Consider the following 40,712-nt stretch of genomic DNA (forward strand, 5'->3'; position numbering starts at 1 on the left):
GGAGAACCGATAACGGATAACCGTTTTCTTATTCAACTTGCATCTTGGCACTTGCAATTTGTCAATTTCGGAGGACGGAGGATCGTTGACGGCCAACGTGGTTTTCATCAGCGACCAAGGTCTCTTTGCTTTTGATAGTACGGAGGTCCTTCCCCTACTTTGAAAGGAAAGAAAAAAGGGCCTCTGCTGAGACCCGAAGTCATCTTTCTTTCCGTGGGGGAAAAGGGGGGTTGCTTGTATGTCGCGATTCTACTGGTAAATTCTTCAGAACGCCAGGAAATTACCGTGTATTGCAGAAGCCGATCTTGCCTTGTCGATTTCTTTCTGAATGTCTTTTCGTATTCTCTTTGGTTCTCTCTTCATATCGACTCCTCCTTTTCGTTGCGTTCGATTCATCTCTTACATTTTGATCTTAGCATTGGGTTTGATAATTGTCAAACCATAAATGTTAACGAACAATGAATTTCTAACTATATGTCGTTTAAGGACCTTATATTCTCTGATCGTTGAATGGTAGGGATCATAAGCATGAATAGATTTGTGTTGGAGCAAGTTATGCAAAGCCTAAGAGCTATGTCTAGTCAGAACAGAGAGATCAGTTCTAAATTACTCTAACTGTATCTGTGCTATAATTCAAGACAAGTCGAACTTGAGAGGTGTATTCCTTGAAAATCATTCCGGGATACGTTGAACTTGTAGAGATTTTAATGGCATGTGGGTTTGCTGATAGAAAGAGTTACTTCGATGCGCTCTCGCAAGACCTGGGGTTTGATTTCGAACCTGGAAGAGAACTTGCCGAATTTCTTGATAGAGTTAGAAGTAATGATAACTGGTCGATAAGAGTGGCTGTTGAGGTCTTCTCCGAAATAAAGGACAGTGTCATATTCTTCTGTGATTTTCCAGAGGAGCCTGGAGGCGAGCTTCTTCTTGAAGAGGCCATAGAGAGCCTGGGAAAAAGTTTTGAAGAAAAGGCAAGGTGTGTGGTTGACAGCATCTTGTTGAACAATCTAAATCTCTCTCAAGAGGACGTGAAGAAGACGCTAGACGGTGACTTGAGCATCGTTTCGGAGGCCGTCGACAAGGCTGAAGACCTTTCTGAGAACACGACGTGGTTCATCACTCAACTGATCAAGTTTCCCAAACAGTCTAAGGAGATTCTCATCTTTGCTCTGAGAGAACTTAAGAAGCACTATGAAGAATCCGGGCTCAGAAAGAAGAATCGTGACAAGATCGCTGAAAGGCTAAGACTATTCAGAGCCGAAGAGTACGAGGAAGTTGCGGAGGATTTCTTGAAATTCTACGGTATAAGGCCTAGGGAAGATTTGCCTCTTCACCTTTTATTTCAGAACACTCTCAAGTATTCGGGCCTCAAGTTCGCCAGCGCCTGCGATATCCAACTTATAGTTTTCAGTGAGCACCTGAAACAGATCGAAGAGATCATGAATCCTGTGGTAACCGACAACACTCTCAGATTATTTCTTAGAAACCTTTCCGATCAGACAAAGATGCAGATTCTTAAGGCGATATCCGACGAGCCGAAATACGTAGATGAGCTTGCGAGAATTGTGGGTTTGTCGAAGGCGACCGTTTCCTACCACCTTTCTACATTGGGTGAGCTGGCTCTTGTCACGAGTCGTAAGGATCACAGAAGGGTGTACTTTTCACTTAATAAAGAGCGTCTCGAGAAAATACTTAAGAGATTGGAAACGCTGTACGAAGAGGGTGAAGAGTAATGGAATTGATTACAGGATACTTCGAGATATACGATCTGACGATGGCCATTCAATTCTCGCTCAACACTGGTCCGGTTGAGAAAGTGCTTAAGACACTCGGAGTTGATTATGAGCCATCAACGCAGCTGATGGAATTCAGAGGGGATTTGTTGAGAGACACAGAATGGTCAACAAGGATGTATATTACCTTCATGAATGAATTAGGTGTGATGGCTCCCATACTCTTTCCAATTAGGCAGAAGCTGCAGGACGGAATGTTCGTAACAATAGAGGAAAGCCTAAACATAGCTGAGGAAGGCGTAAAGCTGATAAGAGATCGATTCATTCGGGTCTTTGCCGACAGAAGATTGAAGATTTCACACGATGAACTTAATCGTATGATCCATGAGAACCCTCAGAAGGTCTCGCAGGCTATAGAGGCAATCGGCGGAATAAGTGCTGACACAGTATGGTTCATAAACCAGCTGCTTTTCTTCCCGAAGACCGCAATGGATTTCCTCTCTTCCAATACGCTGAAAATCCTGAATTACTATGAGCGCAGCGGATTGAGGGAGCTTAACATGAGGCTTGTAAAAGGGTACGTGGAGAACAGTTCTCCTCAGAGGATTAGAGATGCATTCTCGAACTATCTAGACTATTATGGCATAACGCTGGACGAGTCCAAACCCTTGTATATAACACTTCAGAACTCTGTGCCCCACACAAACTCCGGTGTAATGACCTATCCGACGTTCCACCTCCTTATAATGGGTCTTGAAGAAGTTACTGAAGATTTCTCGGGCAGAATACCTAAAGAGGTAAGGTTGAGGAGTCTTCTGAAAGTCTTGTCGGATGAAACCCGTTTCAAGATCTTGAAGAAGTTGAATAACGAGCCCGCCCTGCAGAGAGATTTAGTTGAGTTCACTGGACTTGCAAAGTCGACTATCTCCTATCACATTGGTCTTCTTTTCAAGTCATCGTTGATAGATGTGGACCCATTTAACAGCGTCATCTGCGTAAGAAAAGAGACCATAAATAGAGCAGCTGCAGATATTAGAAATCTGTTGAACATAAGGGAGAAAAGATGATTAGAGCGGTAGTATTCGATATGGACGGGGTCATTATCGATTCGGAAAAAGTCTATAGAAAGGCATGTACGGAACTGGTAACCGAGCTGGGCGGTAAGATAAGTGTTGAGTTGTTTGAAAAGCAGATGGGTCTGAAGATGACAGAGACCCAGAAGGTCGTTGTAGAAACGGCGGGACTAGATATGAAACCTGAGGACTTTGGCAGAAGATACATGGAAAGGTACATGAAGCTTGCAAGGGAGACTCTAGAACCAAATCCCGGGTTGATCGACCTTCTCGCTTACCTGTCGGAAAAGGTTAAGCTGGCCATAGCTTCATCTACAGAGAGGGCCGCCATTGAGGAACTTATGAGAAAGATTAATGTACTCGATTACTTCGAGGTAGTTGTGGGTGGTGATGAAGTTCATGAATCTAAACCCTCACCTATTATCTATCTCAGGGCTGCGGAGCTTCTTGGAGTCAAGCCTGAAGAGTGTGTTGTTGTTGAAGACTCGCCAAATGGAATAAGAAGTGGCGTTAGAGCCGGAATGGAAGTGCTGGGTGTTAGAAATGAAGAGAATGCCCATCTAGATTTGTCTTTCTCGAAAGATGTTTTCGAAGATCTTTACGGAGTAAAAGAGTATCTCGAAAAACTTCTTGAGAGTTAGTCGAAAAGCAAGTTTTCCAGGCGCTTGAGATTCCTTATCTCCACTGTGTTTCTATCAGGCATGGAAATGATCCCGTCTCTTTCAAGTTCCGAGAAGTTTCTGGACACCACCTCTCTCGTTGATCCTATTTGACTGGCCAGAGTCTTCTTTGTGCAGGGAAGCTTCAAAGTTTGGGAGTTTTTTTCAAGAGATAATTCAAGCAGATAACTGGCGATCTTTTTCTTCACAGTGGATAGTGAAAGAATCTCGATTATGCTTGACAGATTCAAGATCTTCTCGGAAATGCTTCTGAGATAAGTGAGAAGAAAGCGCTGATTCTTGAAAGCATACAGAAGCACTTTCTTGGGGATGTTGAGAATCTCCGAATCCTTCTCTGAAACCACATAAGAAGCATACCTTCTTCCTACAAAAACCAACGCCTCGCCGAACATCTGCCCCTTTTCCAGACGGTTCATAATCTGTTCCTGGCCTGAAGGCAAAAACTTTGATATTCGGAGTTTGCCTTCGAGAACAAGACTTAGCGAATCGCACCGATCATCGGGAGTGTACAAGACCTGGTTGCTTGAAGAGTGCATCCTTCGAGAGCCAACAAGCATTTCTTCTATCTCGCCGGAAGTCAAATCGCTGAAAAGGTCTATGCTATGCAGCATCTACTTATCAATCCTGTACCAGTACTCGTATTCCATCTTAAACCCGACTCTCGAATAGAGTCTTATCGCATTTATGTTAGGTTTGTCTACTTGAAGATAGGCGATTCTAGCGCCCCTTTTCTTTCCGAGTTCCAGCAGTTTTTCGGTTATCTGCATTCCATAACCCTTTCGCCTTTCAGTTTCGAGGACAGCTATTCCGAATAATCCTATATGGTCTCCTTCAATGACTGCCAAACCACAACCAACATCGTTTCCCTCCTTCTTGAGTAGCACGAAGAAGCTCTCGGATATTACCATCGAAAGAAGTTTCTTTGCCCAAGACTTATTACCCCGTGCTCTCTTGTTAAGTGAGAAAAAGATGTCGAGCCATCTTTCTTCCGGTGTTGGGAAGATATCGAGATCGGAGAGATCTAACCTTTTGCTGTCCAAGGTCTTAGTCATGACGAGAGCCCTGTCTATCTCTTGAAAGCCCATCTCTTCAAGGGTTTTGTCAAGGAAGACCGGCTTAGACTCCTGTGTCAATTTGAACATTGGAGGCAGATCCCTGGAATGGTAAAATGATCTGACCTCTTCGATCTTATGAGAAAGAGATTCGTGAGAATCATATAGTGGATATACTGAGTTTGACCTGTTTGTGTATCCGCCGGCGTATCTCATTATCCATCCATCCCTCAACCTGCTGTAGGCGGCGGGCCAGGAGTTCAACGTAATCTCTTCAAGCTTTCTGATCCTTGACATAGTACCTCCAATCTCACCAATTTCAGGTAAATCCTACGTCATAACTGACTAGCCATTTATTGTTGACATGAGTGCGGTAAATCACTGGTTTCTTGATGAGCTGCTGCCTCTGACATGATACGTTATGACCTATGCAGAAGGCAACTCCACTAAGGAAATTTCAGGCTGACTGATGGGATCGAAAGAAACTCGACACAAATACCCCTCCATTGTTGATTTCTGAAGCAAATCTAAGCCAATTCATTTACTGATTCATCCAACAGATTCACGGTGAGCTGATCTTATGCGACAAATCGCTTAGTCTCAAGTGCTTTCTGCCAGATATTCTCGAACACTCTCGACAATTGGTTCGATCGCCTTTCTTTTTGTGAAATCGACGACCGTTTCATACGCAGCAAGCATGCCTTTTTCATCGTCGGATAATTCTTGTCCGTGCCTCTTCTTCATCTTAAGCTTTAATCTCAAGAGAGACATGAGGATTTTGTCTTTGATATTCAGTTTATTGAAGTCAAAGCCCCCCTTAGGTGATGGAATTCTGCATGGCATATCATTTCAGGAGATAAGTTCTTGAGCTTAATCTCTTCTAATACTTCTGGTCTTGCCGGTGATGCTCCTACCGAGAAGAGAACTACCTTCTTATTTCTTAGAGTTTCGAAGTTCTCATTTATCACATTTATACCAATAAGCTCGCTGGCATATAGAGAGCCGCCGAAGACAACACATTCGTAACTATGAAACTTCTTGGCATCGAAACTATCTGCAGCGAACAGATCTGCCTCCAGTTCTTCTGCAATCCACGTCGCATACTTTTCCGAGCTACCATACCGGCTCTTGGATAAAACAACTACTCTTGGCACAAGATTTCCCTCCTGTTTTCCTTAACTCTCCTTCTCATTCTAACAGCAAAAGTAGCGATCTAGTCTTGCCAAGAGAGTTCAGAAGAACTATCTAAAAGGGCCATTCAAGTTCAACTATTCAGAAGATTCCTTTCAACCTTGTTATCTAGATCTTTCTAATGTAGAATTGAGACGCTTACCTTACTACATAGGAGGCCTACAATGATTCGAAAGTTCATAGCCTATTATCGGCCACATTTGAGGCTTTTCATACTTGACATGGCCTGTGCTTTTATGATCGCAGGAATAGATCTGGTGTTCCCTAGATTCACCACATTAGCGCTTGACAACTATATACCATCCGGGAATATGAGAGGTATAGTGATCATCTCAGTGATTATGGCGATGCTGTTCATATTGAGGGCCGTCTTCAACTACATTGTCAACTACTGGGGTCATGTTGTGGAGTAAGAATGGAATACAACATGAGAAAGGATATCTTCTCCCATCTCCAGACTCTTTCTTTTAGTTATTTTGACAAGGTAAGAACAGGAAAGATAATGTCGCGAATCGTCAATGACCTAAGAGAGATAACTGAACTCGCTCATCACGGGCCTGAAGATCTTTTCATTTCGGTCGTCACTCTGGTCGGAGCTTTCGTCATTCTCATGCAGAATGACTGGAGGCTCACTCTTGTGGTCTTTGCTTACATCCCTTTCATGATTTGGTACGGGATCAAGAAGAGGCAGAAGATGGCAAGGGCATTCAGACTCGTGAGGAAGAAGATTGCCAATGTGAATGCTCAACTGGAAAACAGTATTTCGGGAATAAGGGTTGCACAATCGTTCACCAACGAGGAATTCGAAAAGAACAAGTTCGATCTTGGGAATCAGGAGTTCAAAGAGTCGAGACAGTTTGCATTCAAATCAATGGCTGAGATGACAACCGGTATCGACCTGATGATGAACATGCTCAAGGTCACCGTGCTCGCTCTTGGAGGTTATTTGACTTACTCAGGCGAGATAACGATTGGCGCCTTTGTCGCCTATTTTCTATATGTAGATCTCTTCTTGCAGCCTATAAGAAGACTTATGCAGTTCGCTCAGCAATATGAAGACGGTATGTCTGGATTTGAAAGGTTTGTAGAGATAATGGAGACAAAATCCAGTATCACCGATTCTCCTGACGCTATTGAACTGACAGATGTCAGGGGAGATGTAAGAGTAGAGGGGGTATCTTTCGCATACGACGGCGGAGAAAACGTTCTGAAGGATATCAGCCTTCATATTCCAGCAGGAGAAATGGTGGCTCTTGTCGGCCCTTCTGGGGGAGGGAAGACAACGTTATGTCATCTGATACCGAGGTTCTATGATGTCAATAGCGGAAAGATCACTATAGACGGAATAGATATACGAAATGTGACTCTGCATTCCTTAAGAAGCCATATAGGGATAGTTCAGCAGGATGTTTTCCTTTTTGCAGGAAGCATTCGAGACAATATCGCGTATGGCAAGGGCGACGCTACAGACGAAGAGATAGTTGAAGCGGCTAAGAGAGCAAATATCCATGACTTCATTCTGAGCCTGGAAAATGGGTACGATTCGTATGTCGGCGAAAGAGGCGTAATGCTTTCAGGTGGTCAGAAACAGAGAATTTCAATTGCCAGGGTATTTCTCAAGAATCCTCCGCTTCTGATACTGGATGAGGCTACCTCCGCTCTTGACAATGAAACGGAACTCAAGATACAAGAGTCTCTGGAAGCCTTATCAAAAGGCCGTACCACACTGGTAATTGCTCACAGGCTTTCAACGATAAAGAATGCAGACGAGATAGTTGTCATAACAAGTGACGGAATAATTGAGAGAGGCTCTCATGACGAGCTTCTCGAGAAGGGTGGGCACTACGCGAGACTCTACAGGGCTCAATTCAAGGGTTACATCCCCGACATGTGATTGCTTCTTTCTATGTAAACGTATCTGTCAGGTAAGCTGAGGACAGTTGTGATGAACTCCTCGAGGATGCTCTTGGGAATACTCCTGAAAGAGTTTCCAAAGTAGGTTTCTTCAAGACGTTGCTCAACTTTCTGCCAGTAATCGGGATCTAAGGAGGCTGGCTCGGAATGCCTTGATGACGATGAGGGCTTGAATTTACCTTCAGAAAGCGATTCGTGCAGCTGGAGTTTTTCAATCGTCTCCCAGTTATCCGAGTATCCTGTTGGGAAGAGACAACTCCTTACTCTGTATCTCATACTTTCACCCCCTTGAAGATTATGACTCTCAATCTGGACATTAAGGTTTATTTGTTATACTTAAAGCTAGCCGGAGTTCTTTGGAGGGATGCTTATGGACATTGAGAGAGGTTTTCTTTTCAAATGGTATGAGCGTCAGTTACTTGTAGAAGGAGTGACTAAGCCTTCGCTTCTTCGACTTGCCGGGGAGACATTCGGCGGACTATCAAGTGAGATAGAAGAACGAATAGCTGAATTGTTGATAAGGAGCGGCCTATCCGGGATTACTGGAGACTTTCCCAGGCAGAAAATCCTTCCCTTCTACTCTCCGTTGATCTACAGGCAGAAAGCTACAATAGAATTCATTGACGGGGACGAGATAAGCATTGAAGAAGATGAAGGGAAGAAGATTGTTGCTTTTCCTCACACTCTACCGTTAATATACGCTCCGGTGATCGCCGCAAATGTATTCTTCCAGTTGATGAGTGACGCGTCGAGCGCAGCCCCCGTAAAAGAACTCCCAGTAAGTCTTGACAGGTTAATTAGAAAGGGCAGAGTGATGGTTATTGGAGCAGGTGGATTAGGGTGTCCCCTAATAAAGGCCTTGCTTGATAGCGGGGTTGATGATGTTTGCATTGTTGAGCCCGGTGAAGTGAAGCTTAACAATTTGCACCGACAAATTTTGTACGATTATGGAGATATAGGTCTTTCAAAAGCAAGTGTTATTGAGCGAAAGATTTTACAGTATTACAGTGGAGTAAGCGCAAAAGTTTATCGGAAGCAGTTTGATCCGGAGCTAATTAGATCTGAAAGACCGGATATCGTTGTCAGCTGTGTTGACAACTATGATGCCAGGTATCTGATAAACGACTCGTGCTATCGAAATGGAGTCCCTTTCGTCGATTCTGGAGTCGAAGGCTTCAGCGGCTATGCCATGTTTAGGGATAGAGAATCGCCATGCTACAGGTGTTTCATGGGCGACAATAGAAAGGATACCGCTGCTCCCAAAGGAATACTGCCGTTTGCCAGCTACTTCGGCGGATTGCTTGAAGCAGCAATCGTGATAAGCTACCTCAACAAAAGACCTTATGAAGGTGAAGTCTTCTCTTTCGATCTGAAGAGAAACCGATTCGAGGAAATATCAGTTGAGCGCAGGGAAGACTGCCCGATCTGTTCTAAAGCGAAGAGGTGACTCTCTTGGAAGTGGTATACGGAGACAGGAAGTGGGATTTCGACAGAGATTTGACATATGGAGAACTTTTAGAGGAGACTCGACTCGGGAGAGTCTCAGTTCTGGTTATGGTGAATGGCCGTCTGGTAAGGCAGGGAGAGTTGATTCCGGCCAAGTCAAGAGTTCTCATAATCAATGCTGCCAACGGCGGATAAACTGGCGCATACTTACGCATACTTGCGTATAAGATCAGTTGGAGCGATTTATTAAGCTCTATCGGTTTGTGGGAGAATTGAGTTTTTTTGTACATTGACTCTTTTGAATGTAGAATTTTGATGGATAGTTTAAATAAAAACGGAGGTGTAGAAATTGGAAAAGAAAAGGGTTTTGATTCTCGGCGCCGCAGGACGCGATTTTCACAACTTCAATACTTATTATCGGGACAATGACGAATTCGAAGTTGTAGCCTTCACGGCAACGCAGATTCCCGGTATCGATGGAAAGAAGTATCCTGCGGAACTCGCAGGCAGGCTCTATGCTAACGGCATCCCGATATTGCCAGAAGATGACTTTGGAAAGTTGATTGACGAGCACAAGATCGATCAGGTAGTGCTTGCATACAGCGACCTTCCGAATCAATATGTTATGGAGAGGGCGGCAATAGCCAATGCTCACGGAGCAGACTTTGTACTTCTTGGTCCGAGCAAGACGATGGTCAAATCCTCGAAACCGGTAATCTCTATCTGCGCAGTTAGAACAGGTTGTGGCAAGAGCCAGACAACGAGAAGGGTCCTAGACATTCTGAGGGCAAAGGGAAAGAAAGTTGTATCGATAAGACATCCCATGCCATATGGAGACCTTGTGAAGCAGAAGGTTCAAAGATTCGCCGATTATTCGGATCTCGACAAACACGAATGCACGATAGAAGAAAGAGAAGAATATGAGCCTCACATAGACCGTAAAGCAGTTATCTACGCAGGCGTTGACTACGAGGCGATCCTCAGAGAAGCAGAAAAAGAAGATGTAGACGTAATTATCTGGGATGGCGGAAACAACGACTTTTCCTTCTACAAGACAGATCTATTCATCACTGTAGTCGACCCTCACAGAGCCGGTCACGAGACTACATATTACCCCGGCTTCACAAATCTGATGATGGCCGATGTAATCGTTATCAACAAGGAAGAAACCGCTTCTCCGGAGGACATCGATACCGTCCGACAGAATATTGCGAAACACAACCCCGATGCAATCGTTGTCGATGGTGCTTCTCCGATCACCATAGAGGGGGGCAAGGCATCTGAAATAAAGGGCAAGAGAGTACTGGTTGTTGAGGACGGACCGACTCTAACCCATGGTGGAATGAGATATGGGGCCGGCTGGGTAGCGGCCAAGAAATTCGGTGCTGGAGAGATAGTCGATCCAAGACCGTATGCAGTTGGATCACTCGTTGCGACTTACGAGAAGTACAATCACTTGGATCAAATCCTTCCGGCCATGGGATATGGCGAAAAGCAGATGAAGGAGCTAGAGGAGACCATTAACAAGGCAGACGTTGATCTCGTCATAATTGGAACCCCGATAGACTTGAGAAGAGTCATCGACATAAAGAAACCGGCAGTTAGGATAGGCTACGAGCTTCAGGAAATTGGGAAGCCCGATTTGGAAGACATAATCGAGGAATTCCTCAAGAAGCATAATATCTGACGTCTAAGAAAGAGGAGGACTGGTATTCCAGTCACCCTCCTTCTTGTTTATTGTTTCTTCTTGAAAGGTATATAGATATCGAACTCCGAGTCTTCTTCTCCCGTGAATCTCCCATCATATAGCTCAAACTCTTTCAGTCCGACAGGTTCATACTCGGAGTTCTGAAACACTTGCCGTATATGTACTCGTAAGTATCCTGCAGTGAGTCGAGCTTTCCCTTGTGGGTAAAGACAGCGTACGTTGCCTCGGGTATCTCGGCCCTCACCACTCCCACCGGTATCTTGTCCAGGCTTGAAACTTTTGCGGAAGCAATTTAGTCGAACTTACCGTCAACGAAATTCTCTTCCCCGGTGCACATTATTCCGTAGTGCTCCTGTGAAGGCATAACATTCTCGATCTCTGAGTATCTCTCCATGAAATCACGCCAGAACTTCGGACAATTATTCGCCGGATCGTTTCCCCAATACTTGAGACCTACTACCTTGAATGCTTCTTTGTAAACGATTTTCGGTTCCATTCTTATCCCTCCCTCAAGACTCAAAATGTCTCTCCTGTGAAGTCTCTTCTTCTGGGTAACGGCGAAGTGAAGTCCGAGTCTTCGATACTTTCCCGGGGTAATAAAATACTTGCTTCTGAATGCTCTAGTGAAGGATTCTTGGGAATCATATCCGAACTGAAGAGCAATTTCGAGTATTGGCATTGAAGTTGTTGCTAGCCTATCAGCCGCTTCGCTAAGCCTTCTACCCTTTAGATACTGTCTGATGGTTTCGCCAACTGTATGGAGGAAGATTCGCTGAAGATGAACAGGCGAGTAGAATGTCTCTGCACAGAGATCGCTGAGAGCAACTTGAGCTGACAGACTCTCTTCAATGTAATCTATAACAGAATTGACGCAATCGACGTAATCTTCCTTCAATACGGTATTCTTAACCATCCCTTCACCTCCTCAGTGTATGCAAGATCATACATTAGTGAAGAGAGTGGCTTTTTGATAGGAATTATCATGATCCGAATAGAAACCTGGAGACTTGGTTATCAACTTGGTGGAGTCAAATGATTCAATGAAGAAATGGAAAATCAGTATAAGACGAGTCTTCCAATTGCTCTGACAGCTTCGATAGTGCTGCTAACTTCCTTCGGTAGAGGCGGAATTCCTTCAAAGCCAGTCTTCTCAACGAAATCAATCAGCATTAGCCTCAGTTGTTCCGATTCCCAAGAAGAGAGATTGTCAAGTTTATCCACATCCACACCTGCCTCATAGTACAGTCTTGCCCGTACGCCTTTCATCCCTTTCAACCGCGAGAGGTCTGAAAGTTTCAAGTATTCTATTATCTTGTGAATTTCGATGCCTGTCCGTTGAGATAGGCTTTCCCTAAGTTCTGGAGTAAATGCAGCTTCGATCATCTGGTCAGTTCGGATGATCCCTGCCTGTACGAGTTTGTCAATAACCTGTCTGTCGTGCCCCAGGAAACTATCAAGTTTAAGTCCTTTTCGGTCCGAAGATACTTCTTTCTCACGAAGCTCGGAAGCACGTGCAGCGAGTGAAGGTTTCGATAGAAAACAGAAATAGAGCGCTATACTCCTCAGAAGTTTCTTCGGAAAGCTTCTCTCTTCCGCAAAGACTCTGCTGAAATACAGAATATCTTCTGTTTCTGTCTCTTCGATTGTTTTGCTTTTCGAATCAAGGAGGGACCTTTCAAAGAAGACCACATCTTCTACTAGACTATCAATAACATTTGGTTTCTTGCCCTTTCTTTTGAGGAAAACCGAGAAATCTTCTTTATCACATCGATCGCCCTTCTCATTATGAAGGAGGCACGGAACCTTCAAGAAGCAGGCAGAAACGTTGATAGTACGCGCTGAAAGTCATCATAGCCTTTTTACTTCGATTCTTGGCAGGAGTTCAATAACATCGTTGTACTTGCAGAGTTCAGTACCCGGAGTCATAACAGCCGCAGAACTAGCAGCTCCAGCCATTTTCAACGCAACCTCTGCTGTTTCTCCCAGCTCTCTGGACATGCAGTAGGCGGCAAGGAATGAGTCGCCGGCGCCAACTGCGCTCTTTACAGGAACTTCAGGAACGTTTATTCTATAGAGGCTGCCGCTCAGAAGTGCAAGAGCTCCCTTTCCACCCATAGTAAGAAGAACTTCCTCGATCGAGTACTTTTCAGAAACTTCCTGAACTGCCCTTCTGAGGTCGGACTCTCCTTTCAAGTCTCGTTTCAGCAACCTCTGAAGTTCGTGTGTATTCGGCTTTATTCCTTTGGGACCGGCCTTTACTCCTTCAGAAAAAGGTTCTTTATCGGAATCAATATAGACGTTGACACCAATACCCCTCATTCTTGAACACAGCTGCCTGTAAATATCGTTGCTGACTCCTTCTGGAACACTTCCGCATAATAGCAGATAGTCATCCTTTCTAAGCAGAATATCGACCGTCTTGAACAGCTTGTCTACTTCTCTGTTGGAGATAACAGGTCCCGGAAGACTCAACCTGTATTGTCCTTTTTTCGTTTCAATGAGTATGTTCGTTCTCGTCTCCTTATCACTTCTTACCGTTGCATAAACAACACCTTCTTCATCCAGCATTTCCTCTACTATCTTTCCGGTGTGTCCACCAAGAAAGGCAATTGATACAGAGTGACCACCCAGTTCGTTTACTACTCGAGACACATCTACTCCCTTTCCGGCGGGGTAATCCTTCACTCTCTCTACCCTTACGGTATCGTCTTCTGTAAGTCTTTCTGTGTAGAGAAATCTATCCAGCGCTGCATTCAATGTCAGTGAAAAGATCATCATCTTCCTCCTATATTCTGCCAAGAAAGTAATTGATAATACTTAGAATGACAATAACACCTGTCTCCACTCTAAGCGTTCTACTACCGAGAGAGATAGAAGTGCAACGATCGGTCAACTCCGCAATCTCCTTCTGAGTAAAACCTCCTTCAGGTCCAACAATCACTCTCAGATTACGTTCCTCAGCAAGATCTCTTTGCATCTCCCTAATTGCTCTTCCTCCAAAGTCAAGAAGCAGATTACGCGATCCTTCCAAGGCGAAACTCTTCAGAACAGATACTTCTGGAACACGAGGGTTCACACTCTGTTTTGCGGCCTCTTTGGCTACGGTCAGGAGCTTTGCGGTCTTGCTTTCGTCTAGTCTCGAGACTGACCTCACACTGTTGAAGACTTCTATTCTATCTACTCCGAGTTCAGTAGCTTTCTCAATGAGAATGCGAAGCCGTGGCCACTTCGTTGATGCCACGGCTATAGTTACTCTTTTTTTATCTCGTTCTATGTATTCTTGTTCGATTATCTTTCCAGAACTTCTCGACTTTCCCAGCTCTTTAAGAACGAATCTGTAGATAGTTCCCCTTCCGTCGATACCTATCAGTTCATCTCCCGGATTAGCCCTCATCACCTTAAGGTGCTTCGTTTCATCGCTGTCAAGAGTGACCGTGTCACCTTCTGCCAATACAAAGTAAGCATTCGGCAATTAACCGATAACCTCCTGTCCCATATACGGCACGAGCACTTTGGGAACAACGATTTTTCCGTCCTCTCTCTGGTAGTTCTCCACTATTGCAACCAGAGTTCTTCCAACTGCAAGTCCCGAACCGTTCAGGCAATGCACGAACCTCAGTTTGTTATCGTCGTCTCTGAATCTGATGTTTGCCCTTCTCGGCTGGAAGTCTTCAACATTTGAACAGGAAGAGATCTCTCTATATGCATTGTATGAAGGCAACCAAACTTCAAGATCGTATGTCTTGGCTGATGCAAATCCGATATCTCCGGTGCAGAGAGATACAACTCTGTAAGGGAGTTCAAGCTTCTTCAAAACGTCCTCGGCATCGGCAGTGAGACTCTCCAGCGCATCATAGGACTTGTCGGGATGAGTGAACCAGACGAGCTCCACCTTGTCAAATTGATGGACCCTTATCATTCCTCTTACGTCCTTTCCATAAGATCCGGCTTCTCTTCTGAAGCAGGCGCTGTAGGCAGTGTACTTCTTTGGAAGATCGCTATCTATTATTTCATCCATGTGTTGTGCCACTAGCGGCACTTCGGCCGTCGGTATCATGAACATATCATCGGGATCTATCCTGTAAGCCTCGTCTTCGAACTTGGGAAGCTGACCTGTTGCCTGCATTGTCTCCCTCTTCACCATGAAAGGAAGGGCAACTTCTTCGTATCCCTTCGAGTGGTGGAGGTCTAGCATGAAATTCGCAATTGCCCTCTCAAGCCTTGCGAGATCTCCCCTAAGAATAGTGAATCTCGCTCCAGAAATCTTGGCAGCCCTTTCGAAGTCAATCAGTCCTGTGTCCGGACCATAATCCCAGTGAGCTTTGATTTCAAAATCAACTTTTCTCGGTTCACCCCAGGATCTGAGAACTACATTGTCTTCCTCGCCCTTTCCTACAGGGGTCGTGCTTGAGGGGATGTTCGGAAGATACAGGAGTTTCTCTCTAAGCTCTTCGTCAATTTGAGAAGTTCGGTTGTCCAGGTCCTTGACTTCAGACGAAATCTCCTTTGCCCTTTCCATCAGAGAAGCAGCAAGACTCTGGTCTTTACTGGCCTTGGCGCGGGCGATTTCCGAGGATATACTGTTTCTTTCGGCCTTCTTTTGCTCCACAATTTGAAGAGCCTCTCGTCTCCTTGACTCAAGATTCACAATTTCGTCCAGTAGTTCGGAGCTCATACACCTCTGTTCAAGGCCCTTTCTAACAATCTCCGGATTCTCTCGAATCAACCTTACATCAATCATTGTCTCTTCCTCCTGCTAGAAAACAAGCTCTATCTCCACACTCTTTCCTTCGAATGAATCGTCATTTGTATCGTAAATCAGTTCACTGGCCCAGATCTTCCTACTATTCTTGAAGTCATCTACGAAAACGCTTCCTTTAAGGTTCAGGAGTCCCGTATCTCCAAAGTATTCGAAGTAAAGGGTATCAACGTTGAGGTCGCCCTTGTAATCGATGAAGATAAGTTCGGGAGTTGCCTCTTCGGTCTCCTTCGCGAAACCCTCGTAATATTCACTCTTTTGATCGAAGTTGAGAATCTCTGTCCGATAAATGTTTATGTTTTTTCCATCTTCTTCCTTTGAGTAGATAATCGCTTCAACATTTCCGACAAGTATGCCGGTTGACTTATCAAGGTTGTAATCAAGGGATGAGGCGGTTGCCTCACCGGTCTGAAACTTGACGAATGTCTCCCCTTCAGTCACAAAGCTTTCCCAGTCAGTTGTGCCTTTCGTAGCCGTTGCAAGAGCAGTCTCTACGTAAATGTCTCCATCCTTATTTATCGACACGTTACCTATAAAAGTAAAGACATCTTTTCGGAGCGACCCCAGAACAGTATCCCCTTTGATTCTCACGGTGCTTGCAAAGATTGTTGCTGCAAGGGAAACGAGAATTAGTCCAGTTATAATAATACTCTTTCTCTTCATGAATACCTCCAGACGATTATTCGTTTGCTTTCTTAGAGTCCATTATCTCTATAAGATTCTTGACGATTACCTCGAGAGCCTTTACCTGATCGGACTTTATTTCAGTCATTACCGATTTCAGGTACTCTACTCTTCTATCGATAACGTTCTCTATAAGTGTTCTTCCAGAATCGGAAATGTCGATTATGAATGATCTCCTATCTTTGTCGGAACGTCTTCGTTCTACCAAATCAGCATCAATAAGCCTTTTCACAAGACCTGTTGTTGTGCTCTTGGTTATTCCAAGCCAGCGACTGATGTCACTCATCCTCTTTTCTCCATTGAAGAAAAGGACCTGAAGGACATCGAACTGGGCCGGAGTGATCGGGAAGTCCCTCAGAACCTTTCTTCCTTCCCTTCTAATCCTCGTAGAAATCGTTCTAAGATTCTTCTCAAGAATTGCAGCGTCTTCCTTTTCGATTTCATTTCCGGACATCACTACACCTCCAAACCCTTTGTATTGGTTGAAAGAAACCGTTACTACTCAAGAGATTATATCATCATCTTAACCAGGGTTATGACTGATTCTAGCGTTGGTGGCGTTCATTCACGGTTATACTTGCATAATAACGGTGACTGAAGGCCACCGAATGGTGATGTATAATCTCAGTATGAAATCAGCTGAAAGAAAGCTCACCGATTTGACAAGGTTCGATGTCTCATATAGAGAGGATTACATAACAGTTGCCGGAGTTGACGAAGCGGGAAGAGGTCCTCTGTCTGGTCCGGTTGTAGCCGCAGCAGTCATTACGCTCGAACCTGTGGACGGTGTCTATGATTCCAAGTCTCTATGCAGAAAAGAAAGAGAGTATCTATACGATAGAGTGATGGAGGCTTCTATAGTTGGTATTGGGGTCTCGTCGCCTGAGGAGATTGACTTGCTGAACATTCTTGCTGCAACAAGGCTTGCAATGAATAGGGCTCTGAACAATTTATCCGAAAGGCCCAATTACGTTCTGGTTGATGGAAAGTCGCTTAATCTAGATGTTAAGGGCGAGTGCATAGTCGGAGGAGATAGAAGGAGCGCATCGATAGCCAGTGCCTCAATTGTAGCAAAGGTATTCAGAGATAGAATTATGGATTCTTTGGACATTCTGTATCCTGAATATGGCTATCGAAGTCATAAGGGTTATGGCACTGAAAAACATCTGCAGGCTCTGAGAAAATACGGACCAACAACGTGGCACAGATTGACATTCAGGCCGATAAGAGAGCTGATCACAAAGGAATTGGCAACGCATTGGTCAAATGAAGAAAGAGTTGGCAGGGCAAGGCTTTTTAGAGCGGGCATGGTTGAGATGGAGGCAAAGAATTGAGAGACAAGTTTGAGGAAAGCGAATGGGTAAGACTAATCGAAACAATGAAGAAGTTGAGATCTCCCGGAGGCTGTGAATGGGATATAGAACAGACTCATAGGTCTTTGAAACCGTACCTGATAGAAGAGGCTTATGAGGTTCTCGATGCTATAGACGAAGGGAATGACAATGAGTTGGCAGAAGAGCTTGGCGACGTTCTCCTTCAGATAGTCTTCCACGCACAGATTGCTTCCGAAAGAGGGGCGTTTTCTATAACGGATATTGTCAGTATGTTGACTGAAAAGCTTATCAGAAGGCATCCCCACGTCTTTTCCGATTCGAAAGGCTACTCCTATCGCCAATGGGAAGAGATCAAAGCGAAGGAAAAGGGAGGAAATGAGTCTCCCGCTTCTTCAATAGGCAAGGTCAACAAAGCGCTGCCAGCACTTAGTTTGGCCCGCAGGGTTCAGGAAAATGCATCGGTTGTTGGATTTGATTGGGAAGATATGAATGGTCCGCGCGACAAACTGAATGAAGAGATTGAAGAGCTGGACTGTGCTATAAAGGAAAGAGATAAGAAGAAGATTGAAGAGGAAATCGGTGACCTTCTCTTTACAATTGCTAATTTATCGAGATTTCTCGAGGTTGATCCTGAATCAGCTTTGAGAAGATCGACAGAGAAATTCGTGAACCGTTTTCACGAGATGGAGAGTCATATTGAGAGATACGGTCTGGATATTGAAAGCATGACCATAGATGAGCTTAATCACCTGTGGGAAAATGCGAAGGAGGGTACAAATTGAAGAAGCTGCTGATCGCTGCCCTGATTATTATGTTACTCACTGTAGCAACATTTGCGCAAACGGAGGATTTATCAGGAAGTGGGATAGCCGCCAGGGTAAATGGCGAGATTATCACCATGGACGCTTTTCTTTCTAAAGTTCTGCCTAATTACACTGAAATATCAAAAAGAATCGAAGAAGTAGATCCTCTGTTTTCTGAGATGCTTCTGAACACGGAAGCCGGTCAGAAGTTGCTTGAAGAATATGAAAGGCATTCTCTGGAGGCGTTGATTGAAGAGACTCTTCTTATCCAGTACGCGAGAGAAGCTGGGATAGAGCCCAACTCAGAAGCACTGAAGAGCGTTGTTAATAAGTCTATTATGGATACACTGGCAGAATTGGAGATCGAGAAGTCCGATGCAGATCTCTTCTACATACTTAGGGGATACATCGACGGATTGAGTTCCTATGAGGCGAAAGTTGTCCGGGATCTTGCATACAGAGAGGTTCTTAATGCTCTCTATGAAGCAGTCACCATGAATGCTACGGTTACAGAAGAGGAGATTGAGCAGTATTACATGGCCAATTCGTCCAAGTATGCTGTGGAGGAAGAGAGAGCGAACATGAAGGTACTCCTGTTCGATTCATTCTCCGAAGCCTATTCTGTATGGAAGGCCGCGTCGAGAGATGCAAATCCAGCTTCCGTTCTCGACACTTTTCCCGAAGTTGTTACCAGAAGCTTCACGAGGCAGGAAATTGAAAGTCTCAATCCCGAACTGGTTAAGTCCCTCTTCAAGCCAACGGACGGCGAATTGCTTTCTTCTGTTGTAACTCTTGACAACAGATACGCGGTTATCTATCTTCAGTCATACTCTCCTGCAGGTTCGCAGGGTGTTGAAGATGTGAGGGAAGAGATCGAGAAGAACCTGATCGAAGAGAAAAAGGACTTGTTATGGAGAGTCTGGAAAGAACAAGAGTTTAAGCCTTTCAAAGAAAGTGCCATAGTAGAAAGATACTATGAAGCAGATGGAGGAGAATGAATTGAGTGTCATAAAGGAAGATGTAATGAAAGCTCTTGAAGAAGTCTATGATCTCGAAATTGGCTTCGATATAGTTTCTCTGGGACTAGTTTACGGCGTGAATATTCAGGATGGGAAAGATGTGAGAATCAAGATGACGTTGACGACGCCGATGTGTCCCCTTGCCGGACTGATGACGGAAGACGCAAGAAGAAAGGTCAGCGAGATCGAGGGAATTGGGGACGTTAAGATTGAGCTTACCTTTGACCCACCATGGACGCCTGAGATGGCAAGTGATGACGTCAGAAAGATTCTTGGAATGTGAAATCAAGGGAGCTAATTGAGATATCAATAAAGAGGCTCAGTGAAGCGGGAATCGACAATTCCCGCTTTATTGTGTTCTTACTTTCGAAGGAAATCCTATCGCTGACTGAAGTCGATCTGCTTCTTGATACTCAAAGAGAAATCGAATCTTCTCTGACCGTTGAGTTTTTTTCGGCAGTGAAAAGAGTTGCCAAAGGGGAGCCAATAGACTACGTACTTGGCTACAGAGATTTTTTTGGAATTAGACTAGAGCTTTCCCCTTGTGTGCTCATTCCCCGCAGCGAAACTGAAGAGTTGGTTGAGATCGTTATTGAGGAAGAAAAAGACTCTAAAGTCTTTGCCGATATCGGAACGGGAAGTGGAGCGATAGCCTGCGCTCTTGCGCGAAGTCTTCCCTCAGCTACTGTATTTGCGACCGACATCTCAACGGAGGCAATCGCTCTTGCGGAGCAGAATGCCAGAAATAACGGGATATCTAACGTGAAATTCATTGACGGAGACAATCTCAACGGACTCGGAGAATACCTGAACTCTGTCGAGGTTTTGGTTTCCAACCCGCCTTACATAAGAACAACAGATATCGATTTGCTCGATGTCAGCATAAAAAAGTACGAACCGTTGACTGCCCTTAACGGCGGTAAGGATGGACTTGACTTCTACAGGGAGTTTTTCAGGAGCCTCCCGCGTGGAAAGAGGGTATATCTGGAAATTTCTCAGTACGAGACGGACGGTCTTCGCAAACTCTTTTCGGAGATCGAAGGCTACTCTTGCGAGTTCAGAAAGGACTTATCAGGGAACTACCGATTCATGATTCTGCTTCCAATAGGCTGATGACTTCTTTAGAAAACCCTTCAAGTTCGACCCTGAAAATATGGTCGGCCAGATAATCGAGACCAGTCTCATCTCTATTCACGATTGCCACTCTGGCGCCAGATGATTTCGCAATTACCGGAAACTGAGCCGCAGGATAAACCATGAGCGAAGAACCTAATGCGAGAAACAGATCTGCAGCAAGCGCAGCATCTTCAGAACTTCTGATAGCTTTCTCGGGAAGCATCTCGCCGAAAAAGACGATTCTTGGCTTTATTAGGCCTCCACAGCTGCATTTCGGAACATCAGCGCTTTCCAGAATGAGCTCCATCTCCGACCTATCAAACTTCCTGCTGCATTGAAGACAATCAAACAGGGAGACTGTTCCGTGCAACTCGACTACATCTCTTGCTCCAGCTTTTTGCAGGAGGCCGTCGATATTCTGGGTGATGATTGTTTGAATCAATCCCATCTCTTGCAATCTCGCTAGAAGTATGTGGGTGGCATTTGGTACTGTGTCAGCCATGGTGTGTATTCTCTCTCTTGCTACTTTGTAGTAACCAGCAGGGTCTTTCATAAAGGAACTGAGTTCGAAAATCTCTGGAGAGACTTTGCTGTATAGGCCCCCGGGACTTCTAAAATCCGGAATACCACTGGCAACAGAAACGCCGGCACCGGTTAGTACAGTGGTATTGGTAGATTCTTTTAGAAGAGAAAGGAACGACTTGGCTTCTTGACTGACTTCACTCACCTCTTGCAAACTGAATCTTTGGAAACTTCGTCTTGCCAGTGTCTGCCCATATATATACATTTCCGTCTGCTACAACTGTAGGTGTGGGATTGACTTCGATAATCGTTGCGCCTGGCGGAATTGAGATAGCAAGTGAATAGGCTTCCCCTGTAAGATCGAACTCCATATCACCCATATCAGTGTTTACTACTCCTTCTTCAACGGCAGCAAAGCCCGAAATAACGGCATGCTCAATTACTCTTACTCTGTTAGAACCGAGAACCGTTGCGGTCGACTGAAAGTCCTCTACATACATAGCCCGGTTGAAGCTCTCTGCAAACTGGGTCATTGACTCCTGGAAGTCTGCGAACTGTTCTTGCTGAGGTTTGTCGTATTGCTCGAGAAACTGTGTCATCTGATTTGGTTTATTGAAGATGATCTCGGTTTCAATATCCAAGGTGGCTCGACCTTCGTAGTCATATGAATAGTTGCTGGTGGATGACAGAGTGTCAATATCAAGTCTGTTGTTAAATGCCATGAACATGTTGACTGCAGTCATCCCAACCATAACAACAACGAGTATGATGAGAAGGGTATTGAATTTCATATGTAACCTCCCGATTATTATTAGATTGGTCCTGAGAATATGATAACATCATTCTGTGCTAAAATACATTGTAGATACCTTTGCGATCGCAGTTGACGATCGATATTAGTTGTATATCGGGCTTTTCGGTTTGGAGGGATTTCAGTGCGAGTTCTCAGTGGCATGCGCTCGACCGGCAGACTTCATCTAGGGCATTTCGTAACTCTTGAGAAATGGAAAGAGCTGCAGGACCAGGGAAATGAATGCTTTTACTTCGTGGCTAACTGGCATGGCCTCACTTCCCATATAGATGAAAGTTCTAACTTCTATGACTGGAGTCTTGACATCGTCCGAACATACGTCTCAGTTGGTCTAGATCCCGAGAAATCAGTTCTCTTTGTTCAGTCTGCAATTAAGGAGCACGCGGAGCTGTTCCTGTATTTCTCTATGCTCGTGTCTGTTTCGAGATTGGAAAGGGTGCCGACTTTCAAGGATCAGAAGGAGCAGATCACAAACAAGGACCTTTCAAGTGGAGGGTTTTTGCTATACCCTGTTCTTCAGGCAGCGGATATTCTCATGTATCTGGCGACAGGAGTTCCGGTTGGTGAGGATCAGGTTTATCATGTTGAGCTTACAAGGGAAATTGCAAGAAGGTTCAACAATCAGTTTGGCGAAGTGTTCCCAGAGCCGGAACCGATTCTTGCTAAAGTGCCCAAGCTTCCGGGAACTGATGGCAGAAAGATGTCCAAGAGCTACGGGAACTACATTCTGATCGATACGGATGAGAAAGAGCTCTGGAAGATGATTGCTCCGATGATGACGGATCCGGCGAGAAAGAGAAGAACCGATCCGGGAGATCCGGAAAAATGTCCTGTATGGGATTATCATAAGGCTTTCACTTCCTCCGATGAAGAGAAGTCTTGGGTCGTTCAAGGATGCAAGACTGCAGGAATCGGCTGTTTGGAGTGTAAGAGACTCCTTCAGCAGAACCTGGTTGAAAGACTCTCCCCTGTTTGGGAGAGGCTGTCCTATCTGAAAGAAAACTGTGAGGAGCTTTCCGAGATAATCGAAGATGGAAATCGAAGAGCTGCAGAAGTGGCTAAGGAGACAATGAAGAGGGTTCTTGAAGCAACTAAGCTGGGGTGGTGAAGGTGGAACAGCTTGAACTGGTCTTCAGTTTCCCTGAATTCGAAGGACCGCTTGACTTGCTCGTGTATTTAGTCAGGAAACACCGGGTAGACATTCGTTCGATCCCCATCACAGTCATAGCAGACGAGTTCATTGCACACGTCAACAAGATGAAATCTCTGGATATGGTAGTGACTTCCGATTTCCTGGTGATGGCTTCAACTCTCATGGAGATGAAGTCCAAGGCTCTGCTCCCCAGAATGAGCAATAATGAAGCCGAAGTGTTTGAAAATCAGCAGAAAGAACTCTACAAAAGCGTAGAGGAGTATAAGGCCTTAAAGGACCTGTCAAAAGAATTCCGGGTAAAGCTCTACGATGCTTACAGCTATGAAAGGGCAACAGCCAAACCGGTAGTTGATCAGAAGAGGAAAGAGGATCTTCCGGACGAACTTACGGAAGCTTTCAAAGCCATTCTAAAGGAGACGGTATTAAGAGAAAGAGTATATACAATCGTTTCCGAGAGCATAAACGTTGAAGACCGAATGCTTCAGATAGAACAGCTCTATGAGACAATTGAGCTGTACAAGTTCCTTATGGATCTCGAAAGCAGATCGGAAGTAATTGTCTCCTTTCTTGCAGTGCTTGAACTCCTGAAGCTCAACAGGTACTATCTTGAAAGTGTAGAGCCTCTCGTTCTCAGAAGGAGGGTCTAGTGAACGAGGAATTGACAAAGAAGGCAATTATCGAAGCGCTGATCTTCTCTGCAAGAAGCGGCATTGAGCCGTCAAGAATCGCGTCGATTATCGGTATGAAGCTGAATCAGGTTATGTTACTGCTTGAAGAGCTAGAGGGAGAATACCAAGCACATGATCACGGTGTAATGATTAAGTCCGTTAACGGCAGGCTCAGATTCTATACCAAAGCATCGATTCAGTCATATGTAAGTCAAATATCGGTGAGACCCCTGGTGAGCATTACCGACACTCAGATGGAAGTTTTGGCGATTGTGGCTGTGAAGGGACCGCTAACAAGAAATGATGTTGAACTAATAAGAGGAAGGTCTTCTCAAGCCCAGCTTTTAGAGCTGTCTAAGATGGGACTTGTTGGCAAGAGGAAATCGAAGCTGCCGGGCAGACCTTACCTCTACAAAGTCAGTTCGCGCTTCTACGAATTGTTCCAGGTTGACGATCTCGCGGAGATTGTTCAGGGGTTGGCTATTGGCGGGGGGGAAGATAGTTTTGAGGCTTCACGAGATGATCTCACAGATAACGGGAATGTCGAGAAGGAAGTCGACTCAAGCGATCCTGGACGCGAGAGTGAAGGTGAACGGCAGGATCGAGACATACCCGAGACTTGATGTAATTCCGGAGTCTTCAGAAATTTTTCTTGACGGAAGTAAGCTAAGCTTTTCCATAGAAGAAAAAGTCGTATATTTGGTTAACAAACCTCTTGGTTATCTCAGCGCCATGAGCGATGATCGTGGAAGAAAGACGTTGGCTGATCTGATAAGTGAAAGGATTAGGGAGAGAGTATTTCACGTAGGCAGGCTGGACCAAGACAGCTGCGGATTAATAATCATGACGAATGATGGTGATCTCGCTAATCTCGTTTCTCATCCTTCTTCAGAGATAGAGAAGACTTACGTTGTGGGAATAAAGGGAAGACTTACCGATCAGGATATCGAAGCAGTGAGGGCTGGTGTTACACTCGCCGATGGATTCAGAACAGCTCCGGCAAAGATAAGATTGGTCAGAAGTGATAGAGATCTGTCGAAGTATTCGATTACGATTCACGAAGGCCACAAACGAGAAATTAGGGAGATTCTTAGGGTATTCAACAAACAGGTTTCCACTCTTGTCAGAGTTGCTATCGGCACTCTTGGCATATCTCTTGTTCCAAATCCAGGTGACATAAAAAGGCTAAGCAAGAGGGAGATTGAATCGCTGAAGAAAGGGGCCCAGAAAAGGAGCCCCGGTAAGGACAACAAGAGATTGTAGATGTCTTCATTACCAAAGATTCACAGTCAGCTACTAAGATCAACAACGAACGCTCCAATGTAGGTGTCTGCTGCACCGTAGTACAGAATCAGCTTTTCTTCATGAACTACGGCTCCTTCGATAAATATCACGTTTGGGACCTGCCCTTGTTTTTCCCAAATAAGTTCAGGTTCTGCGAGAAACCTGTCAGTCCTCATTATAAGTTTTCTGGGATTGCTTATATCAAATAGCGCAGCCCCCGGCCTGTAGATCGTGGAAAAGTCGGCGCTGTTGTATATGAGAAGAATCCCCTCTTCTGTTATAATGGGCGTCGGTCCCGGCTCTATCAGTCTGCTGTCGAAGTAACCCTGTCTTGGTTCCAATACGGGACGGGGAAATACCGTCCAATTTCTGAGGTCGGTGGAATAAGCGAGTTTTATAGAGGAATCTCCAAAGTACATGAAGTACTTCCCATCAATCTTGGCAGGGACGATTGCGCCTGACTTTGACCAGGTATCGTCTTTGAATACCGGGCCCAATTTCTCCCACTCTTCGAAGTCCTTTGAGACGGCTATGCACAGTCTCGCCTTCCCTCCATCATAACCCGTGTAGGTAAGTATATAGGTATCGTCTATCTTCACTATTCGAGGATCTTCGCAGCCTCCCGGGATCTCGTATGATTCCGTTGGCGAAATCAGAGGATCTGACCGCCTTGAGAACTCGAAGCCATCTGCCGATGTCGCCAGGCCAATCCTTGATGTGCCATTCCATCTACCTGTGCCGGCCCAGTCTTCCGATCTGTAGAGAAGATAGACAGTCGAGTCAATAACTATAGCTGCCGGATTGAATACGGCCTTGCTCTCCCACCCGACACCTTGAGGCATCACTATAGGAAGCTCAGATGCTCTTTCAATGTTATATAGCGATTCAAACTCTATCGAAATGGAAAATACCGATGAACATAGAGAGAGCAATACCACAAGCAGTAGTCTTCTCACATAATCAACTCCTTATCCAGTTGATCACAACCTCTTTCTCGATTGTGGCCAGAGCGATAAGGTTGTCTGCCGCCCCATAATAAACATAATAGTGTCCTTCGTGTTCCACCATTGCATCGGAAAAAACGACATTTGGGACGCCTCCAAACACTTCCCACTCTTCTTCTGGTTCAAGAATCGGTTCATTGCTTCTCTTTATGACCTTCTCAGGGTTCTCTGAGTCTAGTAACATGAACCCCAGTCTGTAAGTAGGTCTAGGAGTGTCTTCCACGCCGTGATACAGTACAAGCCACCCGTATTTAGTTTTGATAGGTGGAGCACCTACCCCAATCTTCAGATTGTCCCACATGCTGGGTCTCGGACCGGCTATAGAAGTGAATCGTGTCCAGGTATTGAGATCGTCTGAATACGCCAGATACATGTCCGGTTCGATTCTGTGGAACATAATGTAGCGTCCGTTTACCTTCTCCGGAAACAGTGCTGCATCTTTGTTGTCGACATCCGGGATAATTATTCCGTGACGCTCCCAGCGGAGAAAATCAGTCGTTGAAGCCATCGAAATTCGTACACCAAGAGGAGAATAGGCAGTGTATTGCATGAAGACTTTCCCCTCCAGCTCCGTTAGCCTGGGGTCCTCAACGCCGTAAAGCTCCCATTGACTTCCGGGAGTAAAGACTGGCTTCTCAAGTCTGTTGAATCTTACACCGTCGAGTGAAACGGCGTAGCCCATTCTTGAAACCATATCTTCTCCCTGGGCCCTGTATAGCATGTGAAAGACTTTTTTTCGTTTGACAACGGCACAGTTGAAAACATACTTAGATTCCCAGTGATGTTGCGGGATCGGAGAGATAAGAGGGTTTAACGGATGTCTTTTCAGTTTGATCACAACTCTCACTCCTTATTTCAATGACATAGAGATTCCTTGAAGGAAGTACTTTCTGAACACCAGAAATATGACTACCATGGGCATAGTCTGAAGGACAGAACCTGCAAGAACGGGTCCCAGGTAACTTCCGTACTGCATATTGAAGCTTGCCAAAAGTACTGAAAGCGGCATCTTTGAATAATCGCTGACAACTATTAGAGGCCACATGAAATTATCCCATATTCCGATGAATGTGAAGAGTCCAACGATAGAGACGGTCGAGCTAGTTAGGGGGATCAACACCTTCGTGATTATCCAGAGGTCGTTTGCTCCATCCATTCTAGCTGCTTCAAGGTATTCGTTTGGAACGGCTCTGAAGGACTGCGTAAACATGAAGACACCCCAAGCGGAAACGAGGGAAGGAAGTATGAGGGCCGTTCTGGTGTCAATTAGACCGAGATTCCTTATGAGGACATATAAAGGGACAATAAAAAGAAATCCCGGGAATATCATCTGAAATATTATGAAATTGAATATCACATTTCTTCCTTTGAAACTTAGCCTTGATAGTCCGAAGCCAACGAGAGCCGAGGTCACTAGTACTCCAAAGGTAACGGTTACAGATATGAATATCGAATTGCCAAGAGCTTGAATAAACGGTCTCTCCATCTTGTCGGCGGCTTCTAGAATGAATTTGTAATTATCAAGGGTGAACTGGCTCGGCAGGAATCCGCCATAGATTTCATTAGTTGGCTTGAAAGACGATAGCAGCATCCATATATATGGGTAGATCCATACGACGGAGGCGGCAAAGAGAATGACATAGAGGATAATCATCGGTATCTTCTTCATACCATCTCCACCTCTCTTTCAACAAGCTTCCTGGTGAGCAACACGCATCCGTAACTCAGAAGAGCCACTATGATTGCCAACGCCGATGCGTATCCCGGATTGATTTTCTGGAATGCTGTCGTGTAGATGAGCATCTGGAATGTATATGTGGTTCTCATTGGACCTCCTCCCGTAATGAGGAAGGGCTCGGTGAATATTCCAAAAGTTAGAGTAAGGGAGAGAACCAGAACCATAACTATCGACGGATTTATAAGGGGCAGAGTGATCCTGAAAAATCTGGTCATCTTTCCTGCTCCATCCAGTTCAGCAGATTCATATAGACTCTCCGGTATTGCCTGAAGCCCTGAGAAAAGAATGAGACCGTAGTAACCAATGAATTTCCAGGTTACCATCATTGCTATAGATAGCGTTGCCAGCTGTGGACTGCTAAACCAGGGGATTGTGATTCCGAAAATAGACCTAGTAATGCTGTTTAAGGGACCGTTTATCGCAAACAGCTTTTGGAATATGATCGAGTAGGCGACTCCGGAGGAGACGTTGGCAACGAGAAATGCCAGTATGAAGAAGGTCCTGAACATCTTCACCTTCTTCAGGCCAAGAGCAAAGAGTAAGGAGAGACCGAGAACCATTGGGATGAAGTAAAGCATGAAATTGAAGGTGTTCAGGAAGACCCTCCAGAATAGCTCATCCTGGAAGAGCTTAATGAAATTGTCAAACCAGATAAACTTCCTGGGTGTGAAGTAATTCCATTTCGAGAGTGCCAGAATCAGTAACCATACGAACGGGTACCCCCAGAAAATCGCTGTATATACTAGGTATCCTCCTGACAGAGACCAGCCCTTTATTGCGTCGATGGTTTTCAATCTCTTCCTCACTCAAAATCACCTCTTCTCTTAGAAGAGTTCTCTTCTTACTCTTGTTGCCGCATCGCTCAAAGCCTCGAATGGAGTGGATTTTCCATACATTATTTGTTCGATGAGAAATGTCGTGAGAATATCTTGAACCTCAACAGTCTTGGTGGTTAATGCGGGCGGGACAGCATAGGCAACATGGCTAGCGTAAGCGGCGAACTTTGGGTTCTCATCCATGTATTCTTGAAAGATGGGGTTAGATAGCAGATCCTCTCTTGCAGGAGGAAGGTTGGTAACTTCCATCCATTTCCGATCTTTCTCAATATCTGAGTAAACCCACTTGATGAACTTCCATGCGGCTTCCTTATGCTTTGTTGTTGCAAACATTACCAGTCCCTTAGTATCTGCGAACGTGTATATTGGTTTGTCTTCTGGATAGTCGTCCGGGACTGGAGGTGGAGCGATTGCAATGTGGTCAAAGACATCAGGGAAGAGGTTCCTCGCCTGATTGATCTCCCAAGGCCCGAATATACCACCAAGAACTACTCCGAAGTAGAATGGGTTGCTTCCGAGGTCGACCGCCGTCCAGTTGTTTCTGAACATGGTATCTATGAATGTGACGACTTCTTTCCCCGTATCGTTGTTGAAGAGAGCTCTTGCTTTCTCAACATCCAGGTATGGGGAGCCCTCGCTTGCCGCATAGTAATAGGTTATGAAATCATACCATCTGTCGTACCAGTTTCTGCCCATTACGACCAATGTTCCATACTTCTCGTAAGGGACGGAATACTTCTCACTGATTTCATAGATCTCCGAGTATGTTCTGGGCGGCCTATCATATCCCAGCTCTTTCAATATGTCCGATCTCCACCACATCATAATCGGATTCGAGTATATTGGGAGCACGTAATAGTCGTTTCCAAATTTCCAGCTTTCGACTATTGAAGTCATCTTCCTCTTTTCCATTAGCTCCCAGAAATCCGGGAAGGAGTTTAGCGGAACAAGTATGCCTGCTTCGATAAGTTGTGCTGCAAAACCCGAGAAGATGTTTGTGCAGATGTCAGGCATTCTTCCCGATGCGATTGATGTGAGTATAGCCTCCTCTGAGCTACCGGCAGCCGGGATCGTCGACCACTTTATCTGGATATCCGGGTTGTTCTGATTCCACTCGGAAACCACTTCTTTCCAGAAACTCTCTTGAAGGGGATTTGGCGCTGTCCAGAAGACAAGCTCAACGCCAAGTAATCCCGAGATAAGGCACAGGAATACCGTTAACAGAATTAGTTTTTTCACGATCTTTACCTCCTTTTCTATAAAGTGCTCTCTCTTTGGACAAATTCGGTAAACAGAGAAATCTTTGTAGGATGAGGTTCATTGCCAATTAGTAGACTCTGCAGTCTTCTTGATGCTACAACTCCCATCTCACGCTTGAAGATCTTGAATGTCGTCAACGAAGGGGTGGTACCGGAAGAGTTTATAATGTCATCAAATCCCATAATCGACGCCTCTTCTGGTATTTTTATGCCTCTTGTCTGAAACTCTTCCATTGCTCTGATTGCGGCCGTATCATTACACCCGAATACTGCGTCTGGAAGCCCGTATCTTGAAAGCAAGAGGTCTATAATCGCGCTCATATTATCGTTTTCTTCGTCGTATTCAAATGCTCTAGGCAAGTAGCCGGCGCTTTCCATTGCTGAGATATACCCGTCGTATCTATCTCTGAAACCAAAGTGAGACAGGGGACCATGGATGTTTACTATCTTCTTCAGACCTTTTGAGAAGAGCTTTCTCATTCCATATACAGCTCCATCGTAACCATCAGAAACAACACAGTCTACCTTGACACCGGCAAGATACTGATCGACCAGCACAACAGGTTTCCCGCCCTCTTTGACCATTCTCACATCTTTCTCGCTTATTTCTCCACCTATCATTAGATATCCGTCAAAACTATTCGAGAACTCATCTGTCGATACTAATTCTCCTCTCATGTTGTTGTTTAGAAAGAACTCCTCAATTCCATTAAGAACGATAGTGTAAAACTGATCAGATTTGCTGGAAAGAATCTTAAACAATCTTCTGCCAGCGACGATGCCGATGTTGAAGTCAAGCTTTCTGCTTGCAAGGTAGCTTGCAACTTTTGAGGGTTTGTACTCGAGTTCTTCTATGGCTGACAAGACCTTTTCTCTTGCCTTTTTCGAAACGTAGCCGCTCTTGTTCAGCACTCTTGAAACGGTTGCGGTTGATACTTCTGCCAATCGTGCGACATCAGATAGTTTTGCTGACAAGTAAATCACCTCTAGCTATGTAAACGCTTACATCTCTAAAAGTAATATACCTCGATTGAGGCTCGATAATCACATTCGAGTAGCAACTAATAAAGCCGTTCAGTTAGTATTTAGAGCTATTAAGTCAGTAATATGCCGTTTTGCATTTGTTAAATAACCGTAGGTATCAAAGTTGATTAAAGTTAGACGAAAAAAGTAAATTTAGTGCGGAATCAGGTTATATTACCAATTGATTGCCGATAATCTTCGTGAGTCATTATTTTTGATTCTATATCATTCTAGATCAAAGAAGTGACAAGATTCTATAATCTTGAGTGATATGTAAGCGATTTCACATCGACTTCTAGGAGGTGTTTGTATGAAGAGGTTCTTGGTTCTTTTCTTCATAGTGCTTTCGGTCTTTTTAGTTGCAGAGACTGTAAGGGTTCCCGTGTCTGTCAATTCCTTCACCGGGGAGCCTGTTGCCGTTACAATTGCCATGAGTGATATTCTTGATCTCGTTGGGGTTGACTTCGATGCCAACTGGGACTCATTAAGAGTTGTTCAAGACGGAAAGGAGCTTCCGTATCAAATTGACGATGCCGATCTGAATGGAAGGCTCTCATCTGGGGATGTTCTCTCCTTCTTGATCACAGGTCCTGCAGAGATAACGGTTAGTGACAACTTTGACATTCTTCCCCCAACCTACCAGTCGGTAGGAAAAGTAACTGAGGAAGATGGGCAGTGGGTTATTGAAATCGGGGAAATAACTGCAATTGCCAATAACAAAGGTCTCGTTAAGGTAACTGGTTTCGGAGATGTGGAAGGGACAGTCGTAGATGAAATCGGTATAGTAAGAATGTCAGGATATGTAGGATCGACCTACTATATTGATGGAGAGTTCGGCAGGCACGAAGAAAAGACGTCGGGGGATTTTGCAGTCAAGGAAGTCTCGGTTCTTCCTGCCGGGCCCGTAGGAATCACTGTTGTTAGCACGCTTGAAGCGAAACCTTTCCTGGGTGTAACTCAAAAAATCATCACCACAATCTTCAGCAATGGGGATATAATTTCTCACAACACCTTTGAATTTGCGACATATGCCGAACTAATGAAACTACAGATAATGGCAACAAGAGTATTGACTGACATAGCCGAAGACACGGTCCATACGCTTCCTGTATTCAGAAGACTTCTCTGGGCCGATCAGCTTAATATTACACCACTAGAATACTGGCTTGAGAGAAATGCGATAATGTATTCCGGAAACAAGCCCTATATTGTCTTCCCTGCTGTAGATTTAATGAGACCGCTTTGGTGGGGTGCGACGTACATATTTGCTTCTCAGGAAAGCTGGAGAGCCAACTACTCTTTGTCATTGAAATTGGGTGTCGCAGAGATAAACCCTGAAGTACCTGTTGTAGTAGCCGACTACGAGAAATGGATGGGAGGTCTTACTTGGGTATATGAGAGCAGGGAATTCAGGGACGGATACTTCGAATGGATGCCCGGTGAGATTGACATCTTCGAAAGCACTAGAGGTTATGTCTCTTCAAACTGGGAAGACTACGTAAAGCGCTTTGCGGCAGGAGATGTTGTCAGTTTCAAGAGAGTCTACTCGATATTCAATGCCGACTCAATTCAGGATTCAATCGAGTTCGCTGAGCTCAAGAAGTCGGAGATTCAGTCACTCAAGATAGGAGAATAATCGATCTTTGCTTTAGGGTGAGAGGTTGCCTCTCACCCTTTTATTTTGGAGGTGTCTATGAAGAAGGTAATCGTCTTGCTCTTATCTCTTGCTTCAGTCTTGCTTATCGGGATGGAGGTTCAGCTTAATCTAGGACATCTGGAATTCCTTAGAGACGAGTTCTCGATTGAGAATGTCACAAGAGTTGGTTACTGGATTTATGCTGACAGACTTCCCGATGGAAGCTACAAACATGCCGATGCTCCCGGCGAAGGAGTTACATGTGTTGATGATGTGGCGAGGGCGGCGATACTTTATTTGAGACTCTTTGAGACTTCAGGAAAACCTGAGTACTTCGGACGGGCAAAAGAAGCGCTGGAATTTGTACTTTCAATGCAGGATGTCGATGGGGACTTCTACAATTTCGTATTCGAAGATGGAAGAATAAACCTAAATGGGCCTACTTCCAGAAAAGGAGGAAACTGGTGGGCAGCTCGAGCATTATGGGCACTTACAACCGGAGCACGGATATCTCAAGATTGTGAGCCCGAGTTTTCTGTTAAACTGACCGAAGCTGCACATAGGTGCTTCCGAAGAATAATCAGCTTTGAACAGGACGGTCTTATTCATGGCTACACCGACCTCTCATCCGTTGTTCTTCTTGGAGCCGCCGAGTTGTTCATGATAGGCAACGATGCACTCGTGGGAAGTTTCGTTGAAAGGTGTTCTTCTGCTATTCGAGATAAGCTGGTTCTGAATAACGACTCGCTTTTTGACGGTCTTGTAGACGAGGCACCACCTTCAGAATCGAAGTATTACTGGCACGGTTGGGGTTCGAGGCAGCTGGAAGCAATAGCTTTGGCAAGTGCGATTCTAGAAGACGACAATCTTCTTGAAGCTTCCGTAGAGGCTTTCAAGCGAAGCTCGGCGCTTCTGCTGAATGCGGGGCCTCTATACTCATTGTCTCAATACTTGCAACTTTTCCCGCAGATAGCCTATGCTGCAGAAGCCGCGATTTCAGCAGGGTATATGCTGTATGAACTGACCGAAGATGATGAGATTGCCTCTACAACGGCTCTTCTTGGAAGCTGGTTCCTTGGTGTCAACAAGTTGAACCAGTCAATGATAGGGAGGAACGGAGAGGGATTTGACGGACTTGAATTCTCACACGCAAATAGAAATGCAGGAGCAGAATCCACGATTTCCATGCTTCTTTCTCTCGAAAGGATCAGTAGGCTTCCCGATCAGTACGAACGGTTCTTTTCTGGTGAAGTAGAGATACTTGCGCCGGTTGAGGTAGTTGAAGCAGAATCCATGAGGGCTGGCCTTTCCGAATCAGCGATAATCCAGGGTACCGGCTTTTCGGGCAATGCCGTAATAAATATCTCAGGAGCATTCAGTCTTCGTATGCCAATAACACTTGCCGAGACATCATATTCAGTATTTGCAGCTCTAAATGAAGTCAAAACTAACGAAGTGGTCTTTACCTTGAGGCTTGGGGATTCCAGATCAGAGAAGGTAGTCAGCCTAGAGCGGAGAGCCATTCTCAAAATCGGTACTGTAAAAGGTACAGGTAATGAATCTACCTTCACGGTGGGAGGAAGAATAACCGAAGGTAGTTTCGATCTCGATCAGATAATTCTCGTGCCGAATTTGGTGGTTGCTTACGATCCAGGAGAAGATATCTCCTTTATTCTCAATTTCCGTGGAAGCGAGGAAGCACAAGAAGGTATTTCAATTGCAAACGGTAGGATCTTTGAAAGAGAGAGAAAGATTACTGAAGTACCACCGTCACTGGTGGTGGATGTTGTCGAACAGGACGGGTTCGTCCATTTGAATCTTGAAGAGCTATTCAACAACAACGGAATTGCATCTTCCGATGAGAGAAAAACGGCGAATTTCGACAACCCTCAGGGATTATTTGGAGCTTCTTACATATCTGCAGAGCTGGAGAGAGAGCTAGAATCAGGATCCCTTTCTGTTGGTGAGACTAGATTCTTAATGAACATCAAAGGCGACGACAACCTAAGACTCACGGGCCAGGCGATCACATTTCCAGCAGAAGTATTCAGTCGTATCTGTGTTCTCGGTTCGGCGAACCATGGTGACTACGTCGGTGAAGCGCTGCTGATCTACGAAGATGGTTCGCAGCAAATGATCCAGTTGTCGTTTTCCGATTGGTGCGGAGGGCCATCGACTGGAGAGGAAATTGCGTTCATGTTTTCCGGCAGATACGATAATACTGGGAATACAGAGAGAATCCAGTGTATGCTGTACTATCGTTGTAGTGATCTTCTTGATAAACCGTTGAAAAGCATAGTCTTTCCTCAGCTGGCTAATGTGCACATTTTCGCAGTCTCGTTTGAGAGAGCAGGCTCCTGTGTTCAGTAGCAGTGAAGTTATTTGGAGAAGAATGCCGGTCCGTTGACGCAGGCCAGTTCTGCTTCGCGGCCAGAAAAACCGCTTAATGCTTGAGGGAACACGCTATGCGCTGGGAAAAGCAGAACTCAGTTTGCCGTCCAATAGCTAGGATCCGCCCTTCTTAAAGATTAACCGAGAAAGAGCGTTGTCGAGAGCTTCGATTCGAGAAGGCGAGAGACAGGAGCCAGTCACCGCTAAAACATGACGCAATGCACTGAAGAGCATCAGTGGACGCAAGGCTGCCTTCGGCAGGAAGCGATCTGAAAGCCAGTCACCTTCGGTGGCCAGTCAGGCTCCGCCTGGCCAGTCTCGCCTTCGGCGAGGCCAGTTCCGGCTGGCGCCGGTCAAAAGAGCCGTTCTCCGTTGGCCTTCCAGGAGCAAAAACCCGTTCACCGATAAGATCAATCGAGAAAGAGCATTGTCGAGAGCTTCGCTTACAGAGTGCGAGAATTCATAGTTGACCGTCAACGGTCCACCGTTATCCGAGAAGAGAGGACAAGCAGAAATGATGCCGACTTCGTCGGGAAGTGATGCTCGCTGGCGCGTGGAAGTGATGCCCGGAGAAACGTTCGGGGAAGTGATGTGCCGAAAAGCATCGGCGGAAGTGATGCCACCTTCGGTGGGACGCAATGCACTGAGGAGCATCAATGATAGCAATGCCTGCTTCGCAGGGAAGCTTTTTTGGTTCAACGTGCTCTTTCCTACCACGAACCCGCTACCCCCAACCCCGGTCTCTTGCTTTTTCTTACAACTTGCATCTTGGAACTTGCAACTGAGCTTTTACAAGCGATCAACGGGTCCTTGTTCTTAAGCGTACAGCGGATCTAGAAACGAAGAACAGGTTTTTCGGCTGAGAACGGAGAACCGTTCAACGGCGAACTAGCTTCTTTTTCTCTTTCCGATCCGCACATTGCTACCCCCAACCCTGGTCTCTTGCTTTCTCTTACAACTTGCATCTTGGAACTTGCAACTAAGCTTTTACAAGCGATCAGCGGGTCCTTGTTCTTAAGCGTACAGCGAATCTAGGAACGAAGAACAGATTTTTCCCTCGGTTAACGGTCAACCGTTTTGACTTTGCCGCTACCTGTCATCACGTAACTAATCGTCAAACCTTGACACTGTACCCTACCGATGATAGAATTGCTGTACGGATGCGTAGCTCAGCGGAAGAGCGCTTCCTTCACACGGAAGAGGCCACAGGTTCAATCCCTGTCGCATCCACCAGATAGGTAAAGGGAGTCATTTCGACTCCCTTTTTGTCTTAGTCTTGGGTTTCTTCGGCTTTTCTTGCTTCTTCACGAATTTGATTTCATAAGAGGTTGGAATTGGCCAGGTGAAGCCCACCGAAATCTCTCTTTTCAGCGTCTTGACAAGGTTCTTCTGGTTTTCTGGAGTTAGGATTCCAGACATGTTTTGATAAACCTGAATGGAGGCGCTGGTCAACGATTCGTCCTGAAAACCCCTCGATAGATCCTTAAGCAGTCGCTGATAAACTGCCCTGGGAGACTCGATCCTTCCCGTTCCCTTGCAAATCGGGCATGAGGAATATAACTTGGACCCAATTGCAGCTGTCGATCGCTTCCTTGTCATTTCCAGCAATCCAAGTCTCGTGAATCCCATTATCATAGTTCTCGCCTTGTCCTTCTTAAATTCAGCTGTGAGACTCGATATCACTTTCTGCCTATCTTCATCGTTCTTCATATCAATAAAGTCTATAACGACTATTCCGCCAATGTTTCTCAATCTCAGCTGTCTCGCAATCTCTGAAGCGGCCTCTAGGTTCGTGTTCAATGAAGTTTCCGACACATCGTTGCCGGAGATACTGCTTGCAGAGTTCACATCGATTACCGTCATAGCTTCTGTTCTGTCTATGTATATGTTTCCTCCCGCGGGTAGGGATACCATTCTGGTATAGAGGATCTTCATTTTCTCGTACACTTCTTCAGACGCAAAGGCATCGCCTTCAACATACCTCACGACCGGTTTGAAACCGGACTTGAATTTGCTGATGCCGGCGACCACATCGTGCCAGAGTTCCTCTGAATCGACCACTATCTCCTTAGTATTTTCGGTTAGTCTCTCTCTGAGAATATACTCTACAAAGGAAGGTTCCTCATAGAGAATCTTCGGTTTTCTGCTTCTTCTAAATGTCTCGTTTATCTTGTTCCAGTTTTCACGCAGACTTTCAAGCTCTTCCTTTATTGTTTCCTCACCCACACCGAAAGCGGCGGTACGGAAGATCACACCTTCTTTGTTTTCAAGAACTGACTTCGCAACCGCGGTGAGCCTATTCCTTTCCTGCTGATCCGCGATCTTCTTCGATATTCCAATATGCTTCGAAAACGGTGTATAAACAAGGCTTCTGCCTGGTATGCTAACCTTAAGGGTAATCTGAGGCCCTTTCGAACCGATGGGATCTTTGCTGACCTGGACTAGAACTTTGTTGTTCTTCTCCAGTTTCTGTTGTCCGGAAGCATCTTTGAATCTAAGAAATGCGTTCCTTCCAATCCCAATATTCACAAAAGCCGCTTCAAGGCTGGGAACAACATTCTCTACCTTGCCAAGATAGATGTTTCCAGTTACACTTTCGCTGTCCATGTCTTCGAAAAAAATCTCTTCCAGCTGATCGCCGTCCAGAGAAGCGATCCTGACTTCGTCCTCAATTCGACTGAAGACAATAGTCTGCGTTCTGTTATTCTGTATTCTTGCCACCACCCTTTCATTTCTATAGACAGAACTAGATTTCGAATTCTACCATAATAATCATCTCACGTGAAGATTAAGAAAGCGGGCCACCTTCTGGTGGCCGTCCGCTATTCGTTCATTTCAATAATACCGACAGATCCGTTCTTTCTAGTATAGAGAACATTGACTTCATCAGTATCGATATTCCTGTAGACAAAAAAGGTGTGGCCAAGCATTTCCATCTGAAGAACGGCCTCATCCTCAGTCATCGGCTTGATAGTGAACCTCTTACGTCTTGTAATTACTGTGGATTGATCTTCTTCGAACCTGGAGGGAATTGAATCGAGGTTTTCCTTAAGGCCGTTTTTGTGCTTGTGGCGAGTTCTCTCTTTGAATCTCTTTATTCTTCTCTCAAAGGCATCAGATGCCGAATCCACTACTGTATAGAAGTCGCTGCCCTTTTCCTCCACGCGGACCATAACGCCCGGCAGATGGGCGGTCGCCTCGACCTTGTAGAACGCCCTTTCCTTCGAGAGCCTGAGATCCATCGAGATCAGCTTCTCCTCGTTGACAACTTTCGACACTTTTGAGAACCTCTTGTCGATGTAGTCTTTCATGGAGTCTGTAACAGTTACGTCTTTAGAGTAGATGTTGTAATCCATGATAACCCTCCTCTCGCGTGATGCTACCAAATTGCGTTACTTCATGTTATCACATACCAAAGGCCGTTACAGTACGCTGGAATCAGGACTCCCTGTCTTGAGCTGGTGTTTGCTCGCTACCTCATATAACTGTACTGAACTCAGAGAATTCCATTCTGTCTTGAGACGTGAAGAAAGCCAAATCGGAAGTACTCTGTACTTCTCAATCTCTCCAATTTCCACCCATTTGACTTCAACCAACGTTGGAACTCCCGAGTTATCTGGATCTGATCCCAGGTTGGTCCTTCCCGAGACGTAATCGCAGGAAAATATCACCTCCAGAAGGCTTTCTCTTTTGAATTCCTGTAGTGCAACAACCGATTTAGGAAAAACTTCAAGATAAGTCTCTTCCCTTATCTCTCTCTTGATTGCAGTAAAAAGATCTTCGCCTGGTTCAACAAGTCCGCCGGGGAAACACCAGAAGGGAGGTCTGTCGCGATGCTCATGACGAACAAGAAGAACAGATTCGTCTTTTATGACCAAAGCTCTTACACTAATACGATGTGTATTCTTCATATGCACACCTCGACCATGCCTCATTTCAAGTATATCACCTCTTCGCCTCTTGATTGATATAATTTCATATATGATAGGAGGTTATGAGATGCGCTATTCAAGAGTTAGAACGATTACAACCATGGGTCTTAACGTTTTGGATGTTCTCGTTGAGCTGGATATTGACAGCAGGGCAGTAATCCAGGAGATGGATATCGTAGGTCTTGGAGACACCGTAATTAAGGAGAGCAAGAAGAGAGTTAAGAGTGCCGTCAAGAACTCGGGGATAGAGCTACCCAACGGTCGAATAACGGTCAACCTAGCTCCGAGCGATGTGAAAAAGGAGGGATCTTATCTCGATCTTCCTATAGCGGTGGGGTTGCTTAAGGCAACTTCGAAAATCAAAACCGATCTTTCCGATTACATTTTCTTTGGAGAACTGGGTCTTGACGGAAGCCTTAGGCGAGTAAGAGGCGTCTTGCCAATTCTGCTTTCGCTTTCCAGCAGGGCAAATGGTCTAAGAGTTGTGCTTCCTGCCCCAAACAAACAGGAAGCTACAATAGTGAACAACCTTACGATTTTCACGGCGGATAGTTTGAACGATTTGGTTGGCTTTTTGAACGGACACGTGGAGAAAAAACCCGTCGTCTATTCGCAGCCCGAATTGGGAAGTATGAATGGGCCGGACATGTCTGAGATAAAGGGACAGGAGTTTGCTAAGAGGGCTTCTGAAGTCGCCGCGGCAGGAGGGCACAACATTTCCCTTCGAGGGTCCCCGGGATGTGGAAAAACAATGCTTGCCCGCAGAATTCCATCTATTCTCCCTCCGCTAACTATGGATGAAGCTGTTGAGACCACAATGATTTACAGCGTTGCTGGACTGCTGGGTGAAAGAGGCCTGATAAAAGAGAGACCATTCAGGTCTCCTCACCATACTGCGTCGACAACATCTATCGTTGGTGGTGGAAATGATGCTAGACCGGGTGAAATTAGTCTTGCCCACAACGGTGTCTTATTCATGGACGAGTTTCCGGAGTTCAGAAGAGATGTAATCGAGGCTCTCAGACAACCGCTGGAGGATGGAGTAATTACTGTTGCAAGAGCAAAACTGACAGCCACATATCCTGCCAGATTCATGCTCATAGCTGCCCAAAACCCGTGTCCTTGCGGATGGTACGGGGACAAAACAAGAGAGTGCACATGTTCTTGGTATGACATTCAAAGATATAACAGGAAGATCTCGGGTCCAATGGAAGATAGGATAGATATCTTCGTTGACATGCCAAGACTCGATTTCGACAAGTATATGGAAAACTCAACGGCAGAAAGCTCTGACGAAGTTCGGAAGAGAGTTATTACTGCAAGGAAGAGACAGTCGTCGAGATATGCAGGAATGAGCATATTTTCGAATAGTCAGCTAGGTCATGCATTGCTGAAAGAATACGTGCCGCTAGACTCAGCATCGAGATCACTTCTTTCGGCAGCCGTGGAAAAGATGAAATTAACTGCAAGGGCCATTGATAGAGTTCTTAAAGTAGCACTTACTATAGCCGATCTCGAAGAAAGTGAAGTTAAGGCCAGGCACATTGCAGAAGCCTTACAGTATCGAAGAAAGACCTAGAGTTCAGCACTCTAGGTCTCCATGAGAGATCTGACCAGAGTGTGCCAAGAAGGCGAAGAAGGAAACTTCAAGCCATGCTTAATCGAAGATGAGGGAAGGCCCCTCGAAGCCGCCATGCAGGTGGAGGCTTCAAACCACCGTAAGCTGCTGTGGTAAAGAGCCATGGTAGTGAACGTTACGGGAAAAGGCGGGACAGCGATCCCGTCAGGTGAGTACCAGAGGAGACGAATACAAGTGAACCACCGTGAACGTGTCGTAAGAACTACTAGTGTCATCAAAACCGGGGGGTGCATCTATCCCGGGATAAGTCTGGAGGAAACCTGCTTACTGTCCAGATGGTGACCGGCATACAGGTGGCGTGACC

General features: G+C 45.3%; 40 protein-coding genes, 1 tRNA gene and 2 pseudogenes. 20 read left to right on the forward strand and 23 right to left on the reverse strand.

Features of this window, described 5'->3' with window-relative positions:
- Positions 1 to 665: 665 nt before the first annotated feature.
- Genes RJ60_RS09445 through RJ60_RS09455 form a run of 3 tightly spaced genes read left to right on the forward strand, consistent with a single transcriptional unit; the run spans position 666 to position 3,447 of the window.
- On the forward strand, positions 666 to 1,733 hold the full coding sequence (locus RJ60_RS09445; protein WP_103134558.1) for a helix-turn-helix transcriptional regulator: 1,068 nt from the start codon (positions 666 to 668) through the stop codon (positions 1,731 to 1,733).
- Positions 1,733 to 2,800 (forward strand): winged helix-turn-helix domain-containing protein, encoded by a 1,068-nt coding sequence (locus RJ60_RS09450; RefSeq protein ID WP_103134559.1) that lies wholly within the window; start codon positions 1,733 to 1,735, stop codon positions 2,798 to 2,800. The genes RJ60_RS09445 and RJ60_RS09450 overlap by 1 nt, the downstream gene beginning before the upstream one ends.
- Positions 2,797 to 3,447 carry an HAD family phosphatase gene (locus RJ60_RS09455; RefSeq protein WP_099829608.1) on the forward strand — a complete coding sequence of 217 codons (651 nt, stop codon included), beginning with the start codon at positions 2,797 to 2,799 and terminating at the stop codon, positions 3,445 to 3,447. The genes RJ60_RS09450 and RJ60_RS09455 overlap by 4 nt, the downstream gene beginning before the upstream one ends.
- On the opposite strand, the gene RJ60_RS09460 is transcribed toward RJ60_RS09455, so the two are convergent.
- The 4 genes from RJ60_RS09460 to RJ60_RS09470 all read right to left on the reverse strand — a co-directional run bounded on the left by RJ60_RS09460 (position 3,444) and on the right by RJ60_RS09470 (position 5,692).
- On the reverse strand, positions 3,444 to 4,097 hold the full coding sequence (locus RJ60_RS09460) for a Crp/Fnr family transcriptional regulator (RefSeq protein WP_103134560.1): 654 nt from the start codon (positions 4,095 to 4,097) through the stop codon (positions 3,444 to 3,446). The genes RJ60_RS09455 and RJ60_RS09460 overlap by 4 nt on opposite strands.
- Positions 4,098 to 4,835: a GNAT family N-acetyltransferase gene (locus RJ60_RS09465; RefSeq protein ID WP_103134561.1), complete on the reverse strand. Its 738-nt coding sequence runs from the start codon at positions 4,833 to 4,835 to the stop codon at positions 4,098 to 4,100.
- 303 nt (positions 4,836 to 5,138) lie between these two features.
- Positions 5,139 to 5,282 (reverse strand): hypothetical protein, encoded by a 144-nt coding sequence (locus RJ60_RS16205; protein WP_258006257.1) that lies wholly within the window; start codon positions 5,280 to 5,282, stop codon positions 5,139 to 5,141.
- Between the two features lie 47 nt (positions 5,283 to 5,329).
- The gene (locus RJ60_RS09470; protein WP_258006258.1) at positions 5,330 to 5,692 is read right to left on the reverse strand and encodes a flavodoxin domain-containing protein; all 363 of its coding nucleotides are present in this window, start codon (positions 5,690 to 5,692) and stop codon (positions 5,330 to 5,332) included.
- 201 nt (positions 5,693 to 5,893) lie between these two features.
- Between RJ60_RS09470 and RJ60_RS09475 the strand changes: the two are divergent.
- Positions 5,894 to 7,623: pseudogene (locus tag RJ60_RS09475) on the forward strand (ABC transporter ATP-binding protein).
- Here the strand turns inward: RJ60_RS09475 and RJ60_RS09480 are convergent.
- Positions 7,605 to 7,919 (reverse strand): hypothetical protein, encoded by a 315-nt coding sequence (locus tag RJ60_RS09480; RefSeq protein WP_103134562.1) that lies wholly within the window; start codon positions 7,917 to 7,919, stop codon positions 7,605 to 7,607. The pseudogene RJ60_RS09475 and the gene RJ60_RS09480 overlap by 19 nt on opposite strands.
- A 94-nt stretch (positions 7,920 to 8,013) precedes the next feature.
- Between RJ60_RS09480 and RJ60_RS09485 the strand changes: the two genes are divergently transcribed.
- From RJ60_RS09485 to RJ60_RS09495, 3 genes are all read left to right on the forward strand, one after another.
- Positions 8,014 to 9,090 carry a ThiF family adenylyltransferase gene (locus RJ60_RS09485; protein WP_103134563.1) on the forward strand — a complete coding sequence of 359 codons (1,077 nt, stop codon included), beginning with the start codon at positions 8,014 to 8,016 and terminating at the stop codon, positions 9,088 to 9,090.
- A gap of 5 nt (positions 9,091 to 9,095) precedes the next feature.
- Complete coding sequence (locus RJ60_RS09490; protein ID WP_099829614.1) at positions 9,096 to 9,284, forward strand: hypothetical protein; 189 nt, start codon at positions 9,096 to 9,098, stop codon at positions 9,282 to 9,284.
- Between the two features lie 154 nt (positions 9,285 to 9,438).
- Positions 9,439 to 10,776, forward strand: a complete 1,338-nt coding sequence (locus RJ60_RS09495) for a cyclic 2,3-diphosphoglycerate synthase (protein WP_103134564.1) — start codon at positions 9,439 to 9,441, stop codon at positions 10,774 to 10,776.
- Positions 10,777 to 10,909: 133 nt separating this feature from the next.
- Here the strand turns inward: RJ60_RS09495 and RJ60_RS09505 are convergent.
- The 7 genes and pseudogenes from RJ60_RS09505 to RJ60_RS09535 form a co-directional block, all read right to left on the reverse strand.
- Positions 10,910 to 11,710 (reverse strand): annotated as a pseudogene (locus tag RJ60_RS09505) (AraC family transcriptional regulator).
- Between the two features lie 143 nt (positions 11,711 to 11,853).
- Positions 11,854 to 12,486, reverse strand: a complete 633-nt coding sequence (locus RJ60_RS09510; RefSeq protein ID WP_180979933.1) for a DUF4332 domain-containing protein — start codon at positions 12,484 to 12,486, stop codon at positions 11,854 to 11,856.
- A gap of 159 nt (positions 12,487 to 12,645) precedes the next feature.
- Positions 12,646 to 13,575, reverse strand: coding sequence for a 1-phosphofructokinase family hexose kinase (locus tag RJ60_RS09515; RefSeq protein ID WP_258006261.1), 930 nt, complete (start codon positions 13,573 to 13,575; stop codon positions 12,646 to 12,648).
- Between the two features lie 7 nt (positions 13,576 to 13,582).
- Positions 13,583 to 14,269, reverse strand: a complete 687-nt coding sequence (locus tag RJ60_RS09520; RefSeq protein WP_103134568.1) for a 16S rRNA (uracil(1498)-N(3))-methyltransferase — start codon at positions 14,267 to 14,269, stop codon at positions 13,583 to 13,585.
- Entirely contained in the window at positions 14,270 to 15,538 is a 1,269-nt protein-coding gene (gene serS / locus RJ60_RS09525) for a serine--tRNA ligase (RefSeq protein WP_103134569.1), read from the reverse strand.
- Between the two features lie 15 nt (positions 15,539 to 15,553).
- Positions 15,554 to 16,219, reverse strand: coding sequence for an LptA/OstA family protein (locus tag RJ60_RS09530; protein WP_103134570.1), 666 nt, complete (start codon positions 16,217 to 16,219; stop codon positions 15,554 to 15,556).
- 16 nt (positions 16,220 to 16,235) lie between these two features.
- A complete protein-coding gene (locus tag RJ60_RS09535; protein WP_103134571.1) occupies positions 16,236 to 16,694 on the reverse strand; it encodes a MarR family winged helix-turn-helix transcriptional regulator in 459 nt (152 codons plus the stop codon).
- A gap of 175 nt (positions 16,695 to 16,869) precedes the next feature.
- Here RJ60_RS09535 and RJ60_RS09540 point away from each other — a divergent pair, with 175 nt between their 5' ends.
- The 5 genes from RJ60_RS09540 to prmC are packed head-to-tail and all read left to right on the forward strand — an operon-like array spanning position 16,870 to position 20,509.
- A complete protein-coding gene (locus RJ60_RS09540) occupies positions 16,870 to 17,574 on the forward strand; it encodes a ribonuclease HII (RefSeq protein WP_258006262.1) in 705 nt (234 codons plus the stop codon).
- The gene (mazG, locus tag RJ60_RS09545) at positions 17,571 to 18,356 is read left to right on the forward strand and encodes a nucleoside triphosphate pyrophosphohydrolase (protein WP_103134573.1); all 786 of its coding nucleotides are present in this window, start codon (positions 17,571 to 17,573) and stop codon (positions 18,354 to 18,356) included. Before RJ60_RS09540 ends, mazG begins: the two co-directional genes overlap by 4 nt.
- Entirely contained in the window at positions 18,353 to 19,375 is a 1,023-nt protein-coding gene (locus RJ60_RS09550) for a SurA N-terminal domain-containing protein (RefSeq protein ID WP_258006263.1), read from the forward strand. Before mazG ends, RJ60_RS09550 begins: the two co-directional genes overlap by 4 nt.
- A 1-nt stretch (position 19,376) precedes the next feature.
- The gene (locus tag RJ60_RS09555; RefSeq protein ID WP_099829627.1) at positions 19,377 to 19,679 is read left to right on the forward strand and encodes a metal-sulfur cluster assembly factor; all 303 of its coding nucleotides are present in this window, start codon (positions 19,377 to 19,379) and stop codon (positions 19,677 to 19,679) included.
- The gene (prmC, locus tag RJ60_RS09560) at positions 19,676 to 20,509 is read left to right on the forward strand and encodes a peptide chain release factor N(5)-glutamine methyltransferase (RefSeq protein ID WP_103134574.1); all 834 of its coding nucleotides are present in this window, start codon (positions 19,676 to 19,678) and stop codon (positions 20,507 to 20,509) included. Before RJ60_RS09555 ends, prmC begins: the two co-directional genes overlap by 4 nt.
- On the opposite strand, the gene RJ60_RS09565 is transcribed toward prmC, so the two are convergent.
- Together RJ60_RS09565 and RJ60_RS09570 are read right to left on the reverse strand one after the other, a co-directional pair.
- Positions 20,484 to 21,239: an NAD-dependent protein deacylase gene (locus tag RJ60_RS09565; protein WP_103134588.1), complete on the reverse strand. Its 756-nt coding sequence runs from the start codon at positions 21,237 to 21,239 to the stop codon at positions 20,484 to 20,486. The two genes, prmC and RJ60_RS09565, sit on opposite strands and share 26 nt — an antisense overlap.
- A complete protein-coding gene (locus RJ60_RS09570) occupies positions 21,232 to 21,825 on the reverse strand; it encodes a DUF4897 domain-containing protein (protein ID WP_103134575.1) in 594 nt (197 codons plus the stop codon). The genes RJ60_RS09565 and RJ60_RS09570 overlap by 8 nt, the downstream gene beginning before the upstream one ends.
- A 144-nt stretch (positions 21,826 to 21,969) precedes the next feature.
- Here RJ60_RS09570 and trpS point away from each other — a divergent pair, with 144 nt between their 5' ends.
- The 4 genes from trpS to RJ60_RS09590 are packed head-to-tail and all read left to right on the forward strand — an operon-like array spanning position 21,970 to position 24,929.
- Positions 21,970 to 22,953, forward strand: coding sequence for a tryptophan--tRNA ligase (trpS, locus tag RJ60_RS09575; protein ID WP_099829630.1), 984 nt, complete (start codon positions 21,970 to 21,972; stop codon positions 22,951 to 22,953).
- 2 nt (positions 22,954 to 22,955) lie between these two features.
- Positions 22,956 to 23,645 carry a ScpA family protein gene (locus RJ60_RS09580; protein ID WP_099829631.1) on the forward strand — a complete coding sequence of 230 codons (690 nt, stop codon included), beginning with the start codon at positions 22,956 to 22,958 and terminating at the stop codon, positions 23,643 to 23,645.
- Positions 23,645 to 24,289 carry an SMC-Scp complex subunit ScpB gene (scpB, locus tag RJ60_RS09585; RefSeq protein WP_103134576.1) on the forward strand — a complete coding sequence of 215 codons (645 nt, stop codon included), beginning with the start codon at positions 23,645 to 23,647 and terminating at the stop codon, positions 24,287 to 24,289. The genes RJ60_RS09580 and scpB overlap by 1 nt, the downstream gene beginning before the upstream one ends.
- Positions 24,186 to 24,929: a pseudouridine synthase gene (locus tag RJ60_RS09590; RefSeq protein ID WP_258006264.1), complete on the forward strand. Its 744-nt coding sequence runs from the start codon at positions 24,186 to 24,188 to the stop codon at positions 24,927 to 24,929. The genes scpB and RJ60_RS09590 overlap by 104 nt, the downstream gene beginning before the upstream one ends.
- A gap of 26 nt (positions 24,930 to 24,955) precedes the next feature.
- On the opposite strand, the gene RJ60_RS09595 is transcribed toward RJ60_RS09590, so the two are convergent.
- From RJ60_RS09595 to RJ60_RS09620, 6 genes are read right to left on the reverse strand one after another with little or no spacing between them, the layout of a single operon-like run.
- Positions 24,956 to 25,906: a glycoside hydrolase family 130 protein gene (locus RJ60_RS09595; RefSeq protein ID WP_102819064.1), complete on the reverse strand. Its 951-nt coding sequence runs from the start codon at positions 25,904 to 25,906 to the stop codon at positions 24,956 to 24,958.
- Positions 25,907 to 25,910: 4 nt separating this feature from the next.
- Positions 25,911 to 26,792, reverse strand: coding sequence for a glycosidase (locus RJ60_RS09600; protein ID WP_103134578.1), 882 nt, complete (start codon positions 26,790 to 26,792; stop codon positions 25,911 to 25,913).
- Between the two features lie 12 nt (positions 26,793 to 26,804).
- Positions 26,805 to 27,623, reverse strand: coding sequence for a carbohydrate ABC transporter permease (locus RJ60_RS09605; RefSeq protein WP_103134579.1), 819 nt, complete (start codon positions 27,621 to 27,623; stop codon positions 26,805 to 26,807).
- The gene (locus RJ60_RS09610; protein WP_099829637.1) at positions 27,620 to 28,498 is read right to left on the reverse strand and encodes a carbohydrate ABC transporter permease; all 879 of its coding nucleotides are present in this window, start codon (positions 28,496 to 28,498) and stop codon (positions 27,620 to 27,622) included. Before RJ60_RS09610 ends, RJ60_RS09605 begins: the two co-directional genes overlap by 4 nt.
- Positions 28,499 to 28,516: 18 nt before the next feature.
- Positions 28,517 to 29,767 (reverse strand): extracellular solute-binding protein, encoded by a 1,251-nt coding sequence (locus RJ60_RS09615; protein ID WP_103134580.1) that lies wholly within the window; start codon positions 29,765 to 29,767, stop codon positions 28,517 to 28,519.
- 17 nt (positions 29,768 to 29,784) lie between these two features.
- Positions 29,785 to 30,762 carry a LacI family DNA-binding transcriptional regulator gene (locus RJ60_RS09620; protein ID WP_103134581.1) on the reverse strand — a complete coding sequence of 326 codons (978 nt, stop codon included), beginning with the start codon at positions 30,760 to 30,762 and terminating at the stop codon, positions 29,785 to 29,787.
- 358 nt (positions 30,763 to 31,120) lie between these two features.
- Here RJ60_RS09620 and RJ60_RS09625 point away from each other — a divergent pair, with 358 nt between their 5' ends.
- From RJ60_RS09625 to RJ60_RS09640, 3 genes are all read left to right on the forward strand, one after another.
- Positions 31,121 to 32,446, forward strand: coding sequence for a hypothetical protein (locus RJ60_RS09625; RefSeq protein WP_103134582.1), 1,326 nt, complete (start codon positions 31,121 to 31,123; stop codon positions 32,444 to 32,446).
- 57 nt (positions 32,447 to 32,503) lie between these two features.
- On the forward strand, positions 32,504 to 34,816 hold the full coding sequence (locus RJ60_RS09630) for a hypothetical protein (RefSeq protein ID WP_103134583.1): 2,313 nt from the start codon (positions 32,504 to 32,506) through the stop codon (positions 34,814 to 34,816).
- 1,179 nt (positions 34,817 to 35,995) lie between these two features.
- Positions 35,996 to 36,070: transfer RNA gene (locus RJ60_RS09640), tRNA-Val, on the forward strand.
- A gap of 15 nt (positions 36,071 to 36,085) precedes the next feature.
- Here RJ60_RS09640 and RJ60_RS09645 read toward each other — a convergent pair.
- The 3 genes from RJ60_RS09645 to RJ60_RS09655 form a co-directional block, all read right to left on the reverse strand.
- Positions 36,086 to 37,558: an Rne/Rng family ribonuclease gene (locus RJ60_RS09645; protein ID WP_103134589.1), complete on the reverse strand. Its 1,473-nt coding sequence runs from the start codon at positions 37,556 to 37,558 to the stop codon at positions 36,086 to 36,088.
- A 101-nt stretch (positions 37,559 to 37,659) separates the two neighbouring features.
- Positions 37,660 to 38,193, reverse strand: a complete 534-nt coding sequence (hpf, locus tag RJ60_RS09650) for a ribosome hibernation-promoting factor, HPF/YfiA family (RefSeq protein WP_103134584.1) — start codon at positions 38,191 to 38,193, stop codon at positions 37,660 to 37,662.
- Between the two features lie 66 nt (positions 38,194 to 38,259).
- Positions 38,260 to 38,748 carry an NUDIX domain-containing protein gene (locus RJ60_RS09655; protein WP_103134585.1) on the reverse strand — a complete coding sequence of 163 codons (489 nt, stop codon included), beginning with the start codon at positions 38,746 to 38,748 and terminating at the stop codon, positions 38,260 to 38,262.
- A gap of 88 nt (positions 38,749 to 38,836) precedes the next feature.
- On the opposite strand from RJ60_RS09655, the gene RJ60_RS09660 reads away from it, so the two are divergent.
- Positions 38,837 to 40,348, forward strand: coding sequence for a YifB family Mg chelatase-like AAA ATPase (locus RJ60_RS09660; protein ID WP_103134586.1), 1,512 nt, complete (start codon positions 38,837 to 38,839; stop codon positions 40,346 to 40,348).
- Positions 40,349 to 40,712: the final 364 nt, after the last annotated feature.

This window comes from Mesotoga sp. B105.6.4, assembly GCF_002896535.1.
In the GTDB taxonomy this organism is placed as follows: domain Bacteria; phylum Thermotogota; class Thermotogae; order Petrotogales; family Kosmotogaceae; genus Mesotoga.

Coding starts and splice junctions, on each gene's coding strand:
- RJ60_RS09660 (WP_103134586.1), top strand. CDS start 38,837: ATGCGCTATTCAAGAGTTAGAACGATTACAACCATGGGTCTTAACGTT.
- RJ60_RS09590 (WP_258006264.1), top strand. CDS start 24,186: ATGATCTCACAGATAACGGGAATGTCGAGAAGGAAGTCGACTCAAGCG.
- RJ60_RS09630 (WP_103134583.1), top strand. CDS start 32,504: ATGAAGAAGGTAATCGTCTTGCTCTTATCTCTTGCTTCAGTCTTGCTT.
- serS (WP_103134569.1), bottom strand. CDS start 15,538: ATGATTGATGTAAGGTTGATTCGAGAGAATCCGGAGATTGTTAGAAAG.
- RJ60_RS09450 (WP_103134559.1), top strand. CDS start 1,733: ATGGAATTGATTACAGGATACTTCGAGATATACGATCTGACGATGGCC.
- RJ60_RS09460 (WP_103134560.1), bottom strand. CDS start 4,097: ATGCTGCATAGCATAGACCTTTTCAGCGATTTGACTTCCGGCGAGATA.
- RJ60_RS09530 (WP_103134570.1), bottom strand. CDS start 16,219: ATGAAGAGAAAGAGTATTATTATAACTGGACTAATTCTCGTTTCCCTT.
- RJ60_RS09540 (WP_258006262.1), top strand. CDS start 16,870: ATGAAATCAGCTGAAAGAAAGCTCACCGATTTGACAAGGTTCGATGTC.
- RJ60_RS09480 (WP_103134562.1), bottom strand. CDS start 7,919: ATGAGATACAGAGTAAGGAGTTGTCTCTTCCCAACAGGATACTCGGAT.
- RJ60_RS09605 (WP_103134579.1), bottom strand. CDS start 27,623: ATGAAGAAGATACCGATGATTATCCTCTATGTCATTCTCTTTGCCGCC.
- RJ60_RS09485 (WP_103134563.1), top strand. CDS start 8,014: ATGGACATTGAGAGAGGTTTTCTTTTCAAATGGTATGAGCGTCAGTTA.
- RJ60_RS09570 (WP_103134575.1), bottom strand. CDS start 21,825: ATGAAATTCAATACCCTTCTCATCATACTCGTTGTTGTTATGGTTGGG.
- RJ60_RS09655 (WP_103134585.1), bottom strand. CDS start 38,748: ATGAAGAATACACATCGTATTAGTGTAAGAGCTTTGGTCATAAAAGAC.
- RJ60_RS16205 (WP_258006257.1), bottom strand. CDS start 5,282: ATGAAGAAGAGGCACGGACAAGAATTATCCGACGATGAAAAAGGCATG.
- RJ60_RS09515 (WP_258006261.1), bottom strand. CDS start 13,575: ATGATGATCTTTTCACTGACATTGAATGCAGCGCTGGATAGATTTCTC.
- RJ60_RS09465 (WP_103134561.1), bottom strand. CDS start 4,835: ATGTCAAGGATCAGAAAGCTTGAAGAGATTACGTTGAACTCCTGGCCC.
- RJ60_RS09535 (WP_103134571.1), bottom strand. CDS start 16,694: ATGTCCGGAAATGAAATCGAAAAGGAAGACGCTGCAATTCTTGAGAAG.
- hpf (WP_103134584.1), bottom strand. CDS start 38,193: ATGGATTACAACATCTACTCTAAAGACGTAACTGTTACAGACTCCATG.
- RJ60_RS09625 (WP_103134582.1), top strand. CDS start 31,121: ATGAAGAGGTTCTTGGTTCTTTTCTTCATAGTGCTTTCGGTCTTTTTA.
- RJ60_RS09455 (WP_099829608.1), top strand. CDS start 2,797: ATGATTAGAGCGGTAGTATTCGATATGGACGGGGTCATTATCGATTCG.